The organism is Pseudidiomarina sediminum DSM 21906 (assembly GCF_000423165.1).
In the GTDB taxonomy this organism is placed as follows: domain Bacteria; phylum Pseudomonadota; class Gammaproteobacteria; order Enterobacterales; family Alteromonadaceae; genus Pseudidiomarina; species Pseudidiomarina sediminum.
The window spans coordinates 730,922-788,592 of the sequence record NZ_KE383983.1 but is presented as its reverse complement, the minus strand read 5'-3'; the positions used below and the strand labels follow the sequence as shown (position 1 = coordinate 788,592).

The window sequence follows — 57,671 nt, the reverse complement described above, 5'->3', positions numbered from 1 at the left end:
ATAGTTTACTGAAAAAGCGGACCGTTGCAACTGAAAATTTTGGATATACGGTGCGTTTGCTTAATTTGCGAACACTCACCGTAAAAAATTACATGGTGTTTACAAGTTTGCGAGGCGTTTCTGCGCTAAATCGGCAGGTGTGCTGTTCGGATACTCGCTGAGAACTTTTTCAAAGTAGCTACGCGCGAGCTGCTTCTCGCCTTGTTGCTGCGCAACAATACCGAGTTTCAACAGACTATCACCACGCTTGTTGCTGTCTTGAAATTGATCCACCACGGCACTGAACTCCGCTTTGGCTTCGTCATACTTACCTTCGGCGTACAACAGCTGGCCTAACCAGTAATGTGCATTCGGCACATAGGTTGAGTTAGGAAACTGCTTGATAAAGGCACGAAACTCGGGAATAGCAGCGTCATAACGACGATCTTCCATCACCAAACGGATGGCTTTGTCGTACGCGTCATTCTCGCTAAGGTTGGTCGAGTAATCGACGGCCCCTGCAGTTGCTGGCGTTGAACTTGTGTTCGCGTAAGTGGTTGACGCTGATGGTGCCGCTTCAGCAGGTGCTGGTGTGGCATTCAAACGTCGATCAATTTCTTGATAAATTTCACGCTGTCGCTGCAAAATTTGCTCAAGTTGATAGGCATGCTCTTCAGTTTTGCCACGTAAGTCCGCGACTTCGTCCTGCAAGCTTGCCATCTGATCCAATAACGCCATTTGTGCAGCATTACGTGCATCCATCACACGCTCTAGCTGCTCTAGACGTTCCTCAACACTTCCGCTGCCTAACTTGGAAACCGGTGCCTGCGCAAACAGGACACCGGGAATAAGAAAGGCCAATACGAGACTTGTTTTTTGCATTGGCTTAACCGTATATCGCTTCATTTAATCGCTACTTAGTAGGCCAGAACGCCACGACGGTTCTTAGCGTACGCAGATTGCGTAGAGGCGTTCACGAGTGGCTTCTCTTCACCGTAAGAAACGGTTTCGATCTGGCTTGCGCTAACACCTAAGTTTTGTAAGTACTGAGCAACAGCTTTTGCACGACGCTCGCCTAGGGCGATGTTGTACTCAGGCGTACCACGCTCATCGGTGTGACCTTCAACAGTCACAGTTAAGCTTGGGTTTTGTACCAAGAACTCAGCGTGGCCTTGCAACATTTGTGCGTACTCAGAGCTCACGCGTGAATCATCGAATGAGAAGTAAACGATGTTTTCTTGACGCAAAGTTTCCATTTTCTCAGCACGAATTTCTTCTGGGGTCTTCACGCGATCGGCTGCGTTTACATCAACACCTGAGCCTTGTTGTTGGCCTTGGTTTTGATTGGTTTGTTGACCCGCCATTTCGTCTGCGCCTTGGCTTGAGCTACACGCCGCCAAAGTAACCATAGGTACGGCGATTAGCAGGCTTTTTAGTAACTGAGTTGCGTTCATGTCCGCGATCCTTTGTTCAAAGTTTAATTAAATTATGGTTTGTACTAACGTAAAAAAGGTGACCATGAAGGTGATTTCACTTCACCCTCACGGGCCGGCAAACGCGCTTTAAATCGCCCATCTACCGAAACTAATGCCAACACTTGCTTATTATTGTGCGTGGTGCTGTAAATCACCATGCTGCCATTAGGTGCAAGGCTCGGCGATTCATCCAGTGAAGTTTGCGTTAACACTTGCATACCGCCACTTGGATAATCTTGCTTGGCAATATGATAGTTGCCGCGCGTCCGATTTACCATGACCAATTGCTGACCATCAGGTGTCCACGTGCCACCAAGGTTTTGCTCACCCTCGAAGGTTAACCGGCGTACCTGACCTGAATCTAAATTTACGCTATATAGTTGCGGTCTGCCACCCCTTTCTGAAGTGAACACCAGTGACTTACCGTCCGGTGACCAGCTTGGTTCGGTATCAATAGCATGGTGACGTGTCACTCGTGTGAATTGCTTACTGGCAATCTCCATCGTGTACAACTCAGGGTTACCATCTTTTGACAAGACCATGGCCAAGCGCTTGCCATCAGGTGACCATACCGGGCTACTGTTAATACCTGGAAACTCCGTCATTTTTTCACGACGAGTGGTGTAGATATCTTGCACGAAAATTTCTGCACGCTTGTTTTCAAAACTTACATAAGCAAGCTTGTTACCATCGGGCGACCATGACGGCGACATCAATGGCTCCGGGCTACGCAGTAAAACGCGCTCGTTGTAGCCGTCGTAATCTGCAACCACCAACTCATACGGTTTCTCGTTATTGTGGTTCACAGTGATGTAAGCGATACGGGTCATAAACGCACCTGGTTCGCCGGTCATCGTCTCATAAAACACATCAGAAATACGGTGGGCGTACTGGCGGAACTGGTCGCCATTGATCACGCTGCGACGGGCATCAAGAATGTGGTCTTGCGCATTCACTAGCTCACCTTCACGCAACATCCGTGAACCGCTGGTAATTTGCCCCCGCAACACGTCAACGATTTGGAACGAAACGGTATAACGATCCACCGCATAAGGCTCAATAGTACCGACCAACACGGCTTCGACGCCTAAGCTTGCCCAGCTAGCGTAGTCCACTTCACTCTCGTTGCTCGGCATTTGCGGCATCGCATTGGTGGGGATTGGATTGAATTTACCACTGCGCATAAGGTCAGCGGCAATCACCTCTGTCAGCCCTTCTGGTGCAGGGCCGTCGCCTAACCAGCGAAATGGCACCACACCAATCGGACGCGCACTATCAATACCGTCGGTGATGACAATCTCCAAAGACGCCTGGGCCGGTCGCTGTATCGCAACCACCAGCAGCGCCAGCATTGCTATCATTGTAATCTTTTTCATCATACTCATGGTTTAGGCTACTTCGTCGGTTAATTAAAATTCAGGTTGAACAGTAAGGTTAATATCTTTCAATTTAGCGAACACTTCCGGATCATCCGATACTGGCAAGGTACCCGCTTTCAGCACAGCGTTTTGTGCGGCTTGGCACACCGAAGGGTCGCCATTCAGCACGTTCACGGAAATCACAAAGCCACTGGAGGCCAAGCGAATATTGACTCGACATTCTTTACCGCGCATCGACGGATCGGTGATCAGTTGGCGCTGAATCGTCTGTCTAATTAAACCTTCGTACTTCTTTAGCTCGCTTTGTACTTGGCGATTACGCGCCGCAGCACGCTGCTGACGCTCACGTTCAAGCTCTTCTTGTAACTGACGTTCACGCTCCGCTTTGGCTTTCGCTTCTGCTTCTTTGCGCTTGCGTTCTTCTTCTTCACGCTTGCGCTGCTCTTCTAAGCGCTTCCGCTCTGCTTCGGCTTTCTTCGCTGCTTCTTCTTCCTTACGACGCCGCTCTTCCGCTGCCGCCGCTTTTTTCTCTGCTTCTTTTTGCTCGCGTAAAGCCCGTTCTTTCTCTTTGGCTAAGCGCTCACGCTCCAGCTTCTGCTGTTTCTCCAGCTCACGCTGGCGTTGCTGCTCTGCTTCACGACGCTTTTTCGCTTCAGCAGCGCGTTGTTCGAGTGCTTTGAGCTCATCTTCTTGGCGCTTGCGCTCTGCACGAATTTCTTCAGCGCGTTCCAACACTTTTGCTTTATCTGTCGTCGCAGCCTCAACTATCTTTTCGACCGGCTCAACTTCGTTCGGTTCCAGCTCTTCGTTGATCGGTGCATCGAGCTGCACCTCCATCGCCTCTGGAATACTTGGTGCAAACTTAAAACCAGCAAACAACACCACCACAATGCCAAGGTGCAGTACAATTGACAGCAACAAAGGAATTGTCATCTCACTGGGCCATGTAAATGTACTTTTCTTCACATACGCCTCGCTTAGTTCTGCTGGTTTTCGGTCATTAAACCGACCGAGTCGACACCGAACTGCTGCAACATCACCATCAATTGCACCACTTGGTTATAGGACACCGCGCCATCCCCGTTCACCATAAAAGTGGCTTCAGGGTCATCGAGTAAAATGGCCTCCACTTCACGCTTTAATGCTTTGATGCTCATTGCCTCGTTAGGGTTCGGCTTATCGTCAAATTGCGCAAGTGTACTCACGTAATAACGCCCATCACGATCGACAGTCACAATCGAGGGTGGCTTCTGGTTTTCATCCAATGGCTCAGCCGTTGCCTGTGGCAGATCAACCTTCACCCCCTGCGTGATCAAAGGTGCCGTCACCATAAAGATGATCAACAGCACCAACATCACGTCAATGTAGGGCACCACGTTGATGTCGGAAACAGGCTTCCGCCGTTTACGATTCGACGTCATCATCATGAGGCATTACTCACAGCTTTTGGCTGAGCGCTTTGGCGTTGGAGAATGGCAAGCAACTCATCCATAAAATTCAAATACTGGTTATCAATCTTCTCAACCCGGTTTGCAAAGCGGTTGTAAGCAATCACCGCTGGAATCGCGGCAAACAAACCCATTGCCGTTGCGATCAAGGCTTCAGCAATACCAGGGGCAACCATGGCAAGCGTCGCTTGTTGCACCGCACCCAGCCCGATAAAGGCATTCATAATCCCCCACACGGTACCAAACAGACCCACATAAGGGCTGATCGAGCCAATGGTCGCAAGCCAACTCAAATTATTCTCTAAGCGGTCCACTTCACGTGAATGCACCACGCGCATGGCGCGGTACGAAGCTTCCAACACTTGCTGTTGATTCACCGCACTGTTACTGCGTAACCGGGCAAACTCTTTAAAGCCGGCATAAAAAATCTTTTCCATGCCATTGGCGTTTTGCGCGCGCGCGCTAATTTCTTGATACAAACGAGCTAAATCGACGCCCGACCAGAACCTGTCTTCAAATGCGGCAGCCTGTTGATTCGCCGTTTGGATTACTTTTTTTCGTTGAAAAATCATCATCCATCCAACGACGGAGAACGCAAGTAACAGCAACATCACCAGTTGCACCACAAAACTTGCTTCAAGGATCAACGCTGTAATCGACATTTCAGCTTGCACGCTTAAGTACCTCTATAATCTCTGCTGGCATGGGAACGGCGCGAACACCCTCTTCTGCCTCTCCTAAATTGACACAGGCCGCTTTAATCTGCGCCTGACATAAAACAGTTCCATCGGTGCCCAGCACCTGTTGCTGAAACACCACTGACGCACGTTTCAAGCGTTCGACCACCACCGTAACCTGCAGTTCATCATTGAAACGCGCGGGGCGAAGCAAATCCATTTCCACCTGACGCACAACAAAGCCAATCCGATGCGTAAGCCAAGTGTCTTGCTCAATCCCGAGCGAGCGTAACCATTCCGTGCGGGCGCGCTCAAGGAATTTGAGATAATTCGCATAATATACGATACCGCCTGCATCTGTGTCTTCATAATAGACCCGTACTGGCCACGAAAATGGTGTCACTTCATCCATTGCTGATCTACCTTTCATTGATTTCACTTGACCTGCAACCACAGGCGACTAAAATTTTATGTAAATTTTCTGCATGAATAAAAATTAGCCAGACATTTTTTTTCATTCGCATTTTTACCATAAAACGATAAACCTCTGTTATTTATCATTATTTTTGGTCATACCATTTATCATGCGATGTTTTTTTATTCACACGTTACATATCAGTATTAGTTTTTCTAATTTGAAAAACAATTTTTCTCGTTTGAACAGATGTCCGACCTCCGTATAATACCCAGCATATCAGTTATGAAGAGACCGGTTGTCACTTCGTCCTGTTATTGTTCCCTGGATTTAACTTCCTTGTTGTTCTGTAGTTTTTAGCCCGCCTCCCCGCGGGCTTTTTTTTGTCCGCAGTTTAGTCATTGCCCACGACTTGCAAACCAAAGTGCGCATACGCATGCGGTGTCGCAATGCGACCTCTTGGTGTGCGCTGCAAAAAGCCCTGTTGAATCAAATAAGGTTCTAACACATCTTCAATGGTATCTTTTTCTTCACCAATAGCCGCCGCAAGGTTGTCCAAGCCGACCGGTCCGCCCAAGAATTTTTCGATAATGGCCAAAAGCAGTTTGCGGTCCATGTAATCAAAGCCGGCTTCATCCACATCCACCATTTGCAATGCCGCCGCAGCAGTCGCTTGATCGATCTTGCCATTGTTACGCACTTCCGCGAAGTCGCGAACCCGACGTAACAAACGGTTGGCGATCCGCGGAGTACCGCGGGCACGTCGCGCGATTTCCTTGGCACCATCGTCATCAAGGTTCAAGTTCAAGTAATTGGCGGAGCGGGTAATGATTTTGGTCAGTTCGGCCACGTCGTAGAACTCTAAACGCTGCACAATCCCAAACCGATCCCGCAATGGTGAGGTCAACGCCCCTGCGCGCGTGGTTGCACCGATCAATGTGAAGGGTGGAAGATCGAGCTTAATCGAGCGCGCGGCAGGCCCTTCACCAATCATAATATCCAGCTGATAGTCTTCCATCGCTGGATACAAAATCTCTTCGACCACTGGGCTCAAACGGTGGATTTCATCAATAAAGAGCACGTCGTGCTCTTCAAGGTTGGTTAACAAGGCGGCGAGGTCACCCGCTTTTTCTAACACTGGGCCAGATGTTTGCCGAATATTGACATCTAATTCATTGGCAACAATATTCGCTAACGTCGTTTTACCTAGCCCTGGTGGGCCGAAAATCAGTAAGTGATCGAGGGCTTCTTGGCGTTGACGCGCAGCTTGAATAAAAATTTCCATTTGCTCAACCACGTGCTTCTGACCGGTGTAATCGACCAATTTTTTCGGTCGAATCGCACGATCGATAAGCTCGTCATCGCCTTGCTGCTGGGGTTGATTAATACGATCCGGTTCAATCATCTGAAATTCCTAACGACGTTGTGCGTGATGTGTCGCTTCACGCGCTACATGCTCTTCAAAGCGATGCGAATAAGCTCTTCACTTGAGGCGCCATCATTGGTCTTGAGCGCTTGCGCAACAACCTTATCAGCTTGTGCCTGCTTGTAGCCAAGCGCCAACAATGCCCCCACCGCATCCTCGCGGGGTGAACTCGCAGCTAAGGTGGGCTGTAACGCGGCAGTATCGAGTGGCGCAGCATCCGTTGCAGGCGTGCTACTCATCCAGTTTTGCAAGCGGTCGCGCATTTCCACCACTAAGCGCTCGGCGGTTTTGCGCCCCACGCCCGGCAGCTTAATCAAGCTACTGACATCATCGTGGGTGACCGCACTGACGAATTGGTGTGCCGTCATTCCTGACATGATGGTTAGGGCTAACTTCGGCCCTACCCCTTGCGCCTTAATGAGTTGGCGGAACAAACTGCGCTCGGCAAAGGTGTTAAAACCATACAGTAACTGAGCGTCTTCGCGCACGACAAAGTGCGTGATCACACTCACCTGCTCGCCAAGATCAGGTAACTCAAACAAACAGGTCATCGGCATTTGTACTTCATACCCCACGCCCTGCACATCAATCAGCACTTCTGGCGGCTGTTTACTAATCAACTTACCGGTTAATTGCCCTATCAACGTCCTCTCCTTGTCGCCATAACAATGGCCTGACTACGACTGTGTGCATGACACATCGCCACGGCCAATGCATCTGCAGCGTCTGCTTGCGGACGATGGCTAAGCTTTAGCATCGCCACCACCATGTGTTGTACCTGTGTTTTGTCCGCCGCGCCAGTACCGACCACCGCTTGCTTGACCAAACGCGCCGCATACTCTGCCACGGGTAAGCCAGCACAAGCCGCCGCAACAATCGCTGCTCCGCGCGCCTGCCCCAACTTCAATGCTGAATCAGGGTTTCGTGCCATAAACACTTGCTCAATCGCGAACTCAGTCGGCTGAAACTGTGCGATCAGCTCTTGCACACCATCGTGAATAATCTTTAATTTATCCGCCAACACTAAGGGATGTTTCGCGGTACCGGCAGCATTAATGCAGCCGCTAGCAATATAGCTCAGTGTGCTCCCTTGCTGGCGAATCACACCATAGCCGGTGTACCGGGAACCTGGGTCGATTCCCAGAATAATGGCCATTAACCAAGACGCTCCAGCACGTCATCGGCGATATCGGCGTTGTGGTAGACCTCTTGTACGTCATCCACCTCTTCGAGCGCGTCGATCAATTTCAGGAATTTCTCGGCGTCAGCTTCATCAATCGTCGAGCGTGTTTCCGGAATCAAGCCAACTTCAGCATGCGCGGCACTAAAGCCAGCGCTTTCTAGTGCATCTTTCACGTCACCGAAGGCATCTGGCGTGGTAAACACGTCGAAACTCCCATCGTCATGCGTCACGATGTCTTCAGCGCCACCTTCAAGTGCAGCTTCCATCAGCGCATCTTCATCGGTATCTGCGGCAAAACTCAACACGCCACGCTTATTAAATAAGTAGGCTACCGACCCATCGGTACCTAAATTGCCACCGTTCTTACTAAACGCGTAGCGCACTTCAGAGACCGTACGGTTTCGGTTGTCCGTCATGGTTTCGACTAAAATAGCCACGCCACCCGGGCCATACCCCTCGTACGTCAGCTCCTCAACATTATCACCGTCAAGATCACCGCTACCACGTTTTATCGCAGTATCTATGGTGTCTTTTTTCATGTTGTTGGCGAGGGCTTTATCAACAGCCGCGCGCAGACGAGGGTTGGTTGTGGGGTCGCCGCCACCTTGACGGGCAGCGACCACAATTTCGCGGATAAGACGGGTAAAAATTTTGCCGCGCTTCGCATCTTGCGCGGCTTTGCGATGTTTAATGTTGGCCCATTTCGAATGACCTGCCATTGCTCGCTCCTAATTAATCGTTGCTTTCCTCTGCTACCTTAACGGCTACACCCAATTCCTGCAATGCGTCAGGATTTGCTACACCTGGGGCGTCAGTGAGCACACAGGCCGCGGTGGTTGTTTTCGGGAAGGCAATCACTTCACGAATCGAGCTTGCGCCCACCATTAACATCACCAAGCGATCCAGCCCGAAAGCTAAACCTGCGTGCGGCGGGGTGCCGTACTTCAGAGCATCGAGCAAGAAGCCGAACTTCTCTTGTGCTTCTTCAGCACCAATGCCCAAAATCTCGAACACCGCTTGTTGCATAGTATTGTCGTGGATACGCACTGAACCACCACCCACTTCAACACCATTCAGCACCATATCGTAAGCGTTGGATAAGGCTGTCGCTGGGTTGGCTTTAAGCTCTTCCGGCGTTACCCCCACTGGTGCGGTAAACGGGTGATGAATCGCGTGTAACTGGCCGTCATGCTCTTCAAACATTGGGAAGTCAACCACCCATAATGGGCGCCACTCATCGCTAACAAAACCGTGCTCTTCACCAACTTTCAAGCGCAATGCACCCATCGCTTCTGCGACCACAGTTGCATTATCCGCGCCAAAGAAAATAAGGTCGCCGTCAGCAGCTTCGGTACGCGCGAGGATTGCTTCGAGCGCGTCATCAGGAATGAACTTCAATACCGGTGACTGAATACCTTCACGGCCGGCACTTACGTCGTTCACTTTCAACCAGGCTAAACCTTTGGCGCCGTAGATACCGACAAAGTTGGTGTACTCATCGATGTTCTTGCGTGAAATGGCACTCGCTTTACCCGGAACCTTCAACGCCGCGACACGACCTTTAGGATCATTGGCTGGGCCAGAGAACACTTTAAACTCAACATCTTGCAACACATCAGCGACGTCAACTAATTCTAACGGATTACGCAAATCAGGCTTATCACTACCGAAACGGCGCATGGCTTCGTGCCAGCTCATTTGTGGGAAGTCGCCTAAATCGATCGACAATAGCTCGTTGAACAGCTTACGCACCATTTGTTCAGTCACGGCCATAACCTGCTCAGCCGTCATGAAGGACGTCTCAATATCAATCTGGGTAAATTCTGGCTGCCGGTCAGCGCGTAAATCTTCGTCACGGAAACATTTGACGATTTGGTAATACCGATCGAAGCCTGACATCATCAACAACTGTTTGAACAGCTGTGGCGATTGTGGCAAGGCAAAGAATTTACCCTTGTGCGTGCGACTTGGTACCAAGTAGTCACGCGCACCTTCAGGGGTGGCACGGGTCAACATTGGCGTTTCAATATCCAAGAAGCCAGCATCGTCCATAAAGCGACGGACAGCACTGGTCACACGCGCACGGAACTGCAAGTTGTGGTTCATGTTCGGGCGACGCAAGTCGAGGTAACGGAAACGCAAGCGCGCTTCTTCACTGACGTGCTGGTTAAAGTCGATTGGCAGCGCTTCTGAGCGGCTCAAGATTTCCAGTTCAGTGGCCATAACTTCCACTTCTCCGGTTTTCATCCCCGCGTTCACCTGACTTTCAGGACGCGCACGCACAGTACCGGTCAAGCGAATACAGAATTCCTGACGCAGCTTGTTGGCGGTTTCAAACAGTGCTTGTTGATCGGGGTCAAAGACCACCTGAACCAGACCTTCACGGTCACGCATATCGATAAAAATCAGACCACCAAGGTCACGACGTTTATTGACCCAACCACAAAGGGTGACGGTTTGATCGACAAGACTTTTTTCTAGCTGTCCGCAATAATGGCTACGCATGGGAGCTTCCCTACCACAAGTTAATATTTACAAAGCGCAACATTATAACGGACTGGTGACGATTGTCAGTAGCTATCGGGCAAAATCCGACCGAGAAAAACATGAAGTTCCCCCCGCCGTTGCGCTAAACTAGGCGCAGTTTTAATGAATGAATGGTGTCATCAACGTGAGCGAGTTTAAAAGTAAGCCCGACGCAATCTTTTCTGAGCCACTGCAGCAGGTCAGTGACTTTGTCTTTGACCAACGGGTGGTCGAAGTTTTTCCTGACATGATTAACCGTTCGGTGCCCGGCTACCAAAGTATTTTGCAAGGCATTGGCCAGCTAACCAAACGCTACGCTCAAGCCAACTCCAATCTGTATGACTTGGGGGCGTCGCTCGGTGCTGCTACCTTAGCCATGCGACAAAATCTGCAAGGACTCTCTGGCGTCCAGCTGATCGCCGTGGACAATTCTCCGGCCATGGTCGAACGCTGCCGCTTGCACTTACAAGGCTACCGCAGTGATGTGCCGGTCTCGGTGCGTTGTGAAGACATTCAACAAAGCGCGCTTGAGAACGCCTCCGTGGTGACCATGAATTTCACACTGCAATTCGTGCCCCCCGAGCAACGTCACGCTGTGTTAGCAAACATCTACGACAACTTGCGTCCGGGTGGCGTGTTATTGCTGTCCGAGAAATTTACCAGCGCTGACCCAGCCATGAACGCTATGCTCATCGATCTTCATCACGAGTTTAAACGTGCGAACGGTTACAGCGAATTAGAAATCAGCCAAAAACGCGCCGCCATTGAAAATGTCATGCGCATCGATAGTTTAGAAACCCACCGGCAGCGCCTTGAGGCCATTGGCTTTAGCGCTGTGCAAGTCTGGTTTCAGTGTTACAACTTTGCCGCGATGCTGGCTGTCAAAGCGTCTTAAGGAAATTCAGGCATGCAATTGTTTAAAGAAGATCTCGTCGCAGTCGCCCAATCGCCACTGCACCATTGGCTCACCGATTTACCGGCGCAACTTGCGGCTTGGGAAAAAGAACAACAACACGGCGAGTTACACAAATGGCTACGCTGTGTCGCCCAACTGCCAAAGCTACCCGCTGAGCGGGTGGCGCTGAGCGATACCGTTCAGGTCACCAGTGCAGCAGTGAGTGAAGGTGAACAAAACCGCATTCGGGGCTTACTGCAACAGCTTACGCCGTGGCGCAAAGGGCCGTTTCACTTGCATGGCGTCACCATCGACACCGAATGGCGTTCAGATTTCAAATGGCAGCGTGTCGCCCCCCATATTGGAGACTTAAGCGGGCAACAGGTGCTTGATGTTGGCTGTGGTAGTGGCTATCACCTCTGGCGCATGCTAGAGAGTGGAGCTCAACAGGTCTGGGGCGTTGATCCTGGCCAATTATTCATGGCACAGTTCCTCGCCGTCCGTCACTTTATGCCGGCGGAACTTCAACAGCGCGCGCACTGGTTTCCTGTTGGCGTTGAAGATCTCCCGGAACTGAAAGCGTTCGACACAGTATTTAGCATGGGCGTGCTCTATCACCGCCGCTCACCGATTGATTTTCTCACCCAATTAAAAGCGCAGTTGAAACCCGGCGGCCAACTCGTGCTCGAAACCTTAGTGGTGGAAGGCGATATTAATACCGTACTTGTGCCCGGTACGACGTACGCGAAAATGCGCAACGTTTGGTTTATTCCGAGTACCGCAGCATTGTTGCACTGGATGGAGCGTTGCGGCTTTAAAAGCGCCAAGGTGGTCGACGAATCCCTCACCAGCGTTGAAGAACAGCGCGCCACCGAATGGATGACCGGACAATCGTTGGCCGACTTCCTCGACCCGAACGATGCAACAAAAACCATTGAAGGCTTCCCTGCACCGCGCCGTGCAGTGGTCATCGCCACGATCTAAAGGAGTTCGCCATGGCTAGCTACCGTCCGAAAACCACACTAGAACAGTGGCGTATTCTGCAAGCGGTAGTCGACCATGGAGGCTATGCGCAAGCAGCAGCGGCACTCAATAAAAGCCAGAGCGCGATGAACCATGCTGTTGCTAAGTTGCAAGATAGCCTTGGCGTGGAACTGCTCGAAGTGGTTGGCCGCAAAGCCCAACTCACTGACTGTGGCGCAGTAATGTTACGGCGCTCACGGCAACTGACGGTGCTGGTAACTGAGCTTGAACAGCTCGCTGAGAACCTCAAGCAGGGTTGGGAACCAGAAATCACCCTAGCCATTGAAATGGTCTGCGATCGCAGCAAGCTGTTACCTGTGCTCCGCGAGTTTCAACAGCACAGTCGTGGCAGTCGCTTAACCCTTCTTGATTCGGTGCTTACTGGCTCAGAAGAAGCCATTACCGAACAAAGTGCCGATCTCGTGATCACCCACCAAGTGCCGCGGGGGTACGTCGGTGAACCTATCGGCAGTTACCAACTTCGCTTAGTTGTCGCTGCAGAGCACCCGTTAGCCAAGCTGCCGCAGCCGCTCTCCCCAGAGCAGTTGAGTCAAGCGTTGCAAATTGTGATCCGTGACACCGCCCGTCACCCCAACGAGAACCAAGGCTGGCTCAAAGCGGAGCAGCGTTGGACCGTCACCTCGTTTAACGAAGCGTTGCAATTGGTGGAAGCAGGCATTGGCTTTTGCTGGTTACCACCCTTTATTACTCGGCAAAGCGACGCGCTGGTTGAGCTCTCACTGCGCGGCAGTTCTCACCGCGCTGGCTTAATGTATTTAGTGCAGCCCAAAAATGAAAAAACCGGGCCATGTGCCCGGTTGTTATACGACCTGTTGGTGAGCAAGCTCACCAACAGTTAAGCCTTGTTAAGCTTTATCTTGCTTCACTGGCTCGTTGGCATTAATCGCCACGTGCTCTGGATCAGGTTGACCTGCCAGCTTTTCCCAATGACGGGTTTTCAGTGCGAGCAAGAACACTACCACACCCACACCGACACCGAACAGAGTGATCTGCATGTACATGTCAGGCATGGTCTCAGTATTCTCAGGGTCAAGGTTACCGGCAATCAAACCAGCCAGTAAGCTACCGATAGAGTAGGTCAGTACAAAGACGCCCATCATCTGTCCAGCCATGCGACGTGGCGCCAGCTTACTTACCGCGCTCAAGGCTACCGGGCTTAAGCAAAGCTCACCGACAGTGTGCAAGAAGTACACCGCAACTAACCAGTTCGGAGATACTTTCATACCTGACGCCGCAGCTTGCGACGCCAAGAACATGACGATAAAGCCACTGGCCATGATAATCAGACCCAAGGCGCTCTTAAAGCCGTACGACGGGTTAATCATGCGCTTGGTTAGATTCACCCACATCGCCGCAAAAAATGGCGACAAGGCAATCAAGAAACCAGAGTTCAACATCTGGAACCACGTCGTCGGAATTTCAAAGCTGCCGACCATACGGTCAGTAAGATCACGGGCGAACAGGTTCAATGACGAACCAGCTTGCTCAAAACCCGCCCAGAAACAGATCGACGCAATACAGACTAAGAACAATGCGCCGAGACGCTTGGCTTCGTTTTTGGTCAGCTTGCTAAATAAGAAAATACCAATGTAGTAGACAAAGAAAACGATGGTTGCCGCTAGTGCTACTTGCTGGGCAATAGCTACCGGATCGATGGTCATTGCGCCTGTCGCCACAGCAGTGAACACACCACCTAGGGCAATCAAGAATAACACAATGATGGTCCAACTGATTTTCTGGCCACGTGGCGACAATGGTTTTGGTGCGTCAGCACCGACATTGCGCAGTTTCGGTAAGGTCATACGGTACTGGACCAAACCGAAGAACATTCCCACTGCCGCAGCACCGAACGCCCAGTGCCAACCGACGTTTTCCATCAGGTAACCCGTGACCGCGTAACCGATCAATGAACCTATGTTGATCCCCATGTAATACAAGGTATAACCCGCATCACGACGGTCATCGCCTTCATCATAGAGTTGACCAACCAAGGCACTGATGTTTGGCTTCAGCATGCCGGTACCCAGCACGACCAAAATCAAACCAAGGAAAAAGGTTGTATCTGACGGCACAGCCAAGACAATGTGACCACACATGATCACAATACCGCCGTACCACGTTGCGCGTTGTCCGCCAATCAAACGGTCGGCAATCCAGCCACCAGGTAAGCCCATGAAATAGACCGCACCGGTGTACAAGCCATAAATCGCAGTTGCCGCGGCAACGGTAAGCTCAAGACCACCCTCTTGAATGGCCGCAGTCATGAAAAGCACCAAAAGTGCGCGCATACCGTAGTAACTCATGCGCTCCCACATTTCGGTGAAGAACAACGTCTGTAATCCGGCCGGCTGGCCGAAAAAGCTATTGTCCTGCTGTTGTGTATTCTTAGGTTCCATACCCTATTGCCTTCACTAGTTGTAATTATTAGCGTTAAAAAACCGTAATACCCTACCTAGTTCGCAGCGAAAAGGAAATAGAAAACGACAAAACGCAGAAAGAAAAGGAGGGATTGCCCCTCCTCTTATTTGGTGTGATGGTTAAACAACCGACTTGAGCCAGTCTTTCATCGCCACCCCCAGATCAGGGTGGCGCATCGCATGTTTGACGAAGGCTTGCGCGTAACCAAGCTTATTGCCACAGTCGTGGCTGCGACCTTTCATATAGTAGGCATTCACTGGTTTTTGTTCTAACAACATCGCCATTGCATCGGTCAATTGGATTTCGTTACCAGCACCGACCGGCGTGCGCTCCAATAAGGTCCACAACTCAGCTGGGAACACATAACGACCGACCACAGCTAAATTTGACGGAGCTTTATCCACCGGCGGTTTCTCAACTAACTGCTGAATTGTCGCTTGCTCACCTGGCTGCAACTGCACTCCGCCAAGATCCGCCACGCCATACTGGTCGACTTTATCGGCTGGAACTTGCTCTACCATGACTTGTGCAGCGCCATTTTCATTAAAGTTGCGCACCATTTCAGCCAGGTTATCACGCTGCAAATCGCAGCTTTCGGCATCGACCAAGACATCAGGCAACACCACTGCAAAAGGCTGATCGTCAATCAGTGGACGGGCGCAGAGCACCGCGTGACCAAGGCCTTTCGCCACGCCTTGCCGCACGTGCATGATGGTTACTCCAGGCGGTGTAATGGCCTGAACTTCCGCCAGCAGCTGACGCTTCACGCGCTGTTCTAAGGTCGCTTCAAGTTCAAAACTGGTGTCAAAGTGATTCTCAATCGAGTTCTTACTCGAATGCGTCACTAAGATAATGTCGGTCAAACCCGCCGCAGCACATTCTTCGACAATAAACTGGATCAATGGGCGATCCACCAATGGCAACATCTCCTTTGGAATCGCCTTCGTAGCAGGAAGCATACGCGTGCCCAAACCGGCCACGGGGATGACGACTTTTTTTACCATGTCGTACAGTCCTTATTCATCAAATTGGTCATAGAAATCTTCATCGAGTTCCTCGAAGTCATCGAACTCGGGCTCAGCAACTGGCGGTGGATTACCGTCGTACACACGGTCACGCCAGTTTTGATAATAGGCTTCGCGGATAAAACTATAGGGGTCGAGCGAGTTTTCCATCAAAGCATACTGGTCTTGTAGCCGTAAGCGCATTTCCAACGCTTTCACTGAAAACCGGAAAATACTGATGGGTCCGGCTAAGTCGATCGGCTCAACGTAGTAGCCATACGCAATGTCAGCACCACGGTCGGTCGGTACCGTTGGCCCAAGCCCCGGTAACATCACATAGGGACCATCACCGACGCCCCAACTCGCTAACGTCTCACCAAAGCCTTCATCGCGCTGATCTAACCCCATGGGTGTCGCGATATCAAAAATACCAAGTACGCCAACGGTGCTATTGATAACGAAGCGCCAGAACGATACACCCGCGTCTTTAAACTTCCCCTGCAACGCGTTGTTGACCAAATTCGAAGGCTCACTCAAGTTCTCGGCCGCGTTCAGCATTCCAGTGCGCACCGGTTGTGGAAGCTTGCCATAGGTGCGAGCGACGGGCCAAAGCACATGCTCATCAAGGCTTTCATTCACATCCCACATGTCACGGTTAAACTCCTCGTAAGGGTCACGAGGGTCCGCGTAAGGATCATCCGGAACACTGGAGCAGCCGGTAACACCAACCAGCACGAGTACCGCAGTTAAAACATAGGCTTTCAAAAATAACTCCTCAGTTATTCAACCAGTACTTTATCAACAATAAGTGTGACGCGTGCGTCTGCACTTGCAGGCAGCACCTGAGGCATAGCGCCCAAGTCACCGGTCGCAATATCAATCCGCTCATCCGCAGAGATGCGTGCTTCGACCTGCCATTGTTGTAACTGGCTCATCTTAAAATCCGGTAGCATTGCTTGCGCATCGCTCAGCATTACGGTCACAGGAAAGCTCTCCACTGGCTGGCGAACAACCGCTGCAGGCATTCCCGGTCCCTCAGGGGCTTTTACAAAGACGAATAGCGTAGCACCTTCTGGCAATTGATTCCGTAAAGACTGTGCCAATTCAACCGTGACCTGTAACTGTTGCTGTGTGCCCTCAAGTTGCGCTTTTGCATCATTCAAGGCTTCTGCAACGGCCGCATAACGCGGGTCACTTTCACCCATAACTTGCAGGAGTAGTTGCCACGCTTGTACCGCTTGCTGCCAATCGCCACGTTGGTACGCCACAGCACCGGTCAGTGACAATGCATCAATGTTTTGCGGGTCTTGCTGCATTAATTCGCTCAGTAACTGGGCCGCTTGACGTAGCTCTTCAGCACCTCCCAAATTAATCAGCAACTGCGCATAGCCCAACAATACACCCGGGCGCGTCGGCTCCAGTTTGTAAGCGTGCTGATAGGCTTCAATGGCATGCTCATAGCGCTGCAGAGCAGTCGCAGTGCGTGCATAAAGCATCCACGTGAGGCCATCACCGCCATCTTCTTGCAAACGTTGGCGTAACCCCAACGCGAACAATTCCAAGTCTTCTTGCGAAGGCGCGGCCTGCTGGTTATTGAGTACCTCTTGCGCCAAGCGCGGTAATTCCATACGGGCGCGGTCAGCATAACTTTGCTGGGACCAACTGCCAAACAGACTATAGCCGACCACAGCACCCACTACGATCAAGACTGCAGGCCAAACAATGCCCTTGCCTATTTTATGTTCTTCGAGCTTTTCCAGCTCCGCGTTTTCGCTGACGAAACGTTTATCCAACTCTCGCTCCGCGGCCTGCAACGCCTTTTCGCTGAGTAAGCCGTCGGCAAATTCTTGCGCCAACTCTTGTTTACGTTGCTCATAGAGCTCGCGGTTCACATCGAGACGCGTGCGCTGTTCAGCGCGCTGGCGAACCCCTAACACGACGATCAAGGTCAACGCTAATAGCGCCAACAGCGCCATGCCTAATAGCAGCATCCAGTTCATTCGTTTTCACCTTTTTGCCGCTGACGTAACGCATCAAGTTGCGCTTGTTCTTCGGCACTCCATTCAACTTCGCGATGACGTTGCTGACGGACCCGCAACACGACGACAATACCACCAATGATGAGAACGCCTAACGGCCCCCACCACAAAATACTGGTCGCGACGGTCACCGGCGGCTGATAATGCACAAAGTCACCATAACGCGCCACCATGTAGTCAATGACTTCTTGCTTTGAGGCACCTTCTTGGACCATTTGATAGGTACGTTCCCGCAAATCAACGGCTAACTCAGCATTGGAATCGGCAATACTTTGGTTTTGGCACTTCGGGCAACGCAACTCACCGATAAGCTCACGAAAGGTCGCCTCTTTGGCTGCATCATCAAAGACATAATTTTTTGCAGATTGCGCCAGCGCCGCACTGCAAACGAACAAACCAACCATAAGACAAAAACTTAACCATCCCGCACGCATCAGTTCTGCCCTCCTTCGTATTCGGCCATCAGTGCACGATAACGCTTACCGAGCTCCCCCTGCCAAACACGTTCGTTCACATCACCCACATGGCGGTAACGAATTTGCCCTTGGCTATCGATTAAGAAGGTTTCCGGCGCGCCATACACACCGAACTCAAGGGCGACAGCGCCTTTTTCGTCAAACAAGTTGACCGTATAAGGATCGCCTAAAGTGTTCAGCCAACGTACCGCTTTTTCGCGTGAGTCATCTTTGTAGTTCAAGCCCACAATGGCGACGCCTTGCGCAGCCAATTCATTCAAATAGGCGTGTTCGGCGCGACAGGTTGGACACCACGTTGCCCAGACGTTTAACAGCATAGGTTTGCCAGACAACACCGCGTCGGTACGTGTTTGTACCGGTTGGTATAAATCCGGCACGCTGAACTGCGGTACAGGCTTACCCACCAAGGCAGAACTCAACTCTGTAGGGTCCGAAAATAGCCCGCGTAATAGAAAGCCAACCAATAATAAAAAGGCAGCTAACGGGAGTAATAAGACGACCCAACGCGCTCCTTTACTCATGCCCGACCTCCTGCTTTTTTAAAGCTACGGTAGCGTTTGTCACTGATCGCCAGGATGCCCCCTAGGGCCATCAACAAGGCGCCAAGCCAGATCCAACGCACGAACGGTTTCACGTAGATCCGCACCGCCCAGCCATCGCTGTCGGCAAGCGGTTCGCCGAGCGCTACGTACAAGTCTCGGGTGAACCCGGCATCAAGACCAACTTCGGTCATACTCATACGCTGAACGGTATAGAAACGCTTCTCCGTGACCAAGTCGGCAATTTTACGCTCGCCACGGTAGACTGAGAATTCAGCGTGGTCGGTTAAATAGTTCGGGCCTTTTTGTTGACTCAAAACGTCAAACTGGAAACGGTAGCCTTCAACAACCACGCTCTCGCCCGGTGCAATACTCACGTCTCGTTCAACTTCGTATTGACTCACTGCGGCAATGCCCACCAGCGTCACCGCAAAACCTAAATGCCCGAGCACCATCCCCCAATGACTGCGCCCTAATTTAGCTAGGCCCGCCAGACCTTGTTTGCGTTGTTGCACACGCAGGCGCAATTCAGCAACGAGGGTTAACACGATCCAGAGGCTCATAATGAGGCCAAGCACCGCCATTGCCATAATCTGCTCAGCCAAAATGGCTGGTAATAAATAGCCCAAGCCAAGCGCTAGGATCAACGCCAGCGCCAAACTATTGCGCAACGGCGTTAACTCTTGACGACGCCAACGGAACAGTGGCCCCAAGCCCATCAACACTACGAACGGCACGATCAGCCAGGTAAACATTTGATTGAAGAACGGCACCCCAATCGAAATGGAACCCAGACCAATTTCTTTATGCACCAACGGCAATAAGGTACCCAGTAGCACCACAGCGGTTGCGGCCACCAAGAGGATATTGTTGCCAAGCAGCATCACTTCACGCGACACGGCTTCATATTTCGTGGTGCTTTGTACGACGCCACCACGCAAAGCGAACAACAGTAAGGAGCCACCGATCACTACTGCCAGCAAGCCCAGAATAAATAAGCCTCGCGCTGGGTCAGTGGCAAAGGCATGCACCGAGACAATCACGCCCGAGCGCACCAAAAAAGTACCTAATAAACTCAAGCTAAAGGTCGAAATCGCCAGCAACACGGTCCATGACTTAAAGGCCCCGCGCTTCTCGGTCACCGCTAAACTATGAATCAACGCGGTACCGACCAGCCAAGGCATAAAACTCGCGTTCTCAACCGGGTCCCAGAACCACCAGCCGCCCCAGCCGAGTTCGTAGTACGCCCACCAACTGCCCAAGGCAATGCCGAGGGTCAAAAAGGCCCATGCCGTCGTTGCCCAAGGACGTGACCAGCGTGCCCAAGCGGCATCGAGTTTACCGGTAAGCAAGGCAGCAATCGCGAACGCAAACACCACCGAAAAGCCAACATAGCCCATGTAGAGTAACGGTGGGTGAATAATCATGCCGGGATCTTGCAACAGCGGGTTTAAGTCACGGCCGTCAACCGGGATCCAAGGTAACACCCGATCAAATGGATTCGATACCGTCAGCATAAACAAGTAGAAGCCGATGCTGATCAGGCCCAGAATGGCCAACACGCGTGCCATCATGCTCATAGGCATACGGCGAGAGAATGCCGCTACCGCCGCAATCCACCCCGCTTGCATGAGCATCCACAACAAGAAGGAGCCCTCGTGCGAGCCCCATACAGCAGTAATACGATAAATCAGCGGCAGTTGTGAGTTCGAGTTCGCGGCAACATAAGCGATACTGAAGTCATGAACCACAAAGCCCCAGGTTAACGCCACATAAGCAATTGCCGTAAAAAGAAACTGGCCATAGGCTAGCGGGCGTGCCAAGAGCATCGCGCCACTATGACCTTTCGATGCGCCCCAGAGCGGGTAGACCGCAAGGAGAAAGGAAAACGCCAAGGCTAAGGCGAGTGAAAACTGACCTATTTCTGCAATCATTATTCACCGCCCTCAAACGCCTTCGGTTGATTAGGGTTAACGTGCTTGATGCCTTTCATTTGTTCCGCCAACTCAGGCGGCATGTACTCTTCATCGTGTTTAGCGAGTACTTCAGTGGCATTCATCACGGTAGGTTCAACCATCACGCCTTGTGCGACAATACCCTGCCCTTCGCGGAATAAGTCAGGCAAGATACCGGTATATAAAATGGTTACTTCGGGACCGGTATCGGTCACGCGAAACGAAACTTCGAGGGTTTTAGGATCGCGTTGCACGGAGCCTTCGACGACCATTCCGCCAATACGTAAACGCTGGCCAACTGTTGGTTTCACAGCGTCCTTACCTTTTCCTTCAACCACTTCACTTGGGGTGTAAAATAAATCGATGTTCTGCGACAGCGCATACAAAATCACGCTCAATGCAGCAGCAACACCAGCCACCATTCCTACCACCCAAAGAAGTCGCTTTTTACGACGCGGATTCATAGCCATTAGGATACCTCTCGATGACGGCGTGCAAGCCGTTGTTGGCGGTGCTGTTCCTGTTTAAATGCCCGCTCTAACTTTGTTCTGGCACGTAATCCTTGTACCGCAAGTACGCCGATGGCGAGAAAGCTCACGCCAAAGGACAACCATACATAAAAGCCATAGCCACCCATCTCAATGACCGCTTGCCAACTGTCAAACTGCATTACACAGCCTCCGTTTGCTTCGAGGTTTCACCAAGTTCAGCTTTCACCCACGGACGGTGTAGCTCTTGGCGCAAAATTTCATTACGCATCCGATGAAAAATTAATGCGGCGGCTAAGAATGCGAAGCCGAGTATGCAAGTTAATAACGGAAATAGCATACTGTTTGCCATCGGAGGTCGCTCAAACACGGTGAGTGTCGCGCCTTGATGCAGGGTGTTCCACCACTCTACCGAGTAGCGAATGATCGGAATATTAATCACCCCAACCAAAGCAAGAATGCCTGCCGCTTTCGCTCCTGTGCGGTTATCACTAAAGGCGTGATACAGCGCCAGCACACCGATATAAAGAAATAGCAAAATGAGTTGTGAGGTTAGGCGCGCATCCCACTCCCACCAAGTGCCCCACATGGGTTTCCCCCAAACAGCGCCGGTAAACAGGGCAATAAAAGTAAACACCGCACCCACAGGGGCGATTGCGGCTAAGGCCCAGTCCGCCATTTTCAACTGCCAAACACGGCCAATGAGTGCCGTAATTGCCAAGCCAACGTAGACGCTCATGGAGAACATAGCTGCCGGTACGTGAATAAAAATAATACGGTAACTGTCACCCTGCTGATAATCAGCCGGCGCAAACAGAATACCCCAAACCAAGCCACCACCTAAGATCAAGGCAGCTGCCCCAGCGACCCAAGGTAACCAACGGCCTAACAGGTGATAGACCACTTCAGGTTTTGCGTAAGGATGTAACCAACGCCACATGTTAATGCACACTCACTCGTATGGATGCCGCTACCGCAAACGGGGCAAGCAGCAAAGTTAATAAACTCAAACCGGCCAATAGTAACACTTGCGGCCATGCGTCTGTACCCACTAACGCGGCTTCGACCGCTCCGGTAGCAAAAATGAGCAGCGGAATAAATAGGGGTAACAGTAATAAACTCAATAGTGCGCCGCCCCGACCAAGGCTTACCGTCAAGGCAGCGCCAATTGCGGTCACAGCACTCAAAATAGGGGTTCCCACTGCCAGTGTGGCGATCAGTGCCAACCAGCCTTCCAGCGGTAACTTTAATAATAACGCGCACAAAGGCGCTAGGATCACCAAAGGCAAACCGCTTAGCAACCAATGCACCATGATTTTTGCGAAGGATAACAAGGCCAACGGCTGAGGTTGTAGGGTTAACTGCTCTAAAGTGCCATCAAGAAAATCTTCGCGAAACAAACGTTCAGAGCCAAGCAATGCCGACAAGAGTGCCGCGACCCAAATCACGCCGGCTGCCATGCGCCCCAGAATATCTGGTCCAGGACCTACCGCTAATGGGAACAAACTCACCACCATCAGCACAAACAGCAAAGGGTTTAGCACGTCACTGCGGCGCCGCATGACGACCATGAGATCGCGCTGCATCACTGTGCGCAGAGCTTGCCAATTCGAGGCTGGTTTCATAGTTCGCCTCCCTCGATGCGGAGGTGCTGCAATTGCGCCGACTGCCATGTCAGTGGTTGGTGTGAGGTCATAATAATAGCGCCACCTGCAGCGGTATGTTCAGCAAACCGCTGTTGCAATAATTGAATGCCACGCGTATCTAAAGAAGTGAAGGGCTCGTCAAGGATCCACAATGGAGCCTTGCTATACCATAAGCGCGTTAATGCAATGCGCCGTTGTTGACCTGCGGACAACTGACCTGCGGGCAAGTCCTCTAAGCCTAAGAGTCCGACGTGCTCCAGCAACTGCCAAGCGTCGACGTCATTCACACCGCCAAGTTGTGCTTGCAGACGCACATTTTCAAGTGCGGTTAACTCCGCTTTCACCGCGGCTTTGTGGCCCATAAACAAGGTGTACTGACGCCAATCTTCGGCGTGTTCGTTATGATCAGGAAAAAACTGGATGGTACCACTACGTAATTGCACCAGCCCTACTAATGAGCGTAATAGGGTTGATTTACCGGCACCGTTCTCGCCTTCCACGTGAAGTACCTCTCCAGCAGCGAGAGTGAAGGAAAGCTGTGAGAAAAGCACGCGACCAGCGCGCTGTGAAGCGAGTTGTTTGACTTCCAAAAGCGTCGTCATGATGGTTTCGTTAACTACCGAGGCAATCGCTAAAAAATTGCCTCGATAGTAACATAACTTCTTGGAAATCGGATCAGTTAATCCGTAACTCTATGTTCTGGATCACGTTTTCGTTAATTGACTGCACCGACACACTTGATGGGGTAAGTGTGGCGTTGCCAGAGGTATAACCAAAGGTCACAGATAAGCTTGTTCCTTCACGAATACCTGGGCAAGAATAGCTCGCTGTGGCGGTATTACCAATGGTCTGGAACTCACAGGTAACATTCGGCTCAGACGAATTAATCGTGAGATATCTAAAGTCGTTGGATTTACACGACTCCCACGAACCTGAGTTGCCTTTCACTTTATAGAATAAGCAATTCACTTCGCCGGTGACCGAATATAACGGCACGTCATCAGTGTCATCGTCATCGATGGTTACCAACATCGAGTTCGCGTAAGTCACGCCTTGCTCATATGGATGAATTGGCGCACTATCCAAGATACTGGCGTTGCCAGCTCCGACTTCCATGCTAATGGTCGCTGCCCCACCGAACAACGCTTGCAAACGCCCACGACTGTAGGTGCCATAGTAGTTGTTCTCAGGATCAACAATGGTTTCAATCGGCTCGCTAGTAACCGGTCCGGCATAGGTATTGCTCGACTCCCAGTCACCTAACAAGGTTAAGTTCACCTCGTACAAAGGTACTTTCGTCAGCCAGTCGGAGTCGCCAGCCGCAATGGCATCGCGAACCCTCTGTAAATGGCTAGTCGACATGGTATCGACATAAACGCCACGGCCAATCAACTGATACGCACCGGGCACCACTTCAATATCGCGGTTATTAGGTTGGGTTGGAACACTTTGACCCAGCACCGCTGCACGCACGACGTCGCGCACATAATCAGCATAGTTTTCATTGGTGGCGCTATTGACCAAGTATTGCGAGCTCATGACAGTGACGGCTTGCAAACGCCAGTCTGGGTAGGCCACATAATAGCCATCCACCCGCCGTAATCGGCACGACTCCTCATAAACGTCATCGATCCCAGCTTGTTGTAAGTAACCATTCACATTGGTGAAGTGTCGGTGGTCACCGCTTGGTAGACGCGAGAAAAAACCTTCTTGACGATAAACGGTGCCAGCCCGAACCATCTCCGTACTATCGTGATGGTCTCGACAGCAAATGGTGCAAAGTTCAGGTTGATTGGTATCCGCGGGCACGCCAACCATTTTGGTGGTGTTCTGTGAACCATTTGGATCAAGTACCAGGTGATCACCTTCAAGCACCAGACGTGCAGGGGTTTTCCCTTGGTCACTAATGCCTTGGAAACGGCACGAGCAGTTCACGGTAACAAAGTCTTCAATACGTTGCGTTTGGGTCGCTTCATCATAAGTGACCGTATCGAAGCGCACCTGCAATTTATCGCCACGGCGTTCGACTTCTGGTGCCGGCTTGGTGGTTTCTTTGACGAAATAGCTTTGCGCATCATCATCATCGGTCAGCTCTATCGCCACCACCTCTGGCGCCGCGCCAGGATTATACGTCACGGTAGGTTGTTGGCGGGTACTCGGTTGCGTCACCGCAAGGCCGCCGTCTCGTGCCTCAACACTATTTAACCAAGCTCCCATGGTTAAATCTTCAGCGGTTCCAGCTCGCTCGGTCCAGCTTACGGTAATGCCAACCGCTTTAGCATCTGGCTCAGGTGGCAAAGGCGATGGCACGCTCGCACTGCCCGCGGGAACCCAAGCGCCACTGACCAAGTACTGCCCGGTAATGGTCCATGCCAATTGATAGGTTTTCCCTTGTTTGATTTTCGTACTACTGCCAGCAGCCAGGCTGGCGTACGGGGTAAACCTCAGTTCTTCCAGTTTCTCTTGGGCAATTTCCATCGCGGCTACGCGTTCGGCAGCACGTGTCGATGACTGCAAAAATAACCGTTGCATACTGACCAAGCCTGCCACGCCCACCGCGATAATAATCAGAGCGACTAAGACTTCGACAAAGGTAAACCCTTTGTTTTGTTTGCGCTTAGAAGTCATGCCAACTTCCTCCTACCCGGTACAAACGACGAAACTCATCGTTCGTCACCACACTATTCGAAACGTCCGAACTATACCGCACGGTCAGGTTACCGTTGGATAATTTCGGATTTTGACTGGCAAGAATGGCCCCTTCGACATAGGCACCACCGTTTAAGGTAATTTCGAACTGTGGCATCGGTGACAGGTCAGGCGTAACAAATTGGAACACCATGCCATACAAGGTCACACTACCGTTCATTTTAAAATCACCGTCGTGCACCACAATCAGTGCTGGAGCTGTCGGCTGACCAACATTTCCGTTGGGCATATCGCAGTCACCATTGACCCAAATCAAACCTGTGGTTGAAGGCCCTAGCCCGTTGCAGTTATCGACTTCTTGATTTGCCAGCGCGCGTAAGTCTTGCCAGCTATCCTCCGGAATCCCAAAGAGGTAATCCAGCAAGTCATCGGGAAAATTCGGGTCGTTGTCTAAAATATCGATGCCATGCTCGCCACGCTCACTCAAGGTTTGTGAGCTACAGACCCCGGTGACAAATTCATACTGGCCACACGTTGTGCCAGCACCGTTAATATCAACATCATCACGGGTCCAAATCGACAAAGGTACGCCATCGCCACCACCGTTCGGATTGGCCACCACTTCAAAACTACCAGAAACATTAACACCGCCGCGAATCGCGAGCGGTACATTTGGGCCGCCCCGTACCAACGACATTACCACCAGCTCTTGCATTGCGCGCTGGGTCGCTGAACCATCTACCGAGCTGGCCACCACTTCAACTTCAACAACATCAACATTGCCACGCGCAGTATTCGGATAATTGACATGCGTAATGGTCGCCGTATATGCAGCGCCGCCAAGATCACCGGTAATGGTGCGGGTTAAATTACTTGGCTCTTCTTCTATACGCATGATGGTCTGCTCAAGCGCCGCATCGGCCACCATTCGTGCTTCTTGCATTGCCAGATGGTTACGCATGATACGCTGTTCTTGGGCTTTGAATCGTGCAGTATAGAGCGTAACCAAAATCACCACCGCCAATAATAAAATGGTAATGGTCACGGTCGCAAAACCGCGCGTTCGCGTGGCTCGTTGATTAAAACGCATTACGGATCACCACTTCTGTTGTCATTGTTCGCGTAATTTCGGCGTCACTTGGCATGGCAACTTGGAGCGCAATAGTTACGCGTTGCTCGTTGACTAAGCTCAACATCCGTTCGGTCAAAGTAAAATCTAAATCAGTGACCGTAATCATGCTGCTGGTAGTCAGGCTTTGCCACCCGCCAGAATCACAGCCTGCCGAACTTTGGCGACGCTGGAGCTGGCCATTGTTAAGGCGGTAGCCAAAGTTTTCACTGGCGCCATCATGCACGCCATCAGCATCAGCATCGTAGGCAAATAAAATGCAGCTATTCGCCTCTTCACCGGTCAACTGACCCAACACAACCGTATTGTTAAACGCGGTACTGGCGTTGGTCGGATCATAAATAAGCTTGGCTGCATCGCCACGGTAACCCGCGCGACGCAAATCGCTCACCATCAACTCCATAGCGGCAGTTGCTTCTTCATGTAACTGGCTCAATTTCAAACTTCTCGAGTTCACGCCAATGGTGTTCGCAAACACCGCGGTTAATGCCGCCATCAGCAATAACCCCAAGGTGATGGTGATCATCAACTCAACGATAGATAAGCCGTGTTGAGGTTTGTTTAGCATGCTGGATAATCTCCTACTTCACCCGACTGGCGACAATAGCGAATACGCCCCAGCGTACTGACGACCAAACGCACTTCCGCAAGTGTTGTATCGTCGTCCATCATCTTTAACGCAACGTGGCCATTATTGCCCATGGCCAAACCGCGCATACCATCAAAGCGAGTTGAGTCGGAGTCGGATGCAAAGCTCGGAGCCACTGCAATGTCGTTGTAATCATCGCTATGGATCTGACGCAGCACACCATTTATTGAGCAGTCATCTTCCATGCAATCGCAATTCTGATCATTGGTGACTGCGGCACACCAACTGCCGTCTTTACTATCCCACACCACAAAACGATTCTCGCCGGTGCGCAGCGCATCCGTGCGAGCATACTGTAACAACGCGTAGGTATCTTGCGCAGCGCCTTGTAACCGCATGGATTTCGCCAAGTTAAGCATCATCGGCACTCCCGCGCCAAGCACAATAGATAAAATGACCAGGGTTACCAGTAATTCTAGTAACGTGAAGCCACGATAGGCGCGAATAAAAGTTTGCGTGTAGGTTCTGCACATTGCTTAATGGCCGAAAATAGCGTATCTATTTAAGTGTAAGTGAGTCTTAACAGTGTAGTGTATAAACCCATATTTTACGACAAGGCAAACGAATGCAAGTGAAATTAAAATCTGCGGGTATGACGCTGATCGAAATCATGATTGTGATTGTCATCGTCGGTATCCTTGCCGGCGTCGCTTATCCCAACTTTGTCGATTACGTTCGTGAAGCGCGACGCGCTGACGCCATGGGACAGCTGCTGACGCTGCAAATGGCGCAAGAAGAGTATCGTCTAAAAAATGCGGCCTATGCCAACATTGCCACCTTGGGGATCACCCTGAGCAGTGATTATTATGACTTTAGCGTCACCAATATTGGTGCTGAAACCTACACCTTAACGGCGACTGCGAAGGGAACACAGGTGAACGATAGCGGCTGCACATCAATGACGCTGAATCAAAACGATCAAAAAGCACCTGCGGCATGTTGGGAGCGCTAAACACAGCGCTCCACAATAGTTAAAGCTCGACAACACGTAGTTCTGGCGGAATAGAGAAGGTAATATTCTCTTCCCGACCGCTACGCTCTTCCACCGTCTCACCGCCCCACGCCTGCAATTGTTTGATCACGTTTTGCACCAGAATTTCAGGCGCTGAGGCTCCTGCAGTAACCCCTACCCGTTCCACATTCTGCAGCCATTGTTGATCAATACAACTGGCATCGTCGATCAAATAAGCTGGCGTCGCCATTTTCTCAGCTAACTCACGCAAACGGTTTGAGTTGGAGCTATTCCGTGCGCCGACCACTAATAACAAGTCAACATCTGCCGCAAGATCACGCACCGCATCTTGGCGGTTTTGCGTGGCGTAACAGATATCGTCTTTACGCGGCCCTTGAATATCGGGGAATTTTTGTCGCAATGCGTCAATCACGTCCGCAGTATCATCTACAGACAAGGTCGTTTGACTCATGTAATGCAGCTGCTGCGGATTTTTTACTTCTAACTGAGCGACGTCGGCGACCGACTCCACTAGGTAAATGCCACCCTCACTGTTGGAATATTGCCCCATAGTGCCTTCCACTTCAGGGTGTCCAGCATGACCAATCAACACACACTCTTGGCCTTTGCGGCTAGCACGAGTCACTTCCATATGTACTTTGGTGACCAGCGGACAAGTCGCATCAAAAACTTTGAGACCGCGATCTTTCGCCTCTTGGCGGACCGCTTGCGAGACCCCGTGGGCAGAAAAGATGACAATACTATCGTCAGGAACTTCGTCCAATTCATCAACGAATACTGCACCAGCATCACGCAGAGAGTCCACGACATATTTGTTGTGTACAACCTCATGACGTACATAAATGGGTGGCTCAAAAATTTCTAACGCGCGCTCAACAATGGTAATGGCACGGTCCACACCGGCACAAAACCCTCGTGGGTTCGCCAGAACAATTTTCATTACGGATTCACCTCAATAATTTCGACGGCAAAACGGACATGCTGACCAGCCAAAGGATGATTAAAATCAATGGTCACAAACTGTTCGTTAATATTCCGAACGATGCCTGGTAACTCGCTGCCATCGGGCTGTGGAAAGGTAAAAATCTGCCCGACTTCCGGCCGCCCTTCAGTAAATTTAGTGGTTTCTACCTGATAAAAGTTATCTTTGTTGGGCTGACCAAAAGCGTCTTCCGGTGCCAATTCAAATTCGCGCGCTTCACCAGCTTTCATTCCGACCAAACAACTTTCAAAGTTTTCGGTCAGCGAGCCATCACCCATGCGAAACTTGGCCGGCTTACCTGACATCTTGGTGCTATCGGCAACTGACTCATCGGTCAATTTAATGGTGAAATGGAGGACGACCTCACGGCCGTGCTCAATCGCTAAACGACTAGTCATTACGATGCTCCTGACGCTGCTCAAAAAAGGCTTCTAACAACATCAACACCGCCCCAACCGTAATCGCCATATCGGCAACGTTGAAGGCAGGCCAGTGCCAGTTGTCTACGTACACATCAATAAAGTCAATGACGTAGCCGTAAATCAAACGATCAATCACATTTCCAATAGCACCCGCGAGGATCAACGAGAACGCAAAGTTTTGACGCCACAGCCCCACCGGATTGCGGCGCAGCCAGACCAATAAAATCACGCTCACCGCCAATGCTAGTAGGGTAAACATCCAACGTTGCCAGCCATCTTGATCACTCAAAAAACTAAACGCTGCACCGAAATTGCGGACATAGGTAAAGTTTAAGTACGGCATGATCTCGATACTTTCGTACAAGTCAAAAACCCGAATAACCCATTGTTTGGTCAGCTGATCCAATACAATAAGCACCAGCGAGAGCCACAGAAACTGTAACCCGCTGAGACGCTTATTTAAATCCACGTTAGCTTTAGGCAAAACGACGCTCCTCACCGTCACCATCAACGTTGCTCACGCAGCGCTGACACAAGGTTGGGTGGTCAGCGATACTGCCCACCTCTGGACGATGATGCCAGCACCGCTCACACTTCGTGTATGCGGTTTTCGCAACCGTGACCCATAACCCCTTCAATGCCGTTTCAGTCGCTCCTGCAGGTGCGGCGTCAACGCTTTCAACGCGAGCAGCTGAAGTAAGTAACACAAAACGCAGTTCGTCATCTAAGCTTTGCAGTTGTTTTGCTAACGCGCTGGTCGCAAACAAAGTCACCTCAGCCTGCAACGAACCGCCGATTTCATCATTGCGACGTGCTTGCTCAAGCGCTTGGTTCACTGCATCACGCACTTCGAGTAACTGCTGCCAGAAGGCATTATCACTGTCTGCCACTTGAATGCTGTCGGCGTCGCGATACCAGGTTTCGGTAAACACGTATTGCGCCCGCGCTTGTCCTTGTGCATCACGATTCGGTAACGCTGTCCACACTTCTTGTGCGGTGAAGCTACAAATCGGTGCTAACCAGCGCACCAACAATTCAGCGATATGATACAGCGCGGTCTGACACGAACGTTGCGCAACACAGTCACGTTTCGCGGTGTACTGACGGTCTTTGATCACATCTAAGTAGAAACTACCTAACTCAATCGAGCAGAAGTGCATCAACTTTTGCACCACCACGTGGAATTGATAGTTGTCATAGGCTTCAAGCAGTTCACTTTGCAGTGCCACAGCTCGTGCCACAATCCAACGATCCATAGCGACCATGTCATCACTGGCGACAGCATGCTCAGCAGGATCAAAGGCGTTGATATTAGCCAGCAAGAAGCGCGCGGTATTGCGCAAGCGACGATAGCTATCAGCTGAACGCTTCAGAATCTCATCAGAGACCGTCATTTCGCCCGAGTAATCGGTCGCCGCGACCCATAACCGCAGAATATCGCCACCAAGCTTATTCATCACTTCTTGCGGTGCGATCACGTTACCAATCGACTTAGACATCTTGCGTCCTTGTCCATCAACGGTAAAGCCGTGCGTGACCACTTGCTTATAAGGAGCTTGGTCGTACATCGCAACGCCCGTCAGCAACGACGATTGGAACCAACCACGGTGTTGATCCGAACCTTCAAGGTACAAATCAGCAGGCCACTGCAGACCAGGCGTTTGATTCAGCACGGCTTCATGGGTCACCCCAGAATCAAACCAAACATCAAGTGTATCGGTGACTTTGCGGTAGTCTTTCGCTTCGTCACCAAGCAGTTCTTCAGGTTCAATGTCAAACCAAGCTTGAATACCCTCTTGCTCAACGCGCTTCGCCACTTCTTCAAGCAACTCAAGTGAACGTGGATGCAAGGAATCGTCATCACGACGGACAAACAAGGCGATCGGGTTCCCCCACGTACGCTGCCGTGAAATACACCAATCAGGGCGACCATCAACCATACTCTCGATACGGCTTTGCCCCCACTCAGGTACCCAACGCACTTGCTTAATTTGTTCTAAGGCTTTGCTTCGTAGGCCCTGCTTATCCATGCTGATAAACCATTGTGGTGTCGCACGGAAAATAATTGGCGTTTTGTGACGCCAACAATGCGGATACGAGTGGTTATAGGCTTCATGGTGGACCAAATGGCCCGCGTCTTTAATGGCTTCAACGATGGCATCGTTGGCCTTCATCACGTGCTGCCCTGCAAACATTGGCGTGTCGTCTTTATAAACACCATTGTCACCAACCGGGTTATAGACTTCTAGGCCATAGCGTTGGCCGACCAAGAAATCGTCAACACCATGACCTGGTGCGGTGTGTACACAGCCCGTACCTGAATCGGTGGTAACGTGCTCACCTAAGACAAAAGGAACCTGTACGTCGGCGAACAGCGGGTGTTGCAGCTGCATGTTGTCTAACGCTGCACCTTTGGCGAAACCAAGTTTGTGATAACTATCAATCCCCCAACGCGCCATCGCTGATTCAACCAATTCATCGGCCAAAATCAAGCGCTGTGCAGAACGCTCTTCAGTTGCTTCAATCTGCACCAAGGCATATTCAAGTGCCGGGTGCACCGCCACCGCGCGGTTGGCCGGAATCGTCCAAGGTGTCGTGGTCCAAATGACGGTACTAACGGGGCCTTCACCGGCATGGTCTTGCGGGTGATCAAACGCAGCAACAACCTGCGCTTCATCTACCGCAGTGAAACTCACATCAATCGCCGGCGAGCGCTTGTCTTGGTATTCAACTTCCGCTTCAGCCAATGCTGAACCACAATCCGTACACCAGTGCACAGGTTTAAAACCTTGTTGCAAGTGACCTTTTTCGATGATTTTGCCAAGCGCACGAATACTATCGGCTTCTTGTTTCGGGTTCATCGTCAGGTACGGATTGTCCCAGTCACCGAACACGCCCAAACGCTTAAAGCCTTCACGCTGCTCATTGACTTGCGTCATCGCATAGTCACGACACTTTTGGCGAAACTCGGCAACTGACAATTTTTTGCCCGGCTTGCCATGCTTTTTCTCGACTTGCAGCTCAATCGGTAGACCATGACAGTCCCAACCCGGCACATAAGGTGCATCGAAGTCGCTTAAGGTTTTCGCCTTGACGATAACGTCTTTCAAGATTTTGTTGACCGCGTGACCAATATGAATTTGACCGTTCGCATACGGAGGGCCATCGTGCAAAATAAACACTGGCTTACCGGCTTTCGCTACCCGCACTTTGCCGTATACGTCATCGGCATACCACTGTTGCAACATCTGCGGCTCGCGTTGCGCGAGATTACCACGCATCGGAAACTCAGTTTCCGGTAAGTTCAGCGTGTGTTTGTAGTCGGTCATTATTTGGTTCCTTTATTCGGGCTTTTGCGCTGCCCCATGGTTCATCTAAAAACGTTATTCGTTATTCGTTATTGGTTATTCGACACTACGACTAACGAGTAACGTCTTGGCGGTTATCGCGTCTTGTTCGATTTGCAGTTTTAGCTCCGCGAACGCACTGAACTTGCGCTCTGCACGGATAAAGTGCGTTGGTATTACTTTAAGCTGTTGCCCATACAAATCACCGGCATAATCGAACACATGCACTTCAAGTTGCACCTGTTCGCCATGCACTGTCGGTTTGCGTCCAATATTAGCAACACCTGCATGCATTTTGCCATCATTGCGAACAACCTGCACTGCAAATACACCCTGCAACGGCGAATGCAGTCGCTTTAACTGAATATTGGCGGTTGGAAACCCAATGGTGCGGCCTTTTTTGGCACCGTGCACCACGCGTCCTTGCAGCGCATAGGGCCGCCCTAACATGGTTTCAGCTAGGGCAAAGTCGCCTTGCTGTAGCGCTTCGCGAATCGCGGTGCTGCTGACCCGTTGCTGCTGCTGGCGATAGCTGTGGGTGTCGACCACGGCAAAACCCAGCTCCTTACCTGCCCGTACCAGCATTGCAAAGTCGCCCTCGCGGCCATGGCCAAATCGAAAATCATCACCCACCACCAAAAACTCGACGCCAAGCTGCTCGACTAAAACGCGTTCAATAAACTCACGCGCAGGTAGATTGGCGAACTTTTGGTTAAATTCAATCACGAGGTGACGATCGATGCCTTGCGCTCGCAAGGCCAGGTGCTTTTCACGCAGATTGGTCAATCGCGCAGGTGCACGCGCTGGCTGAAACAATTCTTGCGGTTGTGGCTCAAACGTCATCACAGTGGCAGCAACGCCACGCGCAGCCGCTTGCGCCTTCACTTGCGCCAGTACGGCTTGATGCCCTAAATGCACACCATCAAAATTGCCGATGGTTAATACACAACCACGGTGCTTAGGACGAATATTGTGAATACCACGAATGAGTTGCATAGTTCTACAGCGACGAAGCGCAGGTCCAATCGTTCAAGAAAGCCGCGATTATAACAGGGTCACCGCAGCCTCACCAGCAGCACAGGGTTAGTGTTTTAACGGTACCCGTAACATCAGGATTGCTGCGCCATAGGTCAAAGCCCCCGCTCCGATCAGCAGGCTAAGTTCTTGCACACGCGCCATAAAATCGACGTCTAGCCACCAAGAGCGTTGCGGCGCTAACCAGAGCACCACCGCAATCATCGCCACCACAGCTAAGGTTACTTTCAACAGATAAGTGAGCGTTCCAGGATAACGTTTTAGCACGCCGTCACGCCACAAGTTATAACCGAGCAGCGACGCATTTAACAATGCCGACAGTGAGGTCGCAATCGCTAGCCCAACATAACCAAAGGGAATCGCGAAAATAACGTTAAACACCATATTGGAAACCATCGCGATAATGCCGTACTTCACTGGTCGTTTGGTGTCTTGGCGGGAATAAAATCCTGTCGCGAGTACTTTCACCAGCATAAAGCTAAGTAACCCTGAACCATAGGCAAATAAACTATACGAGGCCAAGCGCGCATCTTCTGGGCTAAACTCACCGCGCATAAACAAGACCATCAGCATCGGCTCAGCAAGCACAATCAGCCCGGCCATCGCTGGTAACCCAAGTAACACCACCTTACGAATGCCCCAGTCCAGCGTTCGGCTAAATGCATCTGTAGACTGATCAACATGACGGGACGATAAAGCAGGTAAAATGACAGTGGCAATGGCAATACCAAATAACCCCAGCGGGAATTCCAATAACCGGTCGGAGTAATACAACCAACTGATCGAGCCCGAAACTAAAAACGACGCAATAAAAGTGTCCAGTAGTAAGTTGATTTGGCTCACTGAGACGCCAAATAAGGCCGGAATCATAAGTTTCCGTATCTTGGTCACTCCAGGGTCATTCCAGCCCCACTGCGGGCGAACCAGCAAGCCTGCGCGCTTCATAAAAGGGATCTGGAACAAGAATTGAATCAAACCACCGGCAAATACCCCCCAAGCTAAAGCATATTCGGGCTGCTCTAACTGTGGGCCTAACCATAATGCGAAGCCAATGATCGCAATATTCAAAAAGACGGGCGTGAATGCCGCGACGGCAAATTTACCTAGAGTGTTAAGCACCGCCCCAGCAAGTGCAGTGAACGTAATGAACCACAAATAAGGAAAGGTAATCCGCAATAAGTCTGAGGCCAAAACAAACTTATCGCCTTGCGGTCCGTCATGATACCAATCTAAAAACCAACCGGTACCGAACAAGGCCGCTACAACCGGCGAGGCCACCACGCCAATGAGCGTAACAATGGTCACTAGGGTGCCTAAGGTGCCGGAGACACGCGCAATCAACAACCGTTGCGCATCAATGTCTTTCCCTTGACGATACTCTGTCAGTACTGGCACAAAGGCCTGCGCAAAAGCACCTTCCGCAAACAGGCGACGCAAGAAATTTGGAATCTTATTGGCAAAGAAGAAGACGTCTGCTGCGGCACCTGCGCCCATCAAGTTCGCAATCACAACATCGCGTACCAAGCCTAATACGCGGGAAATAAAGGTCATGGCGCTGACAATAAGGCCAGATTTTGCGAGTGATTTGGACAAAGGTACCTCTGGTTGCTGGTTGCTAGTTGCTGGTTGCTAGTTGCTAGTTGCTAGTTGCTAGTTGCTGGTTACTGGTTACTGGTTACTGGTTACTGGTTCAGCTTGTTGCTTTATTCGATAGTTTACACTTCTAATCAGACCATTCAGCAACTTATACGTCTCATTTGTAACGTTTACCGAATCCTGACAAATGTACCCCAGTCGTTGACTCAAATCGAGTTGCGTTTTCAGCTCTGTGATAGAGCCTCTAGCTATATAGTAAAAGCGCAATTGTTCCTTTAGTGAATGTCGCTCGGCCCCCTCAGCGACATTGCTGGAGACAGAGACAGCCGCTCGGCGCATTTGGCTCACTAAACCAAACCGCTCTATGCGGGGAAAACCTGTGGTGATGCGATAAACTACCACACATAGTCCCATAGCACTTTGATAAACTTTTAAGTCTTGATACATTGTAAAGCGTCCTTGCTTTGGCCGGTAATAACCTAAACTATGGAGTATAGTCGACTGTAACAAGCAACCGACAACAAGCAGCAAACAACAAATCGATGCTTGACTTTCAGTCAGAAAACAGGCATATTCCCCGCCCTATTAAACCAATGCATACAGATAACGAATTTTAGGAGTTCACCTTGGCTAACATTAAGTCTGCGAAAAAGCGTGCGGTACAAGCGGAAAAGAACCGTCGCCACAACGCGAGCCGTCGCTCAATGATGCGTACCCAGTTGAAAAAAGTAATTGCTGCTATTGATGCGGGCGATAAAGCGGCTGCTCAGCAGGCATTTACTGGCCTTCAACCTCTCCTTGATCGCTACGCGACCAAAGGTCTTATCGGTAAAAACAAAGCTGCTCGTCATAAGAGCCGCTTGAACGCTAAGATCAACGCGCTTTAATAGCGGTTGGTTGCGTTTCAGTCCGTCTAGAAATAGGCCGTGACTGCCGTAAAAGATTAAAAAATCCGTAGTCAGTGTAAACTGATTGCGGATTTTTTTATGCAGGTCCCCGTAGCTCAGCTGGATAGAGCAGCCCCCTCCTAAGGGGCAGGTCGCAGGTTCGACTCCTGCCGGGGACGCCATTGCGCCCCCTTTAATCAGCGTCTAGCTCTCACTCAACGTTGCAACTGCTCGATTAAAATCTCCCAGTTCGCTCATCACATCGGTTAACGCGGCACGCTCCACGTCACTCAAATAAGGGTTCCAAATATCGGCCAGTAAGACGATACGAGTCGAGTCACTGCGGTTCCAGGCTTCATGCAGATAGGTATCATCAAAGGCGAACGCGCGGTTGTCCTGCCAAGTAATTTCCATGATATTTGGTAAATTCAACGCACACCCCGTTGGAATCGAAAGCCCCAAATGCAACACCGAGCGCAAATTTGTAACACCTCGATGCGGAAGAATATGGGCACCAGGACGCAAAATTGAAAAGCAGACCTCCGGCGAATGCTTCGGAATCCGACAAAGAGGTAGGCGCTCAAGTGCCGACGCAGTATACGGACAGGTTGTAAGGTGATCTTCGAAACGTTCACCATGACGATAAAAGAAATAAGCATCCCAATCACCACCTTCAGTAAGCATATCCTCGCCTTCCTCATGTTGAAAGCGAGGAAACTCCTGAGCCACAGAAAGCACCTGAGCTAATTCTTCTTGTATACCCGCTGAGGCCGCCTCATATTCCTCTAAAAACGGCATACTTTCACGCGGAAATTGCGGCGCGACAGGAAGGTCTGGCACATAAAAATACTTCGGCAACTGTCGATCGTCGGTGTGCTCCACTGCTGTTTCCCCGGTATACATCTGCACACTTTTCAGCACTCGTTGAATAGCGCTAGCGCCATATTTTTGTTTTAACTGCTCTTGCCAGCGCTGCCCCATAGCCAATCGCTCACGATGGGCGACGGTCAAAGCATGCTGCACAAAAGGGCGACACCACGGCGCAGTAGACGCGTCATTGAGCCAAAATCCTAAACTTTGCGCGCCATTAATCGCTCTTATGTAATTGTGTACAGCGGATTGTATATTACCTTTCATTTCATCAAAACGCGCAACTACAAGCCTTGTCGTAAAGGCATTGGGGTATTGCGCTACGAGCGTTTGCAATTGGGCATGCTTCGCTTCACTGTCACAGAAGCGTTGTAGTACTTGGCCGAGTTGTTGGTGGTAGACAGCCCGTTGCGGCGCCTTTGCCAATAACTGTTCAAGAACTTCAATGGCCCGATACAGATCGGGTTGCTCAGCCGCCATTTTGAGCTGGTGCTCAAGTAGAGCTATCTCTTGGTTATTTTTTTGCATAAGGCTTATCCCAAGCTTCTGAATGAATCCACTTTGCGCCACGACCAAAAATTGGTTGTTGTTGATGTAACGACTGCAAATTAAAGTCACGGTGTAAAAAAAGTGACGTCGTTGAGGTATGACACTCTCCGGGTTTAAAGCCTGTCATATCGACTTGGATTAGATCGGCGTTGCGTAACTGCGCCGCAGTGTTCGGATGCCAGTCAGCGTTGTCGAGAATAATCATTCCGCCTTTAGCTAAACGTTTGAGCGCAGCGGTCGCGCAATCGTAACGGTAACCGGCACTATCGACAACAATCACGTCAAAGCATTCCTCTGTCTCCTCAATAGTCCACGGAAATGCATCGCCTCCGCGAAAGATCAAATGCACATTTTCCGCGAGTTTTTCCTCAAGCTGCGCAACCCACTGTGCATTGTTTTCGACACTGGTGACCGATTTTGCTCGCGCCGCCCAAAAATGGGTCGAACCTCCGGCCCCGTATTCAAATACCGAACTCTGACGAAAGTCGAGTTGACTCAAATACTCTATCGCAGGATAGGTAAACAATGGTAATGGAGAACCATCTTGCGCTTGCGCTTCGCCGATTTCCACCGAGCGAATAAAACCGTAGTCATGGCGCAAAATATGTGTCAACGCCGCTAAGAACATCTCAGACTTTGGCATCTCTACGGCCTGTGGATGCCGCTTTAGACGATCGTTTTTACTCTGTTCGGCACTAAAGGCTCCCCAAAACATAGTGCTGTACTCCTTTATTATTATTTTTCTGGTACCAAATCGAACGCTACGGTGACCCGATACGCATCATCTGCGAAAGGGACCGTGCCATGCCACATCATGGATGGAAATAATACCACCATACCAGCTTGTGGCTTGACGATATAGTCAGGTTCATCACGATAACTGTGACCTAGTTCAGCCTGACCAAACTTGATCCAACCATGGCCCTCACGGTTCACGGCTTTGGGAATAGACACGTAAAAGCAGCCGCTGATCCAACCTTCGCTATGATAGTGATTACGATGGAAGCCCGAGCGGTTTAAGCGCACCGACCAAGCACCACTGTATCGAAATTTAGCTTGTTTACGTGATAAAAACGGATGTTCAACATCATCAGGAAGGTTAGCAATATATTCCCGCACAGCGCCCGATATCATTTGTTTAAGCTGCTGCACGCTGGCATCGTTTTGCATAAATAATTGGCCGTCGGTTTGCGTGCCGCTACGCAACGATTGGTTCAGCGGGTGTTGCTTCTGGACATGTTGCTGCTCCAGTACAGCTAAAAGCTGTTGATTAAAACTGGACAGCTCCCCACTTTGACTTGTGCTCAACTCATAGGCGCGGACAAAGCGATCGAAGTCATACAAGCGCCTGTAGGTTTTATTGTCCCCACAGGCTTTCAATGCAGTCGCATACATAGCCCACCAGCCTTGGTGCTCGGGGTTGAGTTCCAGCAAACGCTCAGCATAACGGCGTGCTTGCTCGGGACGTTGCGCCGCCAGCGCCGTTGTGAATAACTCATTAATCACTTCTTGATGTGCTGGATTCAGCACATGCGCACGTTCCAAAAATTCACGCGCCGCATCAATCTCACCGGTTTCACGAGCAAGATAACCAGCCAACAATAACGTCGGCAATTCCGGGTTTTGTTCATTCAACAATAATGCCAACTCGTCTTTTGCTTCAGTATAAGCTTCCGCTTTCAACAAACGGTTCACATAAGCAATACGCAATGCTTTCGCGTTAGGCATCTGTGATAGTTGTTGGCGATACTCACGCAGCCAGTCTTGGTCGCCACTGAGCCACCGAATATCCGACAGTGTCTCATATAGACCCAAATCTTGGGGATGCAATTTAATGGCGGACTTAAGGTCGACAATGGCTTCTTGCACTTGCTTACAAGCGAAATAACAGAGCGCACGGCTCCGCAAGTACGCAACGTCATGCGCCTCTGGTTGTCGTAGTAATAACTCTAAACCACGCTCGGCGTCACCGAGTAACCGCGCGGCATCTGCCGCGGCAATGCGCGCCCGTATATGCTTCGGTTGTTGAAATACGATTTCACGAAAGGCCTCCTCAGCAGCTTGTAAATCATGCGCATGCCAATACAAAAGACCAAGGTTAAAGCGTGCTTCAACAAAGTTAGGTTGCCAACTAAGTGCTTGTTCAAAAGAGCGGCGAGCCTCTTCATTACGCTTTAATTGGCGCAACAAGTTTCCGTAATTACTTAATACTTCAGCTTGATTTGGCGCCAATTTTAAGCATTTTTTGAATGACGCTTCGCTCTCCTCCAACTGCCCTAACTTACGCTGCGTAAGGGCTAACACGTGCCAAACTGCAGGTTGGCGCGGCAGCACCTTACTAAGCTCCGTGAGCAAATGAAGTGCTGGAGCAAACTGCCCACGTTGATAATAGGCGACAGCCTGCTGAAAGCGTTGTTGCGCGGTCACAATGTCCTCGCTTGTTATTATTATTTATACTTGAGGAAAAAAAAAAGCCAGCTTCATGCTGGCTTTTTATTCGATTGATGTCAACGATTAGAAGCGCATGTTCATGCGAACATACCAATATGCACCCGATAGATCATAAGAGGTTGCAATTGTGTTCATATCATCATCGTTTGTTACGTAAGGAGGTTTACGGTCAAACATATTGCGGATACCAGCAGACAAAGTTGTCGCTTCAGACAGACTAAAGCTACCTTGCAGGTCATGGTAAACCGCTGAACCAGCGTAGTAACTACCACCGTCATCTTTTACGCCGTTAAGATCTTCTGTACCCTGCATGTAACGAGCAGTGTACGTGAAGTCCCAATCATTAAACGCATAGTTTGCGGTGAAGTTCGTACGTAATTTAGAGAATGCAGCAGGGTTACCTTCCCATTGGTCAGCAGCAAAATAACCCGCATATTGGGTTTTTTCTGCACCAGGAGATGAGATGAAGCTATAATCATCAAGGTAAGTACCGTCTAAACGTAACTTCAATAGACCGGTGCCAACCTCTGTTGACCAGTTAATATCAAAGTCATAACCCGCTGTCTCAAATACTGATAAGTTGGCTAAGCTTGCAACAATACCTGCAACCGAACCAAGGTTATCACGGTTAGGAGCAGTTGAGTTGTAAGCTGGACGGCCCATCTCTTCAGCACCAAGGATCAAGTCACATAGTGGGCTACTAAAATCAACGCTGTAATAACAGCCATTCACGATAGTGTTGGTATCAACTGAGCCCACACCGTCTTGAATTTCAATGTTAAAGTAATCAACCGATACGCTGAAGTTTTCGATGAACTCTGGTGAGTACACAAAACCAACAGTCATGCTTTCTGACTCTTCTGGTCCAAGGTCTGGGTTACCACCAACAAGTGATGCAGACTGGTTAGATGCGAGCTGGAAGTCACCTGGAAGGCCTTCAGAAGCACAGTTATCACGTAGCGCTTGGCTAGGATCATCTTGCCAATTATCACACGGTTCGTTATACGGCAAGTTAGATTCTTGCTGAGGTGCATAAAGTTCGGTAATACTCGGAGCACGGAAGCCATCTGCGTAGGTACCACGGATGAGCAAACCTTCAAAAGGAGTGTACTCTAGGCCAAACTTTTTGTTGATTGATGCATCTAAGAAATCGTAATTAGAGCTACGGAATGCAGCTGCCAAACGAAGATCTTCAACGCCAGGTAAGTCGGCCAATAATGGAACGTCAAACTCAACATAAGCTTCTGTCACATCGTACTGACCTTCAGTTTTCTCACCGGCAACCGAGTAAATTTGGCCAATAAGTGCTGCGCCATCAGGCTGATACAGATAGTCTTCCCAACGTTTTTCGACACCTGCCGCCCAAGCGATCGGTCCTGCTGGAAGCCCAAAACCGCCTAAATCACCAGAAATGTTAGCCATAAACTGCTTAGTTTGGCCACGAACAACCGGTGAATTTGGTAAAAACGCATAGTCCATCATTTCTTGCGTAAGCGTACCAGGGGCGAACGGATTCCATACTTCTGGGCAAGCTTCGTCAGCATCACACAACGCTGGGTCGGTCAAGTTCAAGAAACGTTGTGCGTTTGCACGACCGTAATCAACGCGAGTGTCGACAAATCGAGTGTAGTTGTACGAAACGTCCCATGACCAGCCATTGTCGAAGTAACCTTCAAACCCGGCGACCATACGATAGTCGTTTAAATCCTGAGTAAATGCACGACCGCCTGACTCTTTCAAACGACGGTTAATGTAGAGGTCTTCACCTACAGGGTTGTAAGGATTATCTGCTGGTACAAATTGTCCCCAGAAGGTACCTTCTGCGCCCATGAGCTGGTCAGATTGACGATTTGCAAAACCACCTTCCAAGAACATTGTTGTGTTGTTCGTTAGGTCATAGGTTGCAGAACCGTTGATCGTGAATACTTCCTGAGGAGTAACCATGTAACTAACAGCTGCATAGTTAAAGCCATCGGTAGCAGTATTGAAAGGGCGAATCTCACCTGTTTTCGGATCGACGACATAACCTTTGTAGTTATCCGAAACGGTTGACCAAGTACCCATCTCACTAGTACCTGAACCACCGCAGAATACACCACCTTCACCATCATCAAACAATGGACACGCTGAGAAGTCACGGTCACCCTGCCAGATTGAGTTACGGTTCGTGTACTCTAGAGCCAATACGACATTGCCACGAGAGCTAGACGTACCAATCGTTGCTGCAACACGCGTTTGCTCACCGTCACCTTCACCCGTCAAATCGTATTGAGCGGTAACTTCAGCCCCTTCAAAATCACGCTTGGTGATAAAGTTCACAACCCCAGCAATCGCGTCAGAGCCATACATTGAAGATGCACCATCACGAAGTACTTCAATGCGCTCAACGTACGCCATTGGAATTGAGTTCATATCGCTAAATGCGGTACGACGGCCGTTGACCAATAATAAAGTACGACCAGAGCCCAAACCACGTAATGACACGGTAGCACTACCGTTACTACCGTTGTTGACGTTTGAACCTTGTGCCGCACCGTTCACAGACGGAAGTGACTGAACGAATTTTTCAAGCGTTGGAAAACCAGACGCTTCGATTTCTGCTGCAGTGAATACAGAGATAGGACTAGCAGACTCCATATCCGTACGTTTGATACGAGAGCCTGTTACTTGAATGCGCTCTTGCGCTTCATCATCGGCACCGTCAGCCGACTGATCTTGCGCAACGGCTGTACCAGTCATCGCTAAAGACGCGCCACCAAACATCAACGCTAAGCGGATCGACTTAGTTAATTTGTTATTAGTATACATATTTTCTCCCTGGATCACTTAAAGTGATATCTATTTAAAACAAGCACTTGTATGCATCAAATGCAAGTTATTGACTTATCAAAAACCGCACAAATCGCACGTTTTTTAACAGGTCATGACCCGATACTAATCAAAAAAAAGCAAATGGGCAACACAGGGAAGACGAATTTTCACGTCAGAAACGCAAATTCGCGACCAAAAAAGCAGCAGTTAGTTCATTTATGACAAAATAATAAAGTTACCGTCTTGATTCTGTCATAGTGTTATGCGCAATAAAAAAGGGACCCGAAGATCCCTTTTGAACGCCTTTAAGCGTACTTGTATGCTTAAAAATCTTGTTGGAAACGTACGTATAACACCCGTCCGTAACCATCGTAAAGTTCAAAGTTGTAGTCACGACCACTATATTCAACCAAAGCAGGCACTTTTTCGAATACGTTTTGAACACCGACGGTAAAACGGCTGTTCCACGGTGAGTTATAGCTCGCCTGGATATCATGTGTTACATAAGTACCAATGTGTCCGAGCTGCTCGCCTTCAATTGTTTCCTCAGACGTTGAACCAATCATGTTTAGGCTGTAACCAAAATTCATGTCACCTAAGTTATATGAATTTGACCAAGTAGCACGTTGACGTGGACGACCGATATCTTCAATCAGATCACGACCACCATCAACACTAAAGTCAAAGGTGTGGCTCAATTGCAACTTCGACATCAAGGTACCAGCAGCACCAAAGTCAAAACGCGCTGTAGCTTTGATATCCAAACCTGAGGTTTCAAAACTTCCGTCATTTCCATAACCAGCAATAATTTCAGTAATAGCTCCGTTATTATCACGTGTCACCGAGAGCCCTTCAGGAATCGGGTCGCCCGCAAGTTCCGCGTCGATCAGATACTGAGCAGTAAATTGACGAATACGGTTCTCGATATCGATGCTGTAATAATCGACAGTAACGTTCACGTTATCGGTAACGTCGTACGAAAGTCCAGTCGAGATCTGTGTTGAATCTTCCGGTTGCAAATCAGGGTTTGCTTTAAAGTAGCTATCAACTTGACACGATTCTTCTGGGTCACCTGCCAATACAGCACAGGTAGCCGCGTCAGTCACAGATGACGCTGAGTATGAAGTTTTTTGCGTCAAAATATCTAACGTTGGCGCACGGAAACCTTCACCCCATGAGCCACGCCACACAAGGCCATCAGCCAACTGCCAGCGGAAGCTTGCTTTAGGAGCAAACGCACCACCGAAATCAGAGTAGCGGTCATAACGCCCCGCGAAGTTCAACTCAAAATCAGCAGAAACAGGAACCAACATTTCAAAGAATGCTGCATTAACCGTACGGCCACCGCCCGCAGAGTTACCAGCAGAGCCTCCTACGAGTCCAGCTTCTGACTGCGAGTCATATTTATCGTTGTAATTTTCTTTGCGATGCTCAAAGCCAACGAATGCAGCGATCATGCCTGCATCAGTATCTAGGATGTCAAACGACGTGTTCGCAAAATATTCGTCGATATTGAAATCAGAGATACGCGATGTGGTTACCACGCCAGCAGATAAGACTTCTTCTGGGTTCGCACTTGGACTTTGTAAGTCATAGCCAAAGCGACATTCAGCCGGGTCGAAGGTGCCATCAGCACAATAGCCAGGGTTGAAGTCAAGCACGTTCTTCCATGCTGTATTCGCAGCCAAATAACCATCGCCAATTTGCGTACTATTATTACGCGCACGACGCCAGCCAAACTCTACTTCTTGATTCCCTACGAAGCCATTAAAACCAAACACGAAATCTTTGTTTTTATTGGTCACAGTGCGGTCACGATTGCCCATAGCCGCAAAGCGGTGACGAATTTCAACCGGTACATTTGGACCAACCAAGTCATAATCAAAGGCAACCGCGTTCGGGTTGTTTGGATCATAGAACCAAGCATTTGGGTTAGTTGGGTTGTTGTAGCTATCCGCCGCAACTTCATCCAAACCAGGGTAACGGCCGTTGCGGTCCGGGGCCGGTGCGTAGCGGCCAAATGACTCGGTTTCTGAAATATTTGCGTTCGCAAAAATTGACCAGTCATTGTTCAGCTGATGAGTCGCTTTTAAGAATAACGCTTCGTTCTGCGAAGAAGCTTCGTTCGCGTTGGTTGCGTTAAAGTTATACTGGCATCGCGGCTGACCAGAAATAATTGATTCTGAGAAGTTCGCGTCATTACAGCCACCCGGAATACCGATCAGCGGAGGTTTGTTTGGAATGAGTTCACCAGTTTCTTCATCAACTTTGTCGCTCATGCCCCAGTGATTGTTTGGGTTATAAAGCGCTTGCCAGTTATTCGCTGAGCTTGATGAGCCAGGCGTTACCCATGGAAAGTCACGTTCGTAAACAATTTCACGTTTGTTCCATGAAACACCACCTAATAATTGGGTTTCTGATGAAGAAGAACCAAACAGCACACTACCTTGTTCACGGTCACCGCCGTCGTTCGGCACACTGACTGAACCTTGGCCTAAGGTGACTTGTGCACCATTGTAATCTTTACGAGTGATCACGTTGATCACACCACCGATAGCATCTGACCCGTAAATAGCTGATGCACCGTCGGTCAAAATCTCAATACGCTCAACCGCACCAATTGGAATTGAGTTCATATCTTGCGTCGCACCAGTTGAAGGCGACATTGTTAAGCGACGACCATCTACCAACACAAGTGTGCGTGATGCGCCAAGTCCACGCATATTTACGGTGGACACGCCTTGTGCTGAAGAGCCAGATTCAGGGCGTGCAGAACCCGCGGAGTTAAATGACGTATCACGCAACAAGTCAGAAACGGTCATATCACCCGACATGTCAATAGTGTCACGGTCGATAACGGTAACTGGTAAGTCGCCTTCTAAATCCGTACGTTTGATACGTGAACCTGTCACCTGAATACGCTCTTGCGCGGGACTTGTATCCACTTTGTCTTCTGCCGAAACGTCTTGTGCTGAGGCAACGCCAGTCATTGCAAGTGACGCACCACCAAACATGAATGCTAAGCGAATCGACTTAGTCAACTTATTATTAGTATACATACTGCTTCCCTGAACTTATTGTTAATAGATTAAAAAACATACACTTAAATAAAAAGTACAAGTTTCGCACCTTTACAAATTCTCGAGATCGTTATGATGTTATTAAGATGCGAAACGGATACTAATCAAAAAGAATAGCTTAGACAATGAATAACAGTGTAAAACTCACCACTTGTTAACATCTTTGTATTGCAAATGTTTTAATTCTGTTTCAATAAAAAACAAAAACCGCCCCCAAATTAACAGGAGCGGCTTTTCATACGTTTATACGTTAGATGTTTCTAAACCTTAGAAACGGTAGTTCACGCCAACGAACGCACGACGACCAACAAGATCATACAGTGCGTTGCCAACGTAACCTGGAGGTACTTTGTCGAACACGTTTCGTACGCCAGCATCTAAGGTCAACTGATCGTTAACGAAGTAAGTTGCTGACAAATCGTGTGTCGTGATTGAACCTACGTAGTTTGGTGAAACGTTTTCGTAAGCTTCCAAACGTGGGGTTACGTCATACAACTTAGAGTTGTCGATGTAACGTACGTTCCAGCTGAAGCTCACGTCGTCCAAACGATATGTGTTGGTCAAACGGAACTGCCAAATTGGATCACCAACTTCACCGTCTTCAACGTTGTCGAGGTCAGGCTGATCTTGGAAGTCATACTGAACGAACGAATCCAAGTAGTTCACGAACAAGTTGCTGCTCAAGGTACCTGGCAAGTCAAATGCTTGCAGGTCAGTACGGTAGCGAAGATCAAGCTCAACACCACGCGTTTCAATACGCGCTGCGTTCAAGTAGCCAGACTCAACAGCAATCAACTGAAGTGTTTCTTCATCTCGCGTCACTTGACCACAGTAACTCGCTGAAGGTGCGCCTTCTGCGTCAACACAGTTGTTGATAACGCTTTGTGGCGCAATGAAGGTAATCGCGTCTTCAATCTCGATATCATACATATCAAGGGTAGCAGTGAAGCCATCTAACGCACCTTCTGGTGTCCAAACCACACCAGCGGTCCATGAGTCTGATGTCTCGACGTCCAAGTTCGGGTTACCACCAGAAAGCAAGTCAATACTCGCACTAGTGACAGCTTCGAAGTTTTCAGGAATGCCCAAAGCTGCACAGTTGGCCGCGCGGTTTGGATTTTCGCTAATTCGTGATGCGTCACAAGGATCAACCACGTTTACATAGCCTGGTGAACGAGGGCTAAAGGCTTCAGCAATGTTCGGTGCACGAACGGCTTGGCCAACAGTACCACGAATACGAACCGTGTGGATTGGTGCCCACATCATCCCTACTTTCCATGACTCAGCGTCACCAGCGTGCGAGTAATCAGCTTTCCGATAAGCCATGTCTAAGGTCAATTCGTCTGCGAAATCAACACCTGCTAACAGTGGGAATTTCATTTCAACGAAGTATTCACTTACATCATACTCACCGTATTCGTTTGGTGTCGCAGCGTTGTTGGTCAAACCTTTACGGGTAAACTCATCGGTTAAGGTTTCTGAGGTTTCTTCACGCCACTCGTAACCGAATGCCACGTCAACCGGGCCACCTTGCAATGAGAACCAGTTCGCGGTGTCAGTAACGAAGCTCGCGCCCCAGTATTCTTGTGAAATGGTGTCATTGCGCTGAACGTCAGCTGACATGAAGTCAATTGCTTCTGCTGAGCCATTCATGCCAAAAGGATTATAGGCAACGCACTCGCCGCCAAGGTTTACAGTACCTGCATCAGGGTCACGACAAACGATCTCGCCGGCATCATTACGAACAGCATCAATCGCTGCGATAATGTTGCCAGGAATAGATTCATTACGCGTAATACGACGGTTACGGGTTTCACCGTAGCTGTAGTAAACGTCGTACTGGATTGCGGTTTGGCCCCAATCGATAAAACCATCAACACCACCAACATAGCGGAACGTCTCACGACGGTTCTCCGCAGTACGGTTGCCCCAATCATCGAAGAACTTATCAAATCGAACGGTCTCATGGCCTTGACCCAATAGCGTTTGGCGTAGTTCTTCATCGAGGTATGGGTTATCAACAACGTTAATTGTCATACCCTGTTTAAATGCAGGCTGGAATTGCTGTTCAATGTCTGCTTGTGTGACTTTAAAGTCAGAATAAAAGCGTGCATCTTCAGTCAAATCAAAGGACACCGTTGAACCTACGTTCAAACGATTTACTTCTGGCTGCATATTTACGTAATCTTGGGTGAAGAGGCAGGTGTCGCAGCCGTCAGGAAAATACCCAAATAATTTTGAACTCGACCCTTCACGTTCAGGTTGTACGACATAAGAGCCATCAGGTCGGAAACCATACAGCTCATCACCATAAATCACACCGCTACCAGAGATGTACTCAGAGCCAATATTAGGTACACGAATACGGTCCGGAATACCATCTAGGCGACCGGTGTCGTTAGGGTTTAAAATGCTGCCCCAGTTATCAAACTGGCGAATATCGTTTTCCATAGTTTCTTGGATGCGGTTGACACCAATATGGAAGGTTGCGTTACCGCGACCATTCATAAAGTCACCACCACCTAAGATACCGAACTCATGCGTACCCGCGCCAACACCTTCTGTTGATGAAGTGCCACGAGCATTAAACTCTAAGCCTTCATAGTTATCACGAAGGATAACGTTAATAACACCAGAAACAGCGTCAGAACCGTAGATCGCTGACGCGCCACCGGTCATGATTTCCACACGCTCAACCATTGACGCCGGAATCGTTGACAGGTCAACAGAAGCTGAACCTGGTGAACCTGCCACGTGACGCTTACCGTTCACGAGTACAAGCGTACGGCTTGCACCAAGACGACGTAAGTCAGCCGAGCTAATACCGCCTGAAGCGTTACTTTCACGGTTACCTACAAGCGTATTGGTTGCGCCAATAGCTGGTAATTCAGCAAGAATTTGGCCTAAGTCAGGCGAACCAAATTCGGCAATATCTTCGCGACCGATCGACATCACCGGTGCAGCTTGAGAAAATTCAGGTGCAGCAATACGCGAACCTGTAACTTGGATGCGCTCAGCTTTTTCTTGTGCAGGCGCTTCTTGAGCATCAGTGCTTTGCGCGAACGCAGGAGCAGTAAATACCGCTGTGACCGTTAAAGCTAAGATACTACGTATAGACTTTGATAATGCAGTCTCAGTAATCATGGTATTTCCCTTATCTGGAAGTAATTCATGTTTTTATTTATTACCGCGCTACCTGACTTACCTCTTTAAAAAAACGCAGAAAGTTCAAGGACAAGCAATAACGCGACCTAGCGTTATACTTCCCATACAAGATTAAATCAAATGTTATAAAAAAGAGTAAAAAGACGTTATAGATTAAACGTTTAGATTTATTGTTAAAAACAGACAAGAGCGATTAAAAAGCAACCAAGATTAGACCAAATAGTCAGCATTGACGGAGCAGGAAAGGTATTTGTGACAGATTTAGATATAAAAACCCCTGATACTGACTATTCAATATCAGGGGTTTTGAGAAATAACTTTATACTTTAAAAGCTATTTTTAACGCTTCAACAACTTAGAAACGATGCGTGTACTCTACATAGTAGCTTGCGCCACGAGCCGCACCGCCGTATGCGAAGTTGTTGAAATACGGCCAGCTTGTCCAAGTTTCGTCTTCAGGAGGACGACGGTTGGTGATGTTGTTTCCTGAGAAACGAATCGCTGAATCGTCGGTCAACTGATACGCAGCAGACAAGTTGAAGTACACATATGGGTGTGCACGTGAAACGTTCTCATACAGCTCGCTGTCTGGATCTGAGTGCGCAGCAGGCTGCACGTCCCAAGGAGCACTACCGAGACGACGACCGGTCAAGTAGATTGAGAAGTCTTGATACGACCAACCAACCACACCAGTTAAGCTTGTACGTGGGTCACCGAAGCTCGCAAGGTTGCGGTATTCAGTGTACTCACCATCAGCAGTTGCCTGATACTTGTAGCTTTGCGTATTGGTGTACTCAACGCGGGTTGAGAAGGTACCGTACTCAGTATCTACAAAGTAGTTAATGGTTGCGTCGTAACCAGCAATCGCCAAACGTGATGCGTTGGTCGGCGTAATGTTAACACCTACGATGTCACCAGCGTTAGGCGTACCGTCAGCACCACGAGTGATTTTGCTGTAAACGTCTTGACAGAACGCAGAGTTCGGGTCACGTCCGTCTAAACCAAAGTTACAGTCATACTCGTCACCAATCAGACCAGAAACACTTTCGTCTCGTACGATGTCTTCAAGCTCGATCTTGTAGTAGTCAAGGGTGAAGTTCAAGTTATCAGTGATGTCATAAACAATACCGATACCTTTGTTGGTACCCTTCTCTTCTTCAAGAGTAGTTGAACCGCTACGCGTACCTTGAATGTTGGTTGCATCACACACTGCACCACTCGGGATGAAGTCTGCTGGGTCACCGCCACCGTTTACGAAGTCGTTCCGACATTGAGTCCAATCGTATACGTTTGTGTAGAAACCAGAGTTATCAGCAAACACATAGTGCATATCTGGTGCACGGAAGCTCTTACCATAAGTGGCACGAACAAGTAATGCGTCGATTGGACGGTACTCTAAGCCAACCATAGGTGATAAACGGCCACCGATATCAGTGGTGTTATCGTCATAGCTGTCGTAACGCGCTGCAGCAGTCAAATCAAGTTGTTCCAATAAAGGAATACCTAACTCAATACCTACCGCCCAACGGTCACGATCACCGCCACCTTCAGTACCGGTCAAACCGTACCAGCTGATGTTAGTATCGCTCAACGTACGCTCATCTTGCATCAGGTCATAACCTTGCTTGTTGTATTCAACAACAGCTGCAAATTGAGCCATACCTGCTGGCAATTCAAACAAATCACCTGCGATTGAACCAAACAACGTACGCGAGTATGAATCAGCGTTGATTGCTTGGGTGCCCAACATATCGTTAGCAATTTCAGGCGTGATTGGATCGTAAAGACCGAGTTTACCTAAACCGTTTGGCAATCCAAAGGCAATTGAATCAGTACCGATAAAGTACTCTTCAACCTTCTCGTTTTTCAACCATGCACGACGGCTTTCGAAGTCAGCGATGCTGTGGCTGTATGACAATTCCCAATCATAGAAGTTGCCCAACATACCACGCGCACCCACGGTGACGTTCAAGTTTTGTTCGTTAAACGTTGATGATTTAGGACCTAACTCATCAAACGAGAACATACGCTGGTAAAGCACGTAGTCTAACCCTGGCGCACCTAAGTCAACCAAGTTACCAGTACCGTCAGCATTAGGTGTCACCACGTTTTCACTGATGAAATGACGGAAACCGCGGTTACGCGCTTCTTGATCTGTGATCAATGCATCAATAAAGAACTCAGTGTTTTTGTTGAGTTGGTATTGACCACTTACAAAACCAGCAATTTTGGTACGTTCGTTCTGAATCGAGTAGTCGCCTGTAGCATCAGTACCACAGTAGTAACCCGAACCTTCACGGAAGGCATACTCGTAGCCCGAACCTGATTGCTCACACTTCTCCGCACCCGGATCAATGTAGCCACCGTTCCATGCATCAAGTAGCAAAATACCACGTTGTAAAACATTAGTGCCTGCAGGGCCGTCATCAACAGAATCCATCCAGTCGCGGTCAGACGCGAAGATAGGATCAATTTGTTGATACTCAAGACCGTAAGTGAATGAGTAGTTGCTTTCGCTGATACCTGATACCAACTGTAAACGGAACTCATCACCGCCGCCGTCTTTGGTGGTACCAGCAAGCAATGAAACTGTGGTTTCATCAACATCATCTTTCAAAATGATGTTCACAACACCTGCAACAGCATCAGAACCATAGATCGCTGACGCGCCGTTGGTTAGAACTTCAATACGCTTGATCGCTGCTGTAGGAATAGAAGATAAGCTAACGAAGTTGCTCTGACCGTTGTATGGCGTAGGGTTTTCCGACAAACGACGACCGTTTAACAAGATCAATGCTTGACCTGGAGCAAAACCGCGTAAGCTGATGGTTTGCGCGTTAGGGGTAAAACCACCTTGCGAACCAAACTCGTCGCCCTGGATAGTACCGGTGTTTTGTGCAAGGTTTTTCAATGCGTCAAACGCAGTGGTGAAACCACGGTTAGTGATATCTTCCGCGCTAATCACAACAACCGGTGATGCGTTCTCCAAGTCACTTTGGCTCAAACGTGAACCTGTTACTTTCAAACGCTCTACTGTTTCTTCTTGCTCTTCTTGTTCTTCTTGCTCGTCTTGAGCTTGTTGAGCCATCGCCGTAGCACTCAACGTTAAGCTCGACGACATCAAGGCGAACAGAACAGCATTGTGAAGCTTATTCTTTTTCATGGGGATGTCCTCTGAGATGTTCTTCTTTTTTATACGCAATCTTGATCATTACGTTGAATTTACATTACATCTTTCGTTACATATGCACAAGAAAAAAAATACACCAATTCTTATGCATCTGTTACAGTTAAACATGTTATTAACAACACTTATTATTAACAATCCTTGGTTACAATTTGCTACATTTAAAAGGTCGTTCCATGTCGTTGAAAAAGTTCCTCATTGCCGCCTTGCTGACGAGTCACTTTTTGGCTCCGTCGCTGGTCTCAGCGGACACCCCAAAAGAGTTGCCACTCGAAATCTTTGCGCAAAACCCTAGTTTTAGCTCAATGAAAATTTCGCCGGACGGCAAACACATCGCTGCAACCTACCCGCTCGGCGACCAGATTCGTCTTGCGGTACTCGAAGCCGACACCTTTAAGCTGGTGCATCAGTACTATTTTGGAGATGAAGATCGGGTTGCGCGCTATTGGTGGGCGAATAACGAACGCTTACTTATGCAAACTGCAGTTAAAGTTGGTGAGTACGCGCAGCCGTTCCTTGATCCGCGCGTATGGGCCGCAGATATTGGTGGCCGTGTCAAAGTTGTTTTCGATGAGCGCTCGAGTTTTTCGATCCACGATATGTTGCGCGAAGATGACAAGCATATTCTCATTCGTTCAAACCATGAGAAGCGTCAATTTACAAACCTTTACAAATTAAACGTTTATACCGGTCGTGTATTAAAAGTCGCAGATAATCCATTTAAGTATGCGACGGTGCTCTACAACAATGACAACGAGCCGGTATTTGCCCTTGAGACAGATGAAGATACAGGTGAACGTCGTGTGTGGCGCCGTGCTGCAGGTAAAGATTGGGAGTTGTTTGATACCTTCCCGCCATTCAAAGGTAAAGATTATCAAGGTAGTAGTTACCCTGTAGCGATTAGCCCCGATGACAAACTGGTCTACTTGCTTTCTGATCAGGAAACTTCAACACAGTCCTTATGGAGCTACAACCTCGAAACCAAAGAACAAAAACTTGTCATTCATAATGAAACTGTTGATGTCTCGCCAGTATTTGCACGGATGCCGGGATGGGATAAGTCTCAGTTAGTTGCCGTAGGTTATGACGACGGTGTTTTACAACGCGAATACATCGACTCAAATTCACAGGCCGCAAAAGAATACGCAGCACTCAACGGCGCCTTCCCTGGCCAATACGTAAGTATGAGTAGTCAAACGGAAGATGGTAAAACGGTGATTTTACGCGTCAGTTCTGACCGCAATCCAGGAACCTTCTACCAGTTCAACCGTGAAACCTTTGAGGTAAAATACCTATCCTCTATTTACGAAGGTATTGACCCGAGCAAAATGGCATCTGTCGAAGCGATCGAATTTGAAGCTCGCGACGGTCTGAAAATTCACGGTTACCTGACGGTTCCAAACGGTCTTGAAGCCAAAAACTTGCCTATGGTGGTCTATGTGCACGGTGGTCCACACGGTCCGCGTGATAGCTGGGGCTTTGACCCGTATGCACAATCCATTGCAAGCCGCGGTTATGCCGTTCTACAAATTAACTATCGTGGCTCTGGTGGCTACGGCAAAGAATTCGAGCAAATCGGCTTCGGTAAATGGGGCCAAGAAATGCAAGATGACGTTACCGATGGCACATTGTGGGCCGTAGAGCAAGGTATTGCCGATAAAGATCGTCTTTGTATTTTCGGCGGCAGCTATGGTGGCTATGCGTCATTGATGGGCGTTGTTAAAGAACCCGATTTGTATCAGTGCGCAATTGGCTACGTCGGTGTCTATGATCTACTTCTGATGAAAAACACCGGTAACGTTGCTGAACGTTTGGACTGGGGTATGAGCTATCTCAACGAAGCCTTGGGCGACGATCCGGAAAAACTGAAAGAAGTGTCGCCTCACTATCATGTCGATAAAATTAAAGCGTCAGTATTTATTGTGCATGGTGGTCGTGATGAGCAAGCGCACTATGACAATGCGTTGAACATCCGAAAAGAGTTCGAACGTTTAAACAGACCACTCAAATGGATGTGGAAAAACACTGAAGGTCATGGTTTTGCTGACCCAGAAAACCGTCTTGACCTGATGCGTGAAATCGTTTCATTTTTGGATGAAAATATAGGAGAAGACTAGTGTTGAACGTTACGTTGAAACACTTCACTAAACTTCTTTGTAGTACAGCTGTTGCCGCAAGCTTTACGCTTGTGGCAGCACTGCCACAGCAAGTCATAGCTCAAGACCAAAGCTGTGTGGGCGAAGCCTGTGAAGAGAAAATCGCGAAACTAAAACGCCTAGCCCTTAACGGCAGTCCCCAAGCCCAGTTTATTTTGGGAACCATGTACGAATTCGGTGAAGGCGTACAACAGGATATCCCTATCGCCATGCGCTATTACAGTATGGCCGTTAGTAATCGCAATGCCAAAGCCATGTACCAACTGTCTGCCATTTTGGAGGACGGCCGTTACGGTGAACAAGATCGCGAAAAAGCCGACGATTACTTGCGTCGCGCAGCAGATCTTGGCTTACCGGTGGCAATGGTCGACCTCGCAAAAAGCTATTTAGTAACAGACAAAGACGGCAAGGCAGAAACAGCCTGGCAGTTGCTTACGAGCGCCGCTAAACGCAACAACTACGAAGCACGTTATTTAACCGCCCTGCTCTCAATGGATCAAACCTTTCCCTACGCTCTAGAAGAAGACGAAACCATCGAGCAGTTGGAGTTTCTGACCCGCCGTGGGTATCGTGATGCCGAAACTTACTTACGCAAATACGTGGCGCAAAACCCAAGTGTGGCAAACGAACGTGTTGCTGTCGCTGCCAATCCAAATGCTGCGGGTGTTGAGCGTATTGAAGTATCAGGCCAAAAAATCAGTTTTGACATGGCCCTTGATTACGCCATTGACTCAATTGAAGAACTTGGCATTTACGACGGACGCTCGACAACCTCACGGTTACCCGGTCGTGCATGTACGAAGTGGAGTAATCCCCCCTGTCAAACAGGCTCACCTGGTGTCTTGACCGGCACTGCAGCAGGTGAAATGGAAGGTATCCCCAGCTCAGGTAACTAAAAACTAAGAGCTAAAGCAAGCAACGATGATTAGTAAACGACGAAACCCCAGCCCACGGCTGGGGTTTTTAGTTGTAACTCAGTAAGTTTCGCAGCGACACATTAGCACGACCGGCATAGTGATAGGCTTGCGCCAAAAACAGTTCACCACAAGCAATCGCATCGGTCAGCGCCTGATGCGCTTGATAATCTGGTAGACCATAACGTTGCCGACAGGCAGCGAGCTTGAGCGACCCTCGAGCTAAATGATGCTGCTGCATGCGTAACCGCTGCGCCTCAAAGGTCAGCGTATCAAACTTCGCTAAAGGTTTGAGGCGCACGTTATGGGCTTTGGCGAAAGCAGACAAAAACTGCCAATCGAAGCCCACGTGATGACAGACTAACACCGCATTTTCAAGCACCTCTGCAAGGTGTTGCAATACGAACTGAGCATCCTCTGCGGCGCGAAAGTCGCGTTGCAATAATCCATGAACTACTGGCGATTGTTTCAAATCAGGCTGCTGCTGTACCACGGCGTAGCGGGCTTGACCATAATCCAACAGTGGCGGCTCAACCACAATCCAGCCGACGGCCAGCACCTGATCGACACGGGGATCAAGACCACTGGTTTCAAGGTCGAGCGCAACATAACGCTGTTCGCGCCAGCATTGCTGCAATTGCACATTCCTTCGCCAGCGCTGCTTTAATGTGCTTATCATACCCACTAACCCGTTTTTCCAAACTTCAAACTGACCCCTTGTTGAGCATTCTTCAAAATACCAAACGCTGACTTTAATTGACGCCGCGCCAGCGGGCCTAGAGCGTCCGGGTCAAGTGCATTTTTCGGAGCTTCGGTGCCCCATACCTGCAACTGATGCTGTAATCGTAGCTGCGTTAAAAACTGCCATACGTCAGCCAGTGCTTGGTTGTCCTTCGCCGACAATAACCGACTCTTTTGCAACAAGGCTAAGCGCTCCAAGGTACGTGGTGCCGTAATCCCGGCGTGTAAGCTGTACACCCGAACTATGTCATTGACCAAAGCGATACCGTAGCGCTTGATATCAATCCAATCGCTATCTTTCCCCGTCTCTGTGCCGCGAAAACGGTTAAATAGCCCCAACGGAACCTGCACACGGGCTTGTAAACGTGCCAAATTCCCAAGAAAAAATTCTGAACGCCCGAGTTCAGCCACGCGCTCGCGATAACGTTGATACAAACGCTTACTGCCCATCACATTCCGACTATCAAAAAAGATCTGACAATACATGAGGGCCTTCGGTGTCGGCGCACTAGTCCAGCGTTGAAAGCGCTCTAACCACCCCTGCAACGACAAGCGGCACTCGGGGTTAGACGCCATAATATTCCCCGGGCATTTGGGGATTCCACACGCCGCCAACCCCTCGCAAACAAATTCGCCTAAGCCGGCAAACCACGCGTGCTGCTCCGCGTTTAAACCATCGGCAAGCAACAAACCATTATCTTGATCTGAACTCAAGGTCTGATCTTCGCGTCCTTGCGAACCAAACGCCAACCACACATATGCCGCAGGCGCTACGCCATGTTCCTGCTCATAAAAATGAATGAGCTTGCGGGTCATGGTGTCCGTAAGACTTGCCAACACACGCCCGACAGCAGCAGCGTCTGCAACCCGCAACGCAAACGTATGTAGGTAGTCAGGAACCTGCTGAGCTTCGCGAATCAAAGCAGCGGTCGAACGGGCCTTATTCAAGGCGCCAATCAACATCACCGGCTCACTGCGTTGCTGCTTCATTAGGTCGGTGTTGGTCAACATTCCCAACGGACGCGCACTCTCTGGGTCGAGCACAGGCACATGGTGAATATTTTCT

The 57,671-nt window shown here is 49.6% G+C and carries 51 protein-coding genes, 1 tRNA gene and 1 pseudogene (1 of these 53 cut by a window edge); 8 read left to right on the top strand and 45 right to left on the bottom strand.

Going from position 1 to position 57,671, the window contains the following annotated elements:
* Positions 1-99: 99 nt before the first annotated feature.
* The 12 genes from ybgF to aspS form a co-directional block, all read right to left on the bottom strand.
* A complete protein-coding gene (ybgF, locus tag G535_RS0108940) occupies positions 100-861 on the bottom strand; it encodes a tol-pal system protein YbgF (RefSeq protein WP_026861755.1) in 762 nt (253 codons plus the stop codon).
* A 35-nt stretch (positions 862-896) separates the two neighbouring features.
* A complete protein-coding gene (pal, locus tag G535_RS0108935) occupies positions 897-1,433 on the bottom strand; it encodes a peptidoglycan-associated lipoprotein Pal (protein WP_026861754.1) in 537 nt (178 codons plus the stop codon).
* Positions 1,434-1,477: 44 nt separating this feature from the next.
* A complete protein-coding gene (tolB, locus tag G535_RS0108930) occupies positions 1,478-2,815 on the bottom strand; it encodes a Tol-Pal system beta propeller repeat protein TolB (RefSeq protein WP_420834820.1) in 1,338 nt (445 codons plus the stop codon).
* Positions 2,816-2,863: 48 nt separating this feature from the next.
* A complete protein-coding gene (gene tolA / locus G535_RS0108925; RefSeq protein WP_026861752.1) occupies positions 2,864-3,766 on the bottom strand; it encodes a cell envelope integrity protein TolA in 903 nt (300 codons plus the stop codon).
* Positions 3,767-3,810: 44 nt separating this feature from the next.
* On the bottom strand, positions 3,811-4,257 hold the full coding sequence (gene tolR / locus G535_RS0108920; protein ID WP_026861751.1) for a protein TolR: 447 nt from the start codon (positions 4,255-4,257) through the stop codon (positions 3,811-3,813).
* Positions 4,257-4,955 carry a protein TolQ gene (gene tolQ, locus G535_RS0108915; protein WP_026861750.1) on the bottom strand — a complete coding sequence of 233 codons (699 nt, stop codon included), beginning with the start codon at positions 4,953-4,955 and terminating at the stop codon, positions 4,257-4,259. The genes tolR and tolQ overlap by 1 nt, the downstream gene beginning before the upstream one ends.
* On the bottom strand, positions 4,945-5,388 hold the full coding sequence (gene ybgC / locus G535_RS0108910; protein ID WP_276324478.1) for a tol-pal system-associated acyl-CoA thioesterase: 444 nt from the start codon (positions 5,386-5,388) through the stop codon (positions 4,945-4,947). The genes tolQ and ybgC overlap by 11 nt, the downstream gene beginning before the upstream one ends.
* Before the next feature lie 379 nt (positions 5,389-5,767).
* On the bottom strand, positions 5,768-6,778 hold the full coding sequence (ruvB, locus tag G535_RS0108905) for a Holliday junction branch migration DNA helicase RuvB (RefSeq protein ID WP_026861748.1): 1,011 nt from the start codon (positions 6,776-6,778) through the stop codon (positions 5,768-5,770).
* A gap of 44 nt (positions 6,779-6,822) precedes the next feature.
* On the bottom strand, positions 6,823-7,443 hold the full coding sequence (gene ruvA, locus G535_RS0108900) for a Holliday junction branch migration protein RuvA (protein WP_026861747.1): 621 nt from the start codon (positions 7,441-7,443) through the stop codon (positions 6,823-6,825).
* A complete protein-coding gene (gene ruvC, locus G535_RS0108895) occupies positions 7,440-7,955 on the bottom strand; it encodes a crossover junction endodeoxyribonuclease RuvC (protein ID WP_026861746.1) in 516 nt (171 codons plus the stop codon). Before ruvC ends, ruvA begins: the two co-directional genes overlap by 4 nt.
* Complete coding sequence (locus G535_RS0108890) at positions 7,955-8,701, bottom strand: YebC/PmpR family DNA-binding transcriptional regulator (RefSeq protein ID WP_026861745.1); 747 nt, start codon at positions 8,699-8,701, stop codon at positions 7,955-7,957. Before G535_RS0108890 ends, ruvC begins: the two co-directional genes overlap by 1 nt.
* Positions 8,702-8,714: 13 nt before the next feature.
* The gene (gene aspS / locus G535_RS0108885; RefSeq protein ID WP_026861744.1) at positions 8,715-10,487 is read right to left on the bottom strand and encodes an aspartate--tRNA ligase; all 1,773 of its coding nucleotides are present in this window, start codon (positions 10,485-10,487) and stop codon (positions 8,715-8,717) included.
* A gap of 166 nt (positions 10,488-10,653) precedes the next feature.
* Here aspS and cmoA point away from each other — a divergent pair, with 166 nt between their 5' ends.
* Genes cmoA through G535_RS0108870 form a run of 3 tightly spaced genes read left to right on the top strand, consistent with a single transcriptional unit; the run spans position 10,654 to position 13,286 of the window.
* Complete coding sequence (gene cmoA / locus G535_RS0108880) at positions 10,654-11,403, top strand: carboxy-S-adenosyl-L-methionine synthase CmoA (RefSeq protein ID WP_241970445.1); 750 nt, start codon at positions 10,654-10,656, stop codon at positions 11,401-11,403.
* 12 nt (positions 11,404-11,415) lie between these two features.
* Positions 11,416-12,387, top strand: coding sequence for a tRNA 5-methoxyuridine(34)/uridine 5-oxyacetic acid(34) synthase CmoB (gene cmoB / locus G535_RS0108875; protein ID WP_026861742.1), 972 nt, complete (start codon positions 11,416-11,418; stop codon positions 12,385-12,387).
* Positions 12,388-12,398: 11 nt separating this feature from the next.
* Positions 12,399-13,286: a LysR family transcriptional regulator gene (locus tag G535_RS0108870; RefSeq protein ID WP_026861741.1), complete on the top strand. Its 888-nt coding sequence runs from the start codon at positions 12,399-12,401 to the stop codon at positions 13,284-13,286.
* Between the two features lie 6 nt (positions 13,287-13,292).
* On the opposite strand, the gene G535_RS0108865 is transcribed toward G535_RS0108870, so the two are convergent.
* From G535_RS0108865 to G535_RS14395, 17 genes and pseudogenes are all read right to left on the bottom strand, one after another.
* Positions 13,293-14,843, bottom strand: a complete 1,551-nt coding sequence (locus G535_RS0108865) for a peptide MFS transporter (RefSeq protein WP_026861740.1) — start codon at positions 14,841-14,843, stop codon at positions 13,293-13,295.
* Positions 14,844-14,984: 141 nt separating this feature from the next.
* Complete coding sequence (galU, locus tag G535_RS0108860; protein WP_026861739.1) at positions 14,985-15,869, bottom strand: UTP--glucose-1-phosphate uridylyltransferase GalU; 885 nt, start codon at positions 15,867-15,869, stop codon at positions 14,985-14,987.
* A gap of 12 nt (positions 15,870-15,881) precedes the next feature.
* Positions 15,882-16,634, bottom strand: coding sequence for an MlaA family lipoprotein (locus tag G535_RS0108855; RefSeq protein ID WP_026861738.1), 753 nt, complete (start codon positions 16,632-16,634; stop codon positions 15,882-15,884).
* 14 nt (positions 16,635-16,648) lie between these two features.
* Entirely contained in the window at positions 16,649-17,869 is a 1,221-nt protein-coding gene (gene ccmI, locus G535_RS13335) for a c-type cytochrome biogenesis protein CcmI (RefSeq protein ID WP_034727948.1), read from the bottom strand.
* Positions 17,866-18,342 carry a cytochrome c-type biogenesis protein gene (locus G535_RS0108845; protein WP_084616832.1) on the bottom strand — a complete coding sequence of 159 codons (477 nt, stop codon included), beginning with the start codon at positions 18,340-18,342 and terminating at the stop codon, positions 17,866-17,868. Before G535_RS0108845 ends, ccmI begins: the two co-directional genes overlap by 4 nt.
* Positions 18,342-18,905 carry a DsbE family thiol:disulfide interchange protein gene (locus G535_RS0108840; RefSeq protein WP_026861736.1) on the bottom strand — a complete coding sequence of 188 codons (564 nt, stop codon included), beginning with the start codon at positions 18,903-18,905 and terminating at the stop codon, positions 18,342-18,344. Before G535_RS0108840 ends, G535_RS0108845 begins: the two co-directional genes overlap by 1 nt.
* The gene (locus G535_RS0108835; RefSeq protein WP_026861735.1) at positions 18,902-20,857 is read right to left on the bottom strand and encodes a heme lyase CcmF/NrfE family subunit; all 1,956 of its coding nucleotides are present in this window, start codon (positions 20,855-20,857) and stop codon (positions 18,902-18,904) included. Before G535_RS0108835 ends, G535_RS0108840 begins: the two co-directional genes overlap by 4 nt.
* Positions 20,857-21,342, bottom strand: coding sequence for a cytochrome c maturation protein CcmE (gene ccmE / locus G535_RS0108830; RefSeq protein WP_026861734.1), 486 nt, complete (start codon positions 21,340-21,342; stop codon positions 20,857-20,859). The genes G535_RS0108835 and ccmE overlap by 1 nt, the downstream gene beginning before the upstream one ends.
* A gap of 5 nt (positions 21,343-21,347) precedes the next feature.
* Positions 21,348-21,548: a heme exporter protein CcmD gene (gene ccmD, locus G535_RS0108825; protein ID WP_026861733.1), complete on the bottom strand. Its 201-nt coding sequence runs from the start codon at positions 21,546-21,548 to the stop codon at positions 21,348-21,350.
* On the bottom strand, positions 21,548-22,306 hold the full coding sequence (locus tag G535_RS0108820) for a heme ABC transporter permease (RefSeq protein ID WP_026861732.1): 759 nt from the start codon (positions 22,304-22,306) through the stop codon (positions 21,548-21,550). The genes ccmD and G535_RS0108820 overlap by 1 nt, the downstream gene beginning before the upstream one ends.
* Before the next feature lies 1 nt (position 22,307).
* The gene (gene ccmB, locus G535_RS0108815; protein WP_026861731.1) at positions 22,308-22,991 is read right to left on the bottom strand and encodes a heme exporter protein CcmB; all 684 of its coding nucleotides are present in this window, start codon (positions 22,989-22,991) and stop codon (positions 22,308-22,310) included.
* Positions 22,988-23,614 (bottom strand): cytochrome c biogenesis heme-transporting ATPase CcmA, encoded by a 627-nt coding sequence (gene ccmA / locus G535_RS0108810; protein WP_026861730.1) that lies wholly within the window; start codon positions 23,612-23,614, stop codon positions 22,988-22,990. Before ccmA ends, ccmB begins: the two co-directional genes overlap by 4 nt.
* 73 nt (positions 23,615-23,687) lie before the next feature.
* On the bottom strand, positions 23,688-25,640 hold the full coding sequence (locus G535_RS0108805; protein ID WP_026861729.1) for a type IV pilus modification PilV family protein: 1,953 nt from the start codon (positions 25,638-25,640) through the stop codon (positions 23,688-23,690).
* Positions 25,630-26,751: a pilus assembly PilX N-terminal domain-containing protein gene (locus tag G535_RS0108800; protein ID WP_026861728.1), complete on the bottom strand. Its 1,122-nt coding sequence runs from the start codon at positions 26,749-26,751 to the stop codon at positions 25,630-25,632. Before G535_RS0108800 ends, G535_RS0108805 begins: the two co-directional genes overlap by 11 nt.
* Positions 26,741-27,358: a prepilin-type N-terminal cleavage/methylation domain-containing protein gene (locus G535_RS13330; RefSeq protein ID WP_051207101.1), complete on the bottom strand. Its 618-nt coding sequence runs from the start codon at positions 27,356-27,358 to the stop codon at positions 26,741-26,743. Before G535_RS13330 ends, G535_RS0108800 begins: the two co-directional genes overlap by 11 nt.
* The gene (locus tag G535_RS0108790) at positions 27,352-27,801 is read right to left on the bottom strand and encodes a GspH/FimT family pseudopilin (RefSeq protein ID WP_198678985.1); all 450 of its coding nucleotides are present in this window, start codon (positions 27,799-27,801) and stop codon (positions 27,352-27,354) included. Before G535_RS0108790 ends, G535_RS13330 begins: the two co-directional genes overlap by 7 nt.
* Positions 27,802-27,813: 12 nt before the next feature.
* A pseudogene (locus G535_RS14395) lies at positions 27,814-27,912 on the bottom strand (prepilin-type N-terminal cleavage/methylation domain-containing protein); the annotation flags it as partial.
* A gap of 92 nt (positions 27,913-28,004) precedes the next feature.
* Here G535_RS14395 and G535_RS0108785 point away from each other — a divergent pair.
* Positions 28,005-28,391: a type IV pilin protein gene (locus G535_RS0108785; protein ID WP_051207099.1), complete on the top strand. Its 387-nt coding sequence runs from the start codon at positions 28,005-28,007 to the stop codon at positions 28,389-28,391.
* 19 nt (positions 28,392-28,410) lie between these two features.
* Here G535_RS0108785 and ispH read toward each other — a convergent pair whose 3' ends face one another.
* The 7 genes from ispH to G535_RS13325 form a co-directional block, all read right to left on the bottom strand.
* Complete coding sequence (gene ispH, locus G535_RS0108780) at positions 28,411-29,352, bottom strand: 4-hydroxy-3-methylbut-2-enyl diphosphate reductase (protein ID WP_026861725.1); 942 nt, start codon at positions 29,350-29,352, stop codon at positions 28,411-28,413.
* Positions 29,352-29,792, bottom strand: a complete 441-nt coding sequence (gene fkpB, locus G535_RS0108775; RefSeq protein ID WP_026861724.1) for an FKBP-type peptidyl-prolyl cis-trans isomerase — start codon at positions 29,790-29,792, stop codon at positions 29,352-29,354. The genes ispH and fkpB overlap by 1 nt, the downstream gene beginning before the upstream one ends.
* Positions 29,785-30,285, bottom strand: coding sequence for a signal peptidase II (gene lspA / locus G535_RS0108770; RefSeq protein WP_026861723.1), 501 nt, complete (start codon positions 30,283-30,285; stop codon positions 29,785-29,787). Before lspA ends, fkpB begins: the two co-directional genes overlap by 8 nt.
* Before the next feature lie 7 nt (positions 30,286-30,292).
* Positions 30,293-33,145: an isoleucine--tRNA ligase gene (gene ileS, locus G535_RS0108765; protein WP_026861722.1), complete on the bottom strand. Its 2,853-nt coding sequence runs from the start codon at positions 33,143-33,145 to the stop codon at positions 30,293-30,295.
* A gap of 75 nt (positions 33,146-33,220) precedes the next feature.
* Entirely contained in the window at positions 33,221-34,159 is a 939-nt protein-coding gene (gene ribF / locus G535_RS0108760; protein WP_026861721.1) for a bifunctional riboflavin kinase/FAD synthetase, read from the bottom strand.
* An 87-nt stretch (positions 34,160-34,246) separates the two neighbouring features.
* The gene (murJ, locus tag G535_RS0108755; RefSeq protein WP_026861720.1) at positions 34,247-35,791 is read right to left on the bottom strand and encodes a murein biosynthesis integral membrane protein MurJ; all 1,545 of its coding nucleotides are present in this window, start codon (positions 35,789-35,791) and stop codon (positions 34,247-34,249) included.
* Between the two features lie 75 nt (positions 35,792-35,866).
* The gene (locus G535_RS13325; RefSeq protein WP_034727942.1) at positions 35,867-36,241 is read right to left on the bottom strand and encodes a four helix bundle protein; all 375 of its coding nucleotides are present in this window, start codon (positions 36,239-36,241) and stop codon (positions 35,867-35,869) included.
* Positions 36,242-36,420: 179 nt separating this feature from the next.
* Here G535_RS13325 and rpsT point away from each other — a divergent pair, with 179 nt between their 5' ends.
* Together rpsT and G535_RS0108740 are read left to right on the top strand one after the other, a co-directional pair.
* Entirely contained in the window at positions 36,421-36,681 is a 261-nt protein-coding gene (gene rpsT / locus G535_RS0108745) for a 30S ribosomal protein S20 (protein WP_026861719.1), read from the top strand.
* Between the two features lie 105 nt (positions 36,682-36,786).
* A tRNA-Arg gene (locus G535_RS0108740) sits at positions 36,787-36,863 on the top strand.
* 22 nt (positions 36,864-36,885) lie between these two features.
* On the opposite strand, the gene G535_RS13320 is transcribed toward G535_RS0108740, so the two are convergent.
* From G535_RS13320 to G535_RS0108705, 7 genes are all read right to left on the bottom strand, one after another.
* On the bottom strand, positions 36,886-38,079 hold the full coding sequence (locus tag G535_RS13320) for an aspartyl/asparaginyl beta-hydroxylase domain-containing protein (protein WP_051207096.1): 1,194 nt from the start codon (positions 38,077-38,079) through the stop codon (positions 36,886-36,888).
* Positions 38,066-38,815 (bottom strand): O-methyltransferase, encoded by a 750-nt coding sequence (locus G535_RS13315; protein WP_051207094.1) that lies wholly within the window; start codon positions 38,813-38,815, stop codon positions 38,066-38,068. Before G535_RS13315 ends, G535_RS13320 begins: the two co-directional genes overlap by 14 nt.
* Positions 38,816-38,835: 20 nt before the next feature.
* A complete protein-coding gene (locus G535_RS13910) occupies positions 38,836-40,527 on the bottom strand; it encodes a tetratricopeptide repeat protein (protein WP_051207092.1) in 1,692 nt (563 codons plus the stop codon).
* Positions 40,528-40,614: 87 nt separating this feature from the next.
* Positions 40,615-43,359 (bottom strand): TonB-dependent receptor domain-containing protein, encoded by a 2,745-nt coding sequence (locus G535_RS14365; RefSeq protein ID WP_026861718.1) that lies wholly within the window; start codon positions 43,357-43,359, stop codon positions 40,615-40,617.
* A 326-nt stretch (positions 43,360-43,685) separates the two neighbouring features.
* Positions 43,686-46,421 carry a TonB-dependent receptor plug domain-containing protein gene (locus tag G535_RS0108715; RefSeq protein WP_026861717.1) on the bottom strand — a complete coding sequence of 912 codons (2,736 nt, stop codon included), beginning with the start codon at positions 46,419-46,421 and terminating at the stop codon, positions 43,686-43,688.
* A gap of 288 nt (positions 46,422-46,709) precedes the next feature.
* Positions 46,710-49,586 (bottom strand): TonB-dependent receptor domain-containing protein, encoded by a 2,877-nt coding sequence (locus G535_RS0108710; RefSeq protein ID WP_026861716.1) that lies wholly within the window; start codon positions 49,584-49,586, stop codon positions 46,710-46,712.
* Between the two features lie 376 nt (positions 49,587-49,962).
* Positions 49,963-52,770, bottom strand: coding sequence for a TonB-dependent receptor domain-containing protein (locus G535_RS0108705; protein WP_026861715.1), 2,808 nt, complete (start codon positions 52,768-52,770; stop codon positions 49,963-49,965).
* Between the two features lie 200 nt (positions 52,771-52,970).
* On the opposite strand from G535_RS0108705, the gene G535_RS0108700 reads away from it, so the two are divergent.
* Together G535_RS0108700 and G535_RS0108695 are read left to right on the top strand one after the other, a co-directional pair.
* Positions 52,971-54,911, top strand: a complete 1,941-nt coding sequence (locus G535_RS0108700; protein ID WP_026861714.1) for a S9 family peptidase — start codon at positions 52,971-52,973, stop codon at positions 54,909-54,911.
* A complete protein-coding gene (locus G535_RS0108695; RefSeq protein ID WP_026861713.1) occupies positions 54,911-55,846 on the top strand; it encodes a tetratricopeptide repeat protein in 936 nt (311 codons plus the stop codon). Before G535_RS0108700 ends, G535_RS0108695 begins: the two co-directional genes overlap by 1 nt.
* A 67-nt stretch (positions 55,847-55,913) precedes the next feature.
* Here G535_RS0108695 and G535_RS0108690 read toward each other — a convergent pair whose 3' ends face one another.
* Together G535_RS0108690 and G535_RS0108685 are read right to left on the bottom strand one after the other, a co-directional pair.
* Positions 55,914-56,543, bottom strand: coding sequence for a 3'-5' exonuclease (locus G535_RS0108690; protein ID WP_034728340.1), 630 nt, complete (start codon positions 56,541-56,543; stop codon positions 55,914-55,916).
* A 5-nt stretch (positions 56,544-56,548) separates the two neighbouring features.
* Positions 56,549-57,671, bottom strand: partial view of a DUF294 nucleotidyltransferase-like domain-containing protein gene (locus G535_RS0108685; RefSeq protein ID WP_026861711.1) — the 3' portion only. Its footprint extends 761 nt past the window's final position; only the last 1,123 of its 1,884 coding nucleotides appear in the window; the start codon falls outside the window, past its right edge; it ends in the stop codon at positions 56,549-56,551.

Bases quoted from the DNA above. Each gene is read 5' to 3' on its own strand.
- G535_RS0108890 (WP_026861745.1), bottom strand. From the start codon at position 8,701: ATGGCAGGTCATTCGAAATGGGCCAACATTAAACATCGCAAAGCCGCG.
- G535_RS13330 (WP_051207101.1), bottom strand. From the start codon at position 27,358: ATGCTAAACAAACCTCAACACGGCTTATCTATCGTTGAGTTGATGATC.
- ruvC (WP_026861746.1), bottom strand. From the start codon at position 7,955: ATGGCCATTATTCTGGGAATCGACCCAGGTTCCCGGTACACCGGCTAT.
- ruvB (WP_026861748.1), bottom strand. From the start codon at position 6,778: ATGATTGAACCGGATCGTATTAATCAACCCCAGCAGCAAGGCGATGAC.
- G535_RS0108845 (WP_084616832.1), bottom strand. From the start codon at position 18,342: ATGCGTGCGGGATGGTTAAGTTTTTGTCTTATGGTTGGTTTGTTCGTT.
- G535_RS0108805 (WP_026861729.1), bottom strand. From the start codon at position 25,640: ATGACTTCTAAGCGCAAACAAAACAAAGGGTTTACCTTTGTCGAAGTC.
- galU (WP_026861739.1), bottom strand. From the start codon at position 15,869: ATGGTAAAAAAAGTCGTCATCCCCGTGGCCGGTTTGGGCACGCGTATG.
- cmoB (WP_026861742.1), top strand. From the start codon at position 11,416: ATGCAATTGTTTAAAGAAGATCTCGTCGCAGTCGCCCAATCGCCACTG.
- G535_RS0108840 (WP_026861736.1), bottom strand. From the start codon at position 18,905: ATGAGTAAAGGAGCGCGTTGGGTCGTCTTATTACTCCCGTTAGCTGCC.
- ccmD (WP_026861733.1), bottom strand. From the start codon at position 21,548: ATGCAGTTTGACAGTTGGCAAGCGGTCATTGAGATGGGTGGCTATGGC.
- G535_RS13320 (WP_051207096.1), bottom strand. From the start codon at position 38,079: ATGCAAAAAAATAACCAAGAGATAGCTCTACTTGAGCACCAGCTCAAA.
- G535_RS13325 (WP_034727942.1), bottom strand. From the start codon at position 36,241: ATGTATCAAGACTTAAAAGTTTATCAAAGTGCTATGGGACTATGTGTG.
- ccmA (WP_026861730.1), bottom strand. From the start codon at position 23,614: ATGACGACGCTTTTGGAAGTCAAACAACTCGCTTCACAGCGCGCTGGT.
- tolA (WP_026861752.1), bottom strand. From the start codon at position 3,766: ATGACAATTCCTTTGTTGCTGTCAATTGTACTGCACCTTGGCATTGTG.
- G535_RS13315 (WP_051207094.1), bottom strand. From the start codon at position 38,815: ATGTTTTGGGGAGCCTTTAGTGCCGAACAGAGTAAAAACGATCGTCTA.
- G535_RS0108800 (WP_026861728.1), bottom strand. From the start codon at position 26,751: ATGCGTTTTAATCAACGAGCCACGCGAACGCGCGGTTTTGCGACCGTG.
- ccmE (WP_026861734.1), bottom strand. From the start codon at position 21,342: ATGAATCCGCGTCGTAAAAAGCGACTTCTTTGGGTGGTAGGAATGGTG.
- ybgC (WP_276324478.1), bottom strand. From the start codon at position 5,388: ATGAAAGGTAGATCAGCAATGGATGAAGTGACACCATTTTCGTGGCCA.
- ybgF (WP_026861755.1), bottom strand. From the start codon at position 861: ATGCAAAAAACAAGTCTCGTATTGGCCTTTCTTATTCCCGGTGTCCTG.
- ccmB (WP_026861731.1), bottom strand. From the start codon at position 22,991: ATGAAACCAGCCTCGAATTGGCAAGCTCTGCGCACAGTGATGCAGCGC.
- G535_RS0108710 (WP_026861716.1), bottom strand. From the start codon at position 49,586: ATGATTACTGAGACTGCATTATCAAAGTCTATACGTAGTATCTTAGCT.
- G535_RS0108790 (WP_198678985.1), bottom strand. From the start codon at position 27,801: ATGATGCTTAACTTGGCGAAATCCATGCGGTTACAAGGCGCTGCGCAA.
- G535_RS14365 (WP_026861718.1), bottom strand. From the start codon at position 43,359: ATGTATACTAATAACAAATTAACTAAGTCGATCCGCTTAGCGTTGATG.
- ccmI (WP_034727948.1), bottom strand. From the start codon at position 17,869: ATGAACTGGATGCTGCTATTAGGCATGGCGCTGTTGGCGCTATTAGCG.
- G535_RS0108690 (WP_034728340.1), bottom strand. From the start codon at position 56,543: ATGATAAGCACATTAAAGCAGCGCTGGCGAAGGAATGTGCAATTGCAG.
- G535_RS0108870 (WP_026861741.1), top strand. From the start codon at position 12,399: ATGGCTAGCTACCGTCCGAAAACCACACTAGAACAGTGGCGTATTCTG.
- G535_RS0108705 (WP_026861715.1), bottom strand. From the start codon at position 52,770: ATGAAAAAGAATAAGCTTCACAATGCTGTTCTGTTCGCCTTGATGTCG.
- ribF (WP_026861721.1), bottom strand. From the start codon at position 34,159: ATGCAACTCATTCGTGGTATTCACAATATTCGTCCTAAGCACCGTGGT.
- G535_RS0108700 (WP_026861714.1), top strand. From the start codon at position 52,971: ATGTCGTTGAAAAAGTTCCTCATTGCCGCCTTGCTGACGAGTCACTTT.
- ileS (WP_026861722.1), bottom strand. From the start codon at position 33,145: ATGACCGACTACAAACACACGCTGAACTTACCGGAAACTGAGTTTCCG.
- tolB (WP_420834820.1), bottom strand. From the start codon at position 2,815: ATGATAGCAATGCTGGCGCTGCTGGTGGTTGCGATACAGCGACCGGCC.
- G535_RS0108820 (WP_026861732.1), bottom strand. From the start codon at position 22,306: ATGTGGCGTTGGTTACATCCTTACGCAAAACCTGAAGTGGTCTATCAC.
- G535_RS0108865 (WP_026861740.1), bottom strand. From the start codon at position 14,843: ATGGAACCTAAGAATACACAACAGCAGGACAATAGCTTTTTCGGCCAG.
- ispH (WP_026861725.1), bottom strand. From the start codon at position 29,352: ATGAAAATTGTTCTGGCGAACCCACGAGGGTTTTGTGCCGGTGTGGAC.
- tolR (WP_026861751.1), bottom strand. From the start codon at position 4,257: ATGATGACGTCGAATCGTAAACGGCGGAAGCCTGTTTCCGACATCAAC.
- fkpB (WP_026861724.1), bottom strand. From the start codon at position 29,792: ATGACTAGTCGTTTAGCGATTGAGCACGGCCGTGAGGTCGTCCTCCAT.
- G535_RS0108835 (WP_026861735.1), bottom strand. From the start codon at position 20,857: ATGATTGCAGAAATAGGTCAGTTTTCACTCGCCTTAGCCTTGGCGTTT.
- pal (WP_026861754.1), bottom strand. From the start codon at position 1,433: ATGAACGCAACTCAGTTACTAAAAAGCCTGCTAATCGCCGTACCTATG.
- G535_RS0108785 (WP_051207099.1), top strand. From the start codon at position 28,005: ATGCAAGTGAAATTAAAATCTGCGGGTATGACGCTGATCGAAATCATG.
- aspS (WP_026861744.1), bottom strand. From the start codon at position 10,487: ATGCGTAGCCATTATTGCGGACAGCTAGAAAAAAGTCTTGTCGATCAA.
- G535_RS0108715 (WP_026861717.1), bottom strand. From the start codon at position 46,421: ATGTATACTAATAATAAGTTGACTAAGTCGATTCGCTTAGCATTCATG.